Here is a 56,775-nt window from a genome sequence, read left to right on the forward strand (position 1 = left end):
GACCATGCGCGAGTTCGAGAAGGTCGTCGCGCAGGTATGGCCGGTCAAGGACAACGCCTCCGAACAGACCAAGAACAACGCCAAGCAGCGGCTCGGCACCCTCAAGTACCTCATCCGCGAGGCCGACACCCAGAAACTGATCAGTGGCAGCCGCTGGGCTGGCTACCAGGCCATCACCGAGTACCTCGACCACTACCAGCCCGCGAAGAACGACACCGTCCGCGCCAACCGGGTTGTTACCGGCAACGTCGGTGATCTGAAGGTGGCCGCCTTCGACCTGCTCAAGGTTTGACCTTCCTCATCCAACCCGAGCTGGGGGTGGCGGTCGCCCGTGCCGCCGCCCCCTGCCCGCAGAAGGAACACACCCCGTGGCACAACCGCGCGCACGAAGTGGGGACCGGACCGAGCGGCCAGCCGATGAACAGGCACATCCGCCACCCACGACCCGCGGCAGTCGGTCTATCCACCGCCTGGTCCGCGTCCTCGCGCCACCGTCCCCGGCCGCGCGTCCGCGCGGAGACCAGCCTTTTTTGTGTTCACAGAAGGGCAACACCATGATCAAGACCGTCATCGGAGCGGTCGCCGTCATCATCGCGGCCTGCTTCGGACTACCCATGCTGCTGCTGTCGGCCATCACAGGCGGCGGCACCAACGGATGCGAAACCTTCGTCCCGCCCGCAGTGCGCCCCTCCGGGCAGCCGCCCGGCGCCGGCAACTGGGACACCGAGCAGTTGGAGAACGCCGCGACCATCATCGACGTCGGCCTCGCCAAAGGCGTACCCCGCTGGGGTTGGGTCATCGCCGTCGCCACCGCCATGCAGGAATCCGGCCTGCGCAACCTGCCCCACCTCGGCGACAACAACGACCACGACTCCATCGGAGTGTTCCAGCAGCGCCCGAGCCAAGGCTGGGGCAGCGTCGCGCAGTTGTCCGAGCCCGCCTACCAGGCGGGCAGATTCTTCGACAAGCTTCTGACCGTTTCCGGCTGGGAGTCGATGCCCCTCACCCAGACCGCCCAGGCGGTCCAGGCCTCGGCCTTCCCCGACGCGTACGCCAAGTGGACCGATGGCGCCGTACGCCTGGTGGAGCAGCTGACCAACACCCCGACGAACTGCGCCACCGATGCGCCCGCCGCCCTCCCGGACGGGTTCGCGCTTCCCGCCAACACCCCGCGCGCCGTCACGACCGCCATCTTCTGGGCCGTAAACCAACTCGGCACCCCGTACCACTTCGGCGGATCATGCACCGACCCGCACTCCGACAACCCCGACAAACAGTGCGACTGCTCATCGCTCATGCAGGCGGCGTACCGAGCGGCCGGCATCTCCATCCCCCGCGTCACCACCGACCAGGCCAACGCCGGGAAGCCCGTAGCCGACCCGGCGCTCCTGATCCCGGGCGACCTCATCCTCATTCCCGGCAGCCAAGGCACCATGGCCAACCCCCGTCACGTCGGCATGTACCTCGGCGAAGGACTTGTCATCCAAGCCCCGAAGACCGGCGACGTCGTGAGGATCACTCGGCTGAGCAGTTGGATCAATCAGATCGCAGCGCTTCGTCGCATCGTTGCCCCCGCCGGGTGAGGGCTCATCGAGCCTCGCTCCACTGGACTGCTGATCTTCAGCAAGCACTTTGACGTGCGGGAGCATTCCGCTCCGATCGGTGATCGCCGTCGACGGAGCGGCCCCGCACCATTTACGCCGCCGGGCGACGGGCGACGTCGGTACCGCATCCCGCTGCAGCCGCTCAGCCACTGATCTGCGGCGCCGTTGACGTCCGCCGACGGTCCCGCTGACGTGGCTTGACCCTGGCGACGGATTGAGCGTGGATCAGGTCCGCCGGTGGCAAATCCGTCGGCGACAGTCCGCACCATCACCCAACCGCCCAGCAGGGCCTGCTGACGAAGAGGCGTAAGCGATGGCCACTCCCGTGTTGGGCCCACAAGCCCTGCGATAGATCCCTGCTGTGAGTGATCGCAAGACCCGCCTTCACCGCCATCCTCAGGTATCCCGGCATGCACGCCCCCGCGGCTGCCGGGGCCCGGCTCCACGCCGATCGTCGACAGATTCCCGGGCCGCGGTGAATGACGCCGCAGCAACTGAGTTCGCCTACGTATTGCACCGCCGCACCGGTAGTGCCGGCGGTTTCAACCCAGAGATCGGTCCGGGGCGCCACGACAGGCGCCCCGGACCCTGACGGACGGAGATACGCAAGCCATGAGTCAAGCCGTCAAGGCTGCCCTGCTCTCCACGAGAGATCTTGGGAAGAACGAGCGAGCGGTGGCCATCGCCATCGCCGCCCATGCCAACCATGAGGGCAGCGCCTGGCCATCCGTGGCCACCCTCGCCGAGTACGTCGGCTGCTCCGAGCGCACGGTGCAACGATGCCTGGCCAAGCTCGTGCAACTGGGTCGTCTTGTCGTGTCGAAGGTCGCCGGCATCGCCACCCGCGTCTATCGGCTAGTGCATACGAATCGACGGACTACAGCCGCAGTGGGGGTGACAGAACAACCGGCGGGGGTGACACATTCGCCTGCCGGGGGTGACAGCCAGAGTGTCACCCGAAGTACTGAAGACCAATTGAAGGGCGACGCGCCGGGATGGCGGCGGTTTCTGTTGACGAGTCGGCGGGCTCCGGTGCCAGCCGGGACCGACTGGCGATGCGCGGCCACGCCAAACGCCGGCCGCCGGTGCCAGCGGCCTGGGCATATTGGTCAGCCCGCTGGCCGCTGCGTCCCCTGCCGTTCCGAGGCGATCGAGCGCAGATGAACGGCCGGACCGGCTGACCAGGTGCTGTCGGCTCTGCGGTGGAACTTCGTCGCGCTGGTCGACCATCCGGGCGCCCCGATCATCGGGCAGGGCAATGCCGTACTGGCCGAGCTGATCGACAAGCCCTGACTTTCGGCGGTTCGGCACCCATCCCGGACGGGCCTACTTTCATTCAAGAATTCAAAAGTTGAATCGTATCGATCTAAAGATTAGCGTGTGGCGCATCGATCTTTTGTGCTGCGAGATCGAAGACGCCGGTCCAAGGGAGGCGAGCCCCACCGATCCTCCCGGCCGGGCCCCCACCACTCGCACCAGGAGGAACCATGACCGCACCGAACGGCCGGCACCGACGCCGGAGAGCCGCGCTCGCGGCCGCAGGTGCCGCTTTGGCGACCCTGCTCGCTGCCGTCCCCGTCACCCCGTCCGCGGCGGCGCCCGTCAACGCCGACGTCCCGCCCCAGGAACCCGGCGTCACCCTGCGCTCATACGACATGGGCGTACCACTGTCGGCGCTGTGCACCCTCAAACCCGCACAGACTCCGAACGTCGACAAGCTGATGCCGCAGATCAACTGGACCAGCACCGACGAGTTCGGCCTGTCCGACCGGTTCATCAGCCACGCCATCGCCAACCTCACCGTGCCCACCGACGGGGAGTACACGTTCCGCCTCACCAGCGACGACGGGTCGCGCCTGACGATCGACGACAAACTCGTCGTCGATCACGACGGTCTGCACGGCGAGACCTCCAAGGAAGGGTCGCTCACCCTGACCGCCGGCCCGCACCCGTTGTTCGTCGAGTTCTTCGAGAACGGCGGCGGCCAGGTGCTGCGGCTGGAGTGGCGTCCCCCGGGCGCGAGCGGATTCGAACTCGTGCCGACCTCCGCGTTGAGCACCGAGGCCGACGTCGTACGCGTCACCGCCCCTGGATGGAAGTACTGCGAGGGTGCGACCGACTCGGCGGGAGACGGCCTTCCCCTGGATCGGGTGCACCCCGGCTACACGCTCACCGACCTGCGCCCCGAAGGCTTCAAGCCGCAGGTCACCGGCATGGCCTTCCTGTCCGACGGCGACCTGGTGATCTCGACCTGGGGCGGCACCGACAACGCGACCGGCGAGGTCTACCTGGTCGAGGGCGTCACCGGCAAGACCGGCCCCGAACAGGTCACCTACCGCAAGTTCGCGCAAGGGCTGCGCGAGCCGCAGGGAGTGGCGGTGGTCGACGGCACCGTCTACGTCAGCCAGAAGCACGAGCTGACCGCCCTGCGCGACACCGACCGCGACGGCGTCGCCGATGACTACCGGACAGTGGCAACCTGGCCGTGGGGCGGCAACTTCCACGAGTTCGCGTTCGGCCTGCTCTACCGGGACGGGTACTTCTATCTCAACCTGTCAGTCGCCATCAATCTTGGTGGCGCCACCACCGTGCCCCAGCCGGCGCGCAACCGCGGCACGTCGATCAAGGTGAACGCCGCGACCGGCGAGATCACGTACGTCGCCGGCGGCCTGCGCACCCCCAACGGCATCGGCTGGGGACCGCGCGGCGAGGTCCTCGTCACCGACAACCAGGGAGGCTGGCTGCCCGCGAACAAGCTGGTCCAGATCAAGCAAGGGGCGTTCTACAACCACTACACCACCCCCGCGGGCCCGTATGACGACAAGGCGGTGACCCGTCCCATCGTCTGGCTGCCACAGAACGAGATCGCCAACTCGCCGTCCACGCCGGTGCTGCTGAAGCAGGGGCCGTACGCGGGGCAGCTGGTCGTCGGTGACGTGACCTACGGCGGCCTGCAACGCGTCTTCCTGGAAGAGATCGAGGGGCAGTACCAGGGCGCCGTGTTCCGGCACACGCAGGGCCTGGAGTCCGGCATCAACGAGGTGACCCTCGGCCCCGACGGCGCGCTCTACGTCGGCGGCCTGGGCGCCGGCGGCAACTGGGGCCAGGAGGGCAAGCTCACCTACGGCCTGCAGAAGCTGACACCCAACGGCACCTCGGTCTTCGAGGTCAAGCAGATGCGCGCGTCGCATGTCGGATTCGAGCTGGAGTACACCGAGCCGCTGTCTGCCGAGACCGCGCAGCAGCTCGCCGACGCGTACCAGGTGGAGCAGTGGCGCTACGGCGCCACGAGCCAGTACGGCGGTCCGAAGCTCGAACTGGAGACGCTCAAGGTGGCCAAGGCCGAGCTGTCGGCCGACGGCCGCACGGTCAAGCTGCAGATCCCGGGCCTGAAGGAGAACCGCGTGGTGCACGTGCGCTCCCCGCGTCCGTTCTCCTCCGCCGGCGGCGAGGAGCTGTGGAACACTGAGGCCTGGTACACGCTCAACGAGATCCCGGGCCGCGTGGTGCAACCGCAGACATTCTTCGAGGCCGAAGAGGGCCGAACAGTCGCGGTCGGTATGGCCACCGACCACGCCGCCTACTCCGGCGCGGGCTTCGCCGCCGGGTTCACCGAGAACGGCTCGTCAACCCGGATCTCCGTCGACGTCGGCGAGAGCGGCAGCTACGACCTGGCGATGCGCTACAGCAACGGCCCGAACCCCTACTCCGGGCAGAAACAGCTGAGTTTCTACGTCAACGGCGAACGCGTCGAGCAGACGATCTTCCCCTCGACCGTGACCTGGGAGGAATGGGGGACGGTCACCACCACCGTGCCGCTGAACAAGGGGCGCAACGTGGTCGAGTACCGCAAGGAGGCCGCGGACTCCGGACACGTGAATCTCGACGTGCTCGCGGTGCGGCCCCACGGCAAGCGCATCACGCTGTTCAGCGGACGCGAGCTCACCGAATGGCAACACACCGACGGACGCGAACCGACCTGGACCGTCGCCGACGGCGCCACGACGGTGCGCAACGGTGACCTGCGCACGTTGCAGGCCTTCGGGGACTTCCGCCTGCACCTCGAGTTCAACCTGCCGCTGTACCCGCCGGACGTGACCGGCCAGGCGCGCGCCAACAGCGGCGTGTTCCTGCAGGACCGCTACGAGATCCAGATACTGGACTCGTTCGGCATCGACCCGCCCCAGAAGAACGACGCCGCGGCCATCTACAACCAGAAGGCCCCGGACGTGAACGCGGCGCTGCCGCCCGAGACCTGGCAGACGTACGACATCGTCTACCGGCAGGCCCGCTACGACGCGGCCGGCAAGAAGGTCGAGAACCCGCGCGTCACGGTGGTCTGGAACGGCGTGAAGGTGCAGGACGAGGTCGAGATCCTCGGCCCGACCGGCAGCAGCCGGCCCGAAGGCCCGGCGACGGGTGCCATCCGGCTGCAGGATCACGGCAACCCGGTCCAGTACCGCAACATCTGGATCGAGCCCCTGGACCTGTAGGTTCGCCAGCGATCAGAACGCGGGCGGTCGGGTGCCGGTTCGCCGGCCCGGCCGCCCGCGGCCCTGCCGTCGGGCACTCCGCCACTGATGGTCACTGCTCGTCGCTTGGATCTGGCGTCGGCCCGTGCCCAGTTCCGAGGCAGTGTCAGTCGTGCTCATTTTTCGGCCACGCTGCCATGGAGCCGGGTGGCCAGGGCGATGGTCTCTTCTTCAGGTTCGGCGTCGAGGTCGGTGAGGACTTTGGTGAGGGCGCGTAGTAGGGCAGGGACGCCGTCTGCGTCGCCGAGGGCGTGGCGGGCGTGCATGGCGCGGGTGTAGAGGGCTTCGTTGTAGTGGTCCAGGTTGATGGCCTTGTCGAGCAGGTCGGATGCGGCCTGCGGGTCGCTGTCGATGAGGTCGTCGGCGAGCAGCAGGTGGGCTTCGGTTCCCCACCGGCGTACGGCTTCGCGGTGTGGTTGGAGCCATTCGTAGTCGTGGCCGTCGGCCAGTGGCGCGGTGTAGAGGTCACAGGCGGCGGTGAGCAGGTCGCGGCGGCGTGGGCCGGTGGCGATGGCCGCGGTGCGCAGGAGGTCGCGAAGTGTCCAGACGTCGACGTCGACGGTGGCTGGGTCGAGTCGGTAGCGTCCTGCGGTTTTGATGACGTAGGCGTTTTTGGTGTCTGCGGTGCCGGCGCGGCCGAGGACGTGTCGCAGGTTGCTGGTGTTGGTGTGGACGCGTTGGTCGGCTTGGCTGAGGCGGGCGTCGGGTTCGAGGTATTCGCCGATGTCGCGGGTGGTGACTCCGTCGGGGTGGCAGGCGAGGAACACGGCGAGTTCGAGGGCCTTGGCGCGCAGTGGCCGGCCGGGTTGGGCGATGTTGTCGATCCGCGGCTCGCCGAGCACCCGGAGCTGTGCTTTGCGGGTGGTCGCGTCGTGCGGCTTGGTGACCGGGGCAGGCTGGTCCTCGGGCTTGGTGTCGGTTCGGTTGGTGTGCAGTGGGACGACCGCGACCGATACAGCGGGTGACGCGACAGCCGGCGGTTCCCCGGTCTGCGCTTCCCGCAGGGTCGTGAGGATCTGAATGGCCGTGTCGTGGTCGAGTACGGGCAGGCACGGTGGCATCGGCTCGGCCGCTTGGCCGGACGCGAGTGTCGCGTGGCCGTCGGGGCCTACCTCGACGGTAGGGCCGTGGGTCCATTCGCCGAGCAGCAGGGCGGAGACGTGCAGGTCGGCGCCGAGGGCGAGTGCGGTCTTGGCGCGCATGCGGGCGCCCGCGGGCGGGGTGTGGGTGATGAGCATGATCGGCGGCAGCGGTTCCTCGTCGGGGGTCTGCTGGCGCGGGGTGTCCAGGTCCGTGAGGGCGTGTTCGTCGAGGATGCGGCTGCGGTGCAGGAGTTTGGCTTCCATCACGGCGAGCAGGTCACCCGTGCTGTCGGCGATGTGCAGCCGTGGCCACCGGCCGAGTGCCGCCGCGTCGGGGCCGAGCAGTGTTTCCAGGGTGGCGGCGTCGATGATGACTTCGCCGCGTGCGTCGGGGTGGTGCGGGTCGCCGGACGCCAGGACTGCGACCAGGGCGGCGCGGGCCGCGGCGTGGGCGCCGTCGCCGACGATGCCGGTTCCACCGGGCGGCAGCGGCGCGAGGTCGGGCACGAATGCGGGCGGCTCGCCGTGGTGGTCGTCCGGTTGCGGCAGTTCGGGGTTGCGGGCCACGGCGCGGCGTAGCTGGAGTACTGGCGGTGGCAGTTGCGTGGGTGGGTCGGCGTCGGGCTCGCCGGTGTATCTGCGGCGGCGTTGCGCCCAGACCAGCGCGGCGGCGGCGCTGATCGCTGCGGCAAGTGACCAGGGCAGCCAATTTGACGGCGATAGCCGCACCCCGTGCTCGTCAGTTGCCGCGGTCGAGCCTTGTGTGTCGCCCGCGGCTGGCGAGGCGGACCGCGTCGCCGCCGCGGTGGCGGTGGCGGTGGCTATCGGGGTCGGCGAGGTGGACTCTACGGCGCTCGGGGTCGCCGATGCCGTGCTGCTGGGGATTGGTGCTGCTTCCTGATCGGGCGTGGCGGGCGGCACGGCAGGACTCGGCGAGTCTGAGGCAGTAGTTGGCGATGCCGACGGGGCCGCGGTCGTGGGTGATGGCGCGGGCGGTACGGGCAGGGTCGCCGGTGTGGCGGTCTCCGGTGGGCGGGCGCCGGCGGGGAGCCGCAGCTCCCAGCCGGGGTAAATGAGGTTGCAGTCGCGCAGGGTACCGCCGATTCGGTGGAAGTGGCGGTGCTTGTTCAGGCGGCAGATCTCCGGCCACCTGTCCGCATCGCCGAGCCACTCCTTAGCGATTCTCGACAGGGTGTCGTGCCGCTCGACGGTGTAGACGTAGCGGGTGTCTGCGACCCGGATCAGCGCAGGCCCTCGCGCGACCGCTTGCCGAGGAATCACACCACCGCCTTCAGCGGAGGCGACGACGGCCGCAGACCTGTCACCGCCCTCCCCTACGTTGAGGGATCCGACGGAGGTGACGGCGATAGCGGCGGTGCCGGCCAGGCCGAACACGAGCCGGTGCAGCGGTGCCGGAAGCCGCAGCGCCGGGATCCGCCACCGGGTCAACACCGCGAACAGCTCGGCGACCAGGAGCAGCGCGAACACGGCCCACAGCAGCCACAGCACCCAGACGGCCGCGCCCCCAAGAACGTTAGGGGTGAACCGGCCGCTCGGCTCGTCGAGCCAGGCGACGATCTGCGGCCACATCGGAAGCCGCCGCACAGGGTTACCAGCGACGATCCAGAGCAGCCCAGGCACGCCGACCAGGAAGATCAGGGCACCCACGACGGCGCGGATTACCCGGACCACGGCCACCGACCGCCGCCCTTGCGGCCGACGCGATGACGACCCGTGCGGCGCATAGACCGTGGGACGCGCATACTCGGCCAGCCGATTCGCTTTGTCCCCCGAATCCTGCGGCACTCTCTCGCCTCCACCCGCGCCGACGCTGACCTTCCCCCGCATACACGAGAATGACTGTCGATGGCCACCTCGCGTAGAAGGATTCTCACCATACGCGCACGAGGGATCACTGCGCGGGACTGGGGTTGACGATCCACTCCCCCGCCGGGAGAGACTGCCGCACATGCCAAACGGGGGCATCCGGCTATCCATCGACCTCAACTCGTCGGCCATCGCCGCCACCATCGACCGACACGGCGCCCGGATCCCCGTCATGCTCAACGGTCACCTCGTCATGCCGCACGGCGTCGCCCTCGACCCCACCGGCCACGTCCACGTCGGAGCGCCCCCAGCGTCCCAGCCGCCGGCGAACCACCAGTTCGTTGGCGACCCGCTGGAGCTGCTCGGCAGACCAGAGGCCGACCAGCCGATCGACGGCGTGCAACTGCTCGCCGCACAGCTGTGGCATGTCGCCGACCAGGCCGCCCGTCAGGCCGGTGAGCCAATCACCGCCCTCACCGTGACCATCCCACCGAACTGGGGACCCCGCCGCCGGACACAACTCGCCCATGCGGCAGCCCGGGCCAGCCTGCCCGCCCCGGCCATGGTCACCGCACCAGCAGCCCTCGCCGCCTACACCACAGCCCACGGGCTCACCGCACCTGACGGCTCCTGCCTTCTGATCTGCCAGGCCGACCGCCATCCGGTCACCCTGACCATCCTTCAAACAAACGCCGACGGATACCGCGAGCTGGCGACCCGATCGATCGACCTACCCCGCGACCTCAACCACGTTCTCGCCCAACGAATCGTCGACGCCGCCACCGAGGTCGACGACCCGCTGAGAGACGAGATAGCTCAACCCCCGCAGCACCCGGACAGCTCGGCGCTACTGGAATCCGTCCGCCAGGCCAGACAGCTCCTGATAACCCAGGAGCGCGCGCCGGTGCTGCTCCCCGCACCCCGCAACCCCGCGGTCATCACCCACGACGACGTCGCCATCGCCGCGCAACCCCTCCTCGACACGGTTCACGATGCGGTCCAGGACACCCTCGACGCGGCCGACATCGACAGCCAACACCTCAGCCGCGTCATCCTCCGCCAAGCCGAAGCAGTACCCGGCCTCCAAGACCAGCTCACCACAGCCACCGGCCTCACCCCGGTAGTCCTCGCCGACCAGTTCCACGCCCTCGCCGACGGCGCCCTGACGCTCACGGCACCACACCACCACACACCCACCGCCGCCAACACCCACCTACCACGGGTCCGACTCCGCATCAGGGACCTGACCAGCGCCCTCCTGCTCGGCGCCTGCTCCCTCACCCTGCTCCTTCAAGCCATCTTCACCGCGGACATCACGACCACATTCCTGCGGGTCGTCGGTGTCCGCACCTCCCTACCGCAACTAGGCGCCGCCGGCGCGCTCGCAATGCTCACGGCATTCGCCGTGGCGCACCTCGCCCCCACCACCTGGCTCGCCGGCACACACACCACCGCAACCCCCGAACCCGCAACCGGCAGCCTCATCCGACGCGGATACCTCGCCGCCGCCGTCGGCGGCGCAGTCACCGCCGGCCTCTACGGCCTCGCCACCGGCACCTCCGTCCACTACGACTACAGCCCGTACCTGAAATGGACCCTCGGCTCGGCGCTACCCCTCGCCGTCTGCGCCGCCGTCATCGCCGCGACCGCACCCCGGATCCCCGCCAACGCCCTTCCCGCCTGGCTCGCGCGCACCCGGCCGGCGATCCTGCACGCCGCCATCGCCACCACCGGCACCTACCTCATGCGGGCAGCACTCACGATCACCCCACCCGTCGACCTGACCGGCATGCCCGGCCTCATCGGCAGCGCCGGAGCCGCGCTCCTCGGCGTCGCCACCGCCCTCACCGCCAGCCGAAGCCGCACCATCCGCACCGTGACGGCACCCGGCCTCGGGATCGGCTACGCCATCGTCTTCACCAACGACACCAACGGGGCGCTTATCGTCGGGTACCTCGTCGCCCTCACCAGTTGGGCGGTGTGGCTCGCCGGACACACACTGCGCCTCGCCTTCCCCACGGCCGGGCAGGCGCTACGCCGTCTGATGGACGGCAGGACCAGTTGACAACCTGCAGGAGCACACCAAGTAGGTGCCTGGCCTCCTCGAATTCGCCGGACTGCCTCCGGCTCCACACCAGCCTCTGCCTGTCACTTCCAGACGAACTCAAGCCTGTCGACATCGAGCTGCACCTGCCCGGCGCGGGTCGCCGGCTTCACGATGATTCGGTCCAGGACGAGCGCCAGCAGCTCTCGCCGCCGCTCCAGCAGCGCGTCGACCCACCACTCGGCCAGGCCCTCCGGCGTCATCGCCGGCAGCGCCTGCAACCGCTGCGCCTGAGCGATCCGCTCGCGCACCGCCTTCTGCTCGCGCTTCGTCTCGGCCTCGATCGCCGTTAGCGTCACCAGGCTGATTTCCCGCTTCGCGTACGCCTGCCCGGCCTCGACCAGCCGGTCCTCGATCGCCTGCAGGACCTCCTGCATCGTCTCTTCGCCCTTCATCGCCGCGCCGACGGCGCGCTCCAGCCGGGCCCGCACCTTCGACGAGGCCAGCCGGGCTAGGGCCCGTCGCGGCCACCTCCTCCTCCAGGCTCTGCGCGGCGATACGGATGCGGCCGCACCCGTAGCTGGCCGCCGACTTCGGGCCGACTGTCACGAACACCGCCCTGTTTCTGTACGAAGCAGGCATCGACATCCGGCTGGTCCGCTACCAGCTGTACCAGACCGCCGCCGGTGAGAAGGTCCTGTCCGTCGCGCAACTGCTGCCCGTGCCCGATGCCGAGGACTTCATGATCCGGCCCCGGTCCAGCGGTGCCACACCGGACGGCACTGAGTTGGCCATCGTCGTGCCCGATCTCGTCGACCAAGATCGGGATAGCATTCGCGCATGGCTCGGCACGGACCCGGACCGGGCACGAGTGCAGTGGCACAACGACGTCAACGGACCCGCCAAATGGGCCGCCGATGGGGAACGCTATCGAATCATCGTACTGATCCGGCACATCATCGAAGCCGCCACCGGACAGCCGCCACGAGCCCAACTTTGGCCGCCGAACTGGTATCGGACACCTGATGGACGGACCCTCCACCAGATCGCAGAACCTCTGCCGTAAACCACCCAAGGCCCTCGGCGACCAGAACTCCATTGCAGACAAGGTGGCTCTACACGGGGCTCGTACGGCGGGATGGGCGCGGCGCCGCGCGCGGACGGCGGCAGAGGCGCGCACGCGACCATGCTTGATGGGCGGCCCCGCGGCGGCGGTGTCAGACCTCGGTGATCTCGAAGCCGTCCGGCGCTGGGGTGCTCGGCACTGTCGTGATCGCGTGACCAAGGTGCGGCATCTGAAGGACTACCTCGACTGGGTAACGAACCTGATGACGGAGATGTCGAGTGAGCGCCTGGGATTGCCACTTGCCTACGACGGATTCGGGTCCGGAGCCTGCTCGGCACCTGGCCGGCACACCGGCCGCAGCGCGCTATCTCGGCGTTGCACCTGGCCGGAAGGGCCGCAGATGAGCCGCTGAGGACGCGGCTATGATCCACTTATGAGCAAGCAAAGGCCGCCGCTGACGAAGGAGCAGAAGGTCGGGTTTGGGGTTGCGGTTGGTCTGCTCCCCATTCTCGCCATCATCATCACTATCGGAGCGATCAACGAGAGGAACGCGCCGACGTCTCCGGCTGCCACCACGACGGCAGCCCCGGCAGCGCAAGAGCCGGGAGAGGCCGCGTCTTCGCCGACACGTGCGTCTGCCGAGCCCAAGGCCGAGGCGGTCTTGACCGTGGAGAACAACAAGGATCTCGCAGCGCTCTTGGCAGCGGTGGAGGACTACGACCTGTTCCAGGAGTTCGCGGTCAAGTACGAGGGCCGAACCATCAAGTTCGATGGCATCATCGCCGCAATGAACCATCACGGCGATTACAAGACGCGGTACGACATCTTGGTCCTCGCCGGAGATAGCGTCGGCTCGGGAGCGACTGGGCCCAACTTCCAGTTCAGAGACGTCAACATCACCAGCGATCTGCGCCTCACGGGTTCGAACATCCCCGAAACCATTGGCGTGGGGCAGAAGCTTCGCATCACTGCTGAGGTAGAGGGCTATGCCGGGAACCAAGACCTCTTCCTGCTCGATCCGGCTTCCACTGAGGTGAGATAAGACTGTGGCTGTAAAGAAGGCGCGGCGAGCTGCGTGTCGGCCGGTGCTGGCCGCGCCGGCGTACGGCCGTCGAAGAGCTGCCCGGCGAGGCGAGCCTTTCAGGGACATAGCCGTACGCCGCCCAGTCAGCCGGTGAACGTTTCGGGGCCGCAAAGCACTCGTCAACTGAGCACGGGCTGTTATCGGTAGAGCGGCTGGTCCTGGGTGGGGTCGGCGGGGACCACGTCGAGGCGCGGGTCGCTGGTGAGTTGGCTGATCAGCGCCCGAGTCCCGCCGATCCCGGCCCAGTGCGGATCGACGTCCTTGGCCACGCACCAGGCGTGATCAGCGGGCCAGGCGAACGCCGGCTCGGCGTTGCTGAGACGACGCTGGCCCGGCCACCCTGCTGCGGTGTCCCATGCGCCGACGTCGGCTAACGGCCCTCGAAACAACCAGTACGCACGGTTGGGCACCACAACCTTGGGTGCCCGCGGCATCGAGGGCGGGGCAGCGGGTGTGGGCGCCAGTCCCGGTTGGCCGCCGGGCCGCCCGAGCGGGGCGATGTTCTCTTCGTCGATGTAAACGGCGTCGTTGTCGGCTGCGACGTCGGCGTCGCCGAAGCCTTCCCAGACGCAGAAGTAGCAGTCTTCGGGGGTCGTGGTGTGGGCGGCCAGCACCTCGAAAAGGGTGGGCAGCTGGTCGGCCGGCCAGTCCGCGTCGACATCGTTCTCGCTTTGGCCGGGGCGTGTCGGATCGGGCAGGAACCGAAGCCGCGCGTAGGCGTCGAAGCCCGCAGGGCCGAGGCCCACAAGCTGCTGCCACGGCAGGTCGCTATGGGCGATCCAGTCGGCGGCCGACAGTTCTCGACAGAAGTTGAGTGTCACGTTCCGGTTGTACCGCCAAGCCCGTTCGTCCGCCCCCGCTCCCAGACCACCAGTTTCCCGTCGAGCACCACACCGGGCGGGACGAGGGCCCGCACCGCTCGGGTGATGTCCGGGAAGTACGGCGTCAGATTCCTGCCGGCCCGCGACTGCAAGTAGACGTCGGAGGCTCCCCGAAAGGCCAGCGCCCGCCACCCGTCCCACTTCGGTTCATTGACCAGGTTCGGCCCCTCGGGCACCGAGTCGACCGGCGCGGCCAGCATTGGGGCGACAGGCCGGCGTAGCACCAGCCCACCTGGCGACGTTTCCCACCGCCAGGCCGGGCTCACCCCCTCCAGCCCCGTCCGCCGACACCGCGGGCGCCACTCATGCGTGTCCCTCCCACGCCATCGGCGGGCAGTGGGATCGAGCCCCGGGCGAAGATCAGGCACAACGAATGCATCGGATTGCCGCGGTTGCGAGTCGCTTCCCCTGCGCTGGTCCAGTGCCTGGTCCTCTTGGGCAACGTTCGGCGGACGGAGCCTTCAATATGGACACCCGGACGGTAGCGTGACAAGATCTCCGATGAGCCGGCAAGCTCGCATGACCATGGAGCTTTCGTGGGGCTATTTCGGCATTTTTGGCCCATGGGGCCAGAAACCAGAGAAGGCTATGAAATCAAAGCCTCCTCATTTTCGTCGCGAATGTAGCGCTTGGCCGCTGCCACCCCGTCAGCCAGTTGGTGAAAAGTTCAGGCGTTGACTTGGCATCGCCATGCGAGCACCATCAGTGACGCATTCAGAGTCGACAGAACTAGGCGGCCCGGGTAAAAGACCCCGAGAAGCAGAGACACGATCGTTGACAAACGATCATGTCAACACGCTCGCGCAGTTCTTGTCGACACAACCTTCCGCGGTATCCACAACCAGCGGAGGGCAGTGACACCAGATGCCGCTCGGCGCGCATCGCGACCCGATTTGCGGAAGCGGCACCGTTCCTTATCCAACGCATAGTCCGCGTCTCAGGAACGTTCTGATGTGAAATCCCGCATGCTGGTCGCCGTCGCGGCCCTTTTCATCCTGCTCTGACGTGCCCGCGCCCCGCCCTCGCAATTAGGCCGGTGCGGCCATGTGTCACGACTACGCGAACCGCGCGTAGCGCTCCCATTAAGGAGACCCCCATGTCCAAATCAAAGCGAAGACTCAGAGGGGCGGCATTCACGATCGTCGCAGTAACCGCGCTCGCTGCCGTACTCACTCCGCCGCCCTCCGCGTCGTCGGCCGCCGGCTGCGACAAGGCGCCGACCGGCGTGCAGGTCAGCGATCACTTCCTGCCCTTCACCGTCCCCGCCGGGCTGATGCCCGACCCGCAGTTCGACGGGCTCCCGGCCGAACTGCAGGTGCATCGCGTCCAGCCGGTTTACGCCCACGGCAAGTGCCACTCGGTGCCCAACCGGGCCGCGGTGCTGATCCACGGCCGCACCGTGTACGGCCCGGCCTCGTTCGACCTGCGACAGCCCGCCCCCGAAGGCGGCGAGCTCAGCGTGCAGAAGGCACTCGCCCGGGCAGGGATCGACACCTTCGCCCCCAACCTGCTCGGCTACGGCCGCTCGACGCGCTTCGCCCACGGCCTGGACGATCCGGGCAACGCAAGCCTGCCCGGCTACAACCCGGACGGCGTCACCTGCTCGAACCCGGTGGGGTGCGACCGCACGCATGTCCCGGTCTTCCCCCTCAATCAGCAGGGGGCGGCGCAGGATCCGACGTTGTCCACCAATCCGCTTGGCGGACAGCTGCGGGCGCACTCTAGCCACGTCCGGTTCGCCCGAACCGACACCTTCGTACGCGACATCCGTCAAGTCATCGACGACGCCATCGCGCGGGCGCAGCCGTCGGACGGCAAGGTAACCCTGGTGGGCTACTCGGCTGGCGCGCAGTTCGTCGGCCGGACGCTGTACGCGGCCAACCCGAACCCGCTCCTTCCCCACAGCGACCAGTACATCGCCAAGGTCAACCGGGTCGTGTTCGCGGCGTCGCTCTTCGGCTTTTCGACCGAGGAACCGCCGGAGGCGGGCTTGGCTACCTTCCCGCTGCACGTCTTCGCCGGTGGCGGACCCGGGAGCCTGCCGGCCGACCGCGAGGCGGCGTGCACCGGCCGGGTGGTCCCGGGCAGCCGGGAGCAGGTCGCGGCGCAGATCCGGGAGGAGGATCCTGTGGGCGCCCAGTGGGGCGGGACCATCGCCGGGCACCCGACCGGCGTCGCCCGCAGTCCCGTTTTCTCCAGCTACGGCTGGAACACCGAAGTCGCAGCACAGCTGACCCCACCCACACTCGTCATCCACGGTCTTGAAGACTTCCCGCCGACGTCGCCGGCGAACGCGGACGCCATCTACACGGCCGCCCAGATGACGAACAAGGTTCTGGTAAAGATTGCGTGCGGAAGCCACACCTTCTTGTGGGAGGGCTGCTCCGGGACACGCTGCACCCCCACCTCCGGCACCCCCTACGGAGGCAAGATCGGCGCCCCTTGGGCTGGCCCGCATTCCACGTTCAAGGCGGCGTTGATCGAGTGGATCACGCGTGGAACCTTCAACGGCGCCCCGAGCGGACAGTTCGCCGTCAACGAGAGCGGAGTGGCGAGCGCCACCGGGCCCTGAGATCGGCTGGCGTTCGACGGTATGAAGAAGGCGCGGGTCACGGTCGGCGATCAAGCCGTGGCCCGGGCCCTCTTCCAGACGCGGTGGGGATGCGCTTCCCAGACGTCGCGGAGGCCTGTGATGGTAGGGCGGCATGAGCGGAGCCCGAGCCCGGTGCAGGGCCGGCGGCGGCGGACGCGGTCGCCGGCGCGGTGGCGGCTGTGCAGCCGGAGCCGGCGCCGGCGATGGCGGGACCCGTCACGGCGCTGCGCGGCTGATCGGGCTCGCCGGGAGCATGGAAATTGGCGATCGCCGAGATGGCGGCTGTCACCCCGGCGACCATGGCGAGACTCCCCGCCGTGACGATCGCGGTCAGTGGGGCCTGATCCGAGGTGAGCATGACCGGCGGCGAGGGCCGCGCATGCTGGTGCGCGGCGATCACCTGGTCAAGCTGAGCCACGACGGCTGCGCGCTCGCCGATGGCGGCGGCGAAGGCCAGGGTCACGTGGAACCGGAATCCGTCGGCGGCGGCCGGCGGCAGCAGCAGTCCCGAGAGTCTTTGCTCGTCGACCGTGTGGATCAGGGTGAACGGTGCCCGCCGATCGTGTGCCAGCCCGCTCAGCCGCGCGTAGGTCCACTCGCGTAACCCATCGTGGCCGACGAAGACGACGGCGCGATTAGTCACGACCACCATTCCCGCGTCGATCACGTGGAGCCCGTCTGCAAGCACCGGGTTGAGGGTCCCGTTGGGCGTGGGCAGGACCGCCCGTTCGGGCTGGGGCAGGCCGGCGATGTGGCGCCCCTCCGCCTCGATGAGTTCGGCGGCGGGCAGCACGGTGAAGACGGCCTCGTCGGGGAAGAACTCCAGAGCGAGACCGGCGGCTGCGTCCGCCGACCCCCTGAACTCAGACGCCGCCGCTCGCAGCCGCCGCAGCTTCGTGTCCGGCTGGTGCCACGCCTCCAGCGCCGCGTCGTACGCCCGTTGCTGCCGCTCGTTCGTCCGGTCGGCCCACCGTTCACGCCATCCGCGCAGGCCGATCGGCTGTGTCTTCCACACCCCGGGTGGCCTTCTGTGAAGATGGCTCTTTTTTGGCGTCACACCTGGTACAACCCACCCAAGACCACACGGGACACGGCACAAACATCAACGCGCCTGATTTGACCAGGAAAGCGCGGAAATCGATGTAGGTGAACGACGCCTTCTGCCTGCCGCATGGGCCCGACGTGCGTCAGCCTGGGCCCGTGGCCCCGGCACTGCCATCGCGCCCAGCCGCCGATAATGACCAGGTCGTGGCGGGGCGTGTGTCTCACGTTCCGACCGTGTCCCTACGTCGACTCGCGGGCATCCCCGCTAGGAGCCGCCACCAATGACGACACCTACACCGTCCCCCGGCCGCGCACACGAGGTGCCCCTGGACGACACCGCAGTCCTGCCCGTGTTCGCCGCGCCCGCCGAGACCAAGAGGAAGACGCTGCCGTGGCTGCTCGCCGGCGCCGCTGCCGTCGTCGGGCTGTGCTGCTGCGGCGGAGTGATCATGGCGGCCAATGGCCTCTCCCCCACCGCGGCGCCCACCGCCAGCACGACGCCCGGCAACCGCTTCGTCGACGGCATCCCCAATCCGAGTCCGTCCGCGCCGAAACCGATCACACCGACCCCTCCTGCAGCGGAGGAGACACCGGCTGACCCCGCGACCACCGTTCGCACGCCCCCGGGCCAGGCCGACGGCCACGCGCACAAGCAGTCCCGCACCCGCTCCCACCACCACCCGGCCAAAGCCGCCGCCCCCGCCGACGACCGACCCTCGATTCGCCACGTGCAAAGAGGCGAACGCAGCCGGCTACGGCCCATACGCAGGGGCATCGACCCCGAGTACGCCTGGTACCGCGATCCGAACGACGACGGCCTGGTCTGCGAACGACGATAGGGCCTACGGCGTGATCGGGCGGGCATGCGGGAATCGGTTCTGGCCAGCTCAATCCAGCAACGCCCGGACGGCAGCGGAGGTGGTCTGTCGCCTGTTCGCGGGATGGTCCGGCTGGACTTTTGGCTGATGGTGAGTATGGTCAGCTAGCTGTCCGAACCTGTGCGTTCAGAGGAGGCCGGCGACCGTGGCCGAGAGATCGACCGCTCGCCCCGCCGATGGGGCTGCCCAAGTACACGACGGCCCAAGTGACGTAGACAGCTGGATCGCTCACCTGTCGCGGCCAGCAGAAGGCGACTTCGACACTGACGACGAGTGGCCGGAGGCTGCCGCGCCGCAGTGGCGCGAGAACGCGTCGGACCCGTACGAGGAGTCGTGCCAGCCCGCGGACACGAACCAGGAGCAGGAGCAGGAGCAGGAGCAGGAGCAGGAGCAGGAGCAGGAGCAGGAGCAGGAGCAGGAGCAGGAGCAGGAGCAGGAAGGCTCGCACGCACGGCACCGGGCAGACCAGCAGTACGAGGAATACGAGCAGTACGACGGGGCCTACGGTCAGGACGAGCACGCGTACTGGGGGTCCGACCCACTGGCCGAACCCGCACCGGCGGGCTACGAGACCGACCAGACCTACCGGCCCGACGAGCACGAGCAGGCCTCGTGGGAGGAACGGCAGGCCCAAGCGCCGTACGGACCGATCGATGCCGGTCCAGTCCACGAGGACGCGTATGCCGCGCTGCAGGACACATACGTCCCGGAGATGGGCTACGCCGCCCGAGAGGAGCATTACCCGCACGACGATTACGCCGGCCCCAACGAGTACCGCTACGGCGGGTCCGCCCCGCAGGAACCCGAGGCGGTCGACGACTCTCCGACCCGGGTGCTGCACATCCCGGAGCTTGATGCCCGCCCGCGGCCAGCGAGCCGGCGGCGCTGGCTGATCGCGGTCGGCGGGCTCGCGTTGGGGGTACTGGTCTGCGCTCTGGCATTTACCTGGGGGTCGGACGAGCGGGAAGGCGCGCCGCCGCTGGTGATAGCCACCCTTTCGCCCGAGGCGTCCGAGGAGCCGATGGCCATCCCGGAGATACCGTCGGCGACGCCAAGCACCGCGACCCCGCGCAGTTCCTCCACCACGCCCAGGACCACACCGAAGGTCACGCCCAGCGCCGCACCGTCGGTCACACGTTCCACCACGCCAGCGCAGACCCGAAGCGCAGGTCCGACCGTACTCGGCCCGTCGAGCAACGATGGCGTGGCGAACATGGCCCAGGGGTACTGCGATCGGCACGCCGCCGGGAGCTCAGCGCAGCCGCGCAACGACGGCCGTTGGCAATGCACGAGGGTTCTCCTCACGTCCGCCGTCGACATGGACGTCGCCTGCCGCGACACGTACGGTTCGGGCGCCTACGCACGAACGTCGAATCCCGGCGACCCGTACGCCTGGCGCTGCTACCGCTGACCACCCGCGGCCCGGCCACCGATAGCCCGATCTCCGTCCGGCACCCTACGACCACATCAGGCATCTATCGCGTTGCCGATGCTTTAGGAAGCGACCAGGAAATTCGGTGCGCCGGGTCTAGCCGTCGGAGTCGGGCTCGGCGAGCAGTGGCAGGATCCCGGTCATCGCCAGCACGCGCCGGACATGGCCGGTGGGCTTGACCAGGGCGAGGCTGACGCCCATGTCCGTGGCACGGCCGTGGGCGTTGACGAACGCGCTCAGCACGGTGGAGTCGATGAAGCTGACCCGCGCCAGGTCGACCTGGACGCGGGACGCTAGGGCGATCGCGCCCTGCAGGACATCCCCCAGCGGGCTGGCTGCGGCGATGTCGAGTTCGCCGAACAGCGTCACGACGGCGGTCCCGTCGCTCACCGTCGTCTCCGACTGCCACGTCTGTTCCACGCCACACCTCATCCGTTCCCGCTCGACTGTATGCCGGGGAGGCGGGCGGTGACCGTTGCTGTCGTCCCGTGCGGCCCGCTGTCGATGACCAGGCTGTCGGTGAGCTGCTGGGCCAGCCACAGGCCCCGGTGGCCCAGAGTCCCGTGGCGCGGCAGCGCGATCGGAACATTGCCTGTTCCGGGACCATGGTCGATGACCTGACAGGACAGGGATACGGCGTCGCAAAGTAGGCGGAGCCGTCCACTGCCGCCACCGTGGCGCACGACATTGGTGACCAGCTCGTGCACGGCCAAGACGAAGTCCTCCAACCCGTCATCCGCGAGCCCGCCCGCGCCGGCGGCTTCGGCGACGTCGTGCCGCAGCCGCGTCACCGCCACCTCGGTGATCGATTCCGACAATAGAGTCACTGCACCCCGGACATCGTCCGGGGTGCCCCACCGGCCCCGACGTGGCCACGCCAGCTCACCTTGGCACCGTACAGTCGGTGGATGACCAGCGCATGTGATGGGACATCGGGTGGGACCACTTCAGGGCCTGCCACGGCCTGGTTCAAGCGGGTGCCCGCCTCTGCAGCTGCCCGGAACCCTGCCTAGTATGTTCCTCCGATGCGCCGCTGACGGGTTTGAGAGGTCGAGGTGCGCGGCCACCTGCCGGAGCGGTATGCCCCTCGCCCACCGGGGTTCCGCATGGCGCACAGGGAGGCCTCCGTTCCCCCCAAGGAACGGGGCCTTCCGCGCGATGAGCAGCCGGCCAGCACCAGGCACCCGCGCGCTCGGGTCGAGCAGACACTTATCTATCCGCGTTGCTGATGGCGCCGGATCTGCTCCTCGAGCGCTGCAAGGCGCGCGTGAATATCGGCCAGCTGCGTTATCGCGCGCCTAGCGCGAACGTGCAGGTCTGCCAACTCCCGGTTGAGTTGGTCCTCGGCGTGATCCGCGACTGGCGCGGGCACCTGCGCCGTGGTCATCCCTGATCTCCCCATGCTTGAGCAACCCGCAGAGCGGGGACGGGTTGCGCAGACCGTACCCCGATCGCAGCGCAGAAAAACCAGCGGCACGGACTCGATAGAGCAGGTCGAGCCCCGGACGCCGACAAGATCAGAAAGCAAGGTCGGTGCTGCGGGCGGCCGTGCAGACGCAGAGTCGGGAGTCGCAGGAGTTCCAGGAGAGTCAACCGCCGGCGGCAGGACGACGTTCCTGAGAGGACGATGTAACGAGCAAGCGGTTGGCTCCGCTGATATTGCCGGCAGGGATGGCAATCGGACCGGCGACTGGTAGCCGGTGGCGAAGCGGCGATATCCGGACGACTCATCCTTGGATATCAGAGCCGCCGGCGACGGCGAGCTGGGTGGGGGCCTCATGGTGATGGATCTTTCCGCGGTCGCGCGGGAGCGGGCGGTGCTCGCGACCATTGCCGATGCGATGGTGACAGCGTCGGTCGGCAGAGGTCTGCGTGTAGCGGTCGCCTGCCCGGATACACACCTAGCCCTCGTCGATCACCTCGCTCAGGCGCTGCACGTCCGCGGCCGGCCATGCCGCAGCCTTGTCTCGAAGCCGAACCCATCAAGCAGCGGCAGCGTGCCGTCACGCCCGGAAGAGAACCGCTCGACCGTGCTCGTGGTCAGCAGCGGCCCGTCCGGGAAGACAGACGATGACGCGGAGCGCGTGGACATCAACGTGACGGTCGGCACCCCAACGGACCACGGAGGGGGTCTTAGCCACCAGAGGCCGGGCGAGGGCCATACAGACGCCGACCATGAGCCGGACATCATCCTCGCCTATCACGAATCCGACGGGCCGACGATCCGCCACATGGCATCCCACCTGTCGTCGCCACCACTCGCCCCGCAGTAGCAGCGGCGGAGGCACCGACGCGGCACGGGGAGCGGATCACGAGTACCTACCAGGGTCCATCGCCGTACTTGTCTCCGCAGGCGTCCAGAAAGTCAAGCTGGGCTTGGGCGATATCGGTGTTCGTGTCGGGCCCTGGGGCGGCGCTGGCCGCTCCCGCCGCCTTCACGAGGCCCCGCCCAGGCAGAGAGAACCTCGGGTCGACGATCAGCTCGCCGCGCTGTCCGGCGCGGCTGGTCGACGGTCTGAAGATGGTCACCGTGGTCCCGCTTGGTGCCGTCAGTTGCTGTACTTCGTTGCTGTACCTGCTCCGTAGCTATCGCGCCGCCGTCCACGATGTCGCCATGAGGCACCACGGGTAGGCCGAGCCGCGTTACAGGTCTGCCCTCATGCGGGCCCGATTACTGGCGGCAGTGGCCCACGCCCCAATGATCGGGTGAGGTTCGGCGCCAGTGGCGAGTTCTGGTTGGAAGAGGGTGCCGAGGAAGAACGGATGTTCCGGTAGTTCGGCGACTCGTACGATGCCTTCGTCGTCGACTCCGGTGAACCGCATCCCATGGTCGGTCAGCACTTGTGCGGTGGCCGGGTTGAGGCCGTAGGAGCAGTGGTAGTACTCCCTGGTTCGCGTCGCGCCCAGTGCTCGCTCGAAGAGTGAGCCGCTGGTTGCGAGGACAACGCACTCGTTGCCGCCCAGTGAACAGGAGAGTGGGACCAGGACGTCTTCTTCGGCCATATCGGCTACCTGCGTGGCGAACTCGATGACGGCCAACTGCAGGCCGCCGCAGGTTCCCAGGAGGGGGATGCCGGCCCGACGGGCGGCACCTGCGGCCGCGATGACCCCCGCCTCGGTCTCGTATGGACTGCCGGTGAGCCAGACCCCGTCGAAGCCGTCGAGCGTGTTGTCGACCTCTGTCGTCGGGATCCATGTCGCGTCGATCTTCATTCCCTCGGTTGCCGTCAACCCAGTGATCGCGCGGGTGACTGGCGCGTGTGATCCGGCGTCGAGGTGGTCGCCAACGAGGGCGAACCGAGTGATGAGGCTCATTCCCTGATCACCCACGTCCGGGAGCCACATAGTAGGCAAGAAAGGAACTGCCGGGCTCGACAGCGGTAAGTAATCCGCGCCATGACCAGAGATTCGGATGTTCCCAGTGGATGGCGGCTTCGGCCGGTGCCAATAGTTCGACCGCTTCGGCCACCTGGTCGCGGCTGAGCCGGAAGACGCCTGTTTCGTTGACGTAGCCACATACCAAAGCCAGAACGGCCGCTGGCAGTTTGTGCTCGCCGCCCGGCCCATTCAGATGTCCGACCGTCAGCCCGTCCGGCCCCCTGCGCGCCAACGTGTACGCGGTTGGCTGCACATACCCGGGGATGCGTGCCGCGAAGCGCGCGTACGCAGCCCGCAGATCCTCGTCAGTCGGCCAAGCGTCGTTACTCGAAGGAAGCATGGCAGTGAACGATAGCCGCAAGTCCGTCCGCGGTCCGCCCCCTCAGCCATCCCGTCGGCCTTCATCCGCACACCTGTGGAGTGGATGGGGCCTGCCCGGTCAAGGTGGAGCACCCAACGGCTGAACGACCTTGACCGGGCAGGCCCCACCCACTCGGCTCTGCCCGGACGAAGGTTGTCGGGATGGCGCCACCATCCCGGAGTGCCCGAGCGCCCCGCCGGAGGCACTGCCTTTGTCTCGACCGAACTTAGCCCCGGATCTGCCAGCACTCATGGCGGCCCGGGGCTTCGTCGTATGTCGCGCCGCCGGCGGGCTACCACCGACGCGCTGGCGGCCGAAGGCCAGAAGCGCGGCGGCGGGCCGTCGGCCCGGCCCAGGTTCGGCGGCGCGAGCGGCCCGCGACGCGGGCCGCCTTGATCTCGTACAGAAAGTTCTCACATGAGAGATCAAGGATGGAGATCAAGGATGGATGTCCTCCGTCGGATGATGTGCGACGCTCGTCTGCCAACTGATCTGCCAAAGAGTCGACGCTTGGCGGGCCGTCGCTGTCCAGCCTGGCCGGAATGCGTAGGTCGCCGCCTGAGGTGCTTGGAGCCTCCGGGCCGCTTGTGGCGGCGCTTTGCGCTGCGGCCATCAGCACCGTGGTTAGAAGTCGACGGGATCGGCCCGATCCTGGCCCGACGTCGAGATATGGCTGTAACGCAGCCCGGATCGCTGCGATGCCGTCCCGCAGTTCCGCGTCTGAGGCGAGAAGGCTTTGCCTCGGCGCGCTGGTCCTGGCCGGCACCCTTACCTGCCCATCGGGCCGGCCCCCGCCGGGCTCGCCACCGCGCCCGCACGGCCCACGGTGGACGCGCTCACCGTGCTCGGCGGGGAGAACGTCGCGTTTACGGTGACCGGGCGGGAGGTCTACCTGCACTTTCCCGAGGGCGGGTACGGCCGGTCGAAGTTCACCAACGCGTACCGGGAGAAGAAGCTCAGGGTGGTGGCGACGACCCGGAACGGAACTTGGAAGTCGGTGCGGGCGCTGGCCGACCTGGCCGCCGCCGGTCAGTCCTCCCGGTAGGCGATGATCGCCCGGCCGGCGGCTATCAGCGCGGCGGCCATCCGCTCGCGGTCGTCGAGGTAGGCGCCGGTCAGCGCGCCGTCGCGGAGCATCATCATCTGCTGGGCGGCCAGCTCCGGCTCCGGGTGGCCCAGCTCGGCCATCAGCTCGACGATCTGCCCGGTGAACCAGGTCCGGTGCTGGGCGACGGCGTGCCGCACGGGGTGGTCGGGGTCGGCGTACTCGGCGGAGGCGTTGACGTACGGGCAGCCGCGGAAGCCGGGTGCCCGGCTCTCCGCGACGATGGCGTCCACGATGGCCCGCAGCACGGCCCGGGGATCGCCAGCCAGCGCTTGACGGGCCTCGGCCAGCGCCTCCCGCTCCCGCTCCGAGCGGGCGGTGAGGTACGTGGCGATCAGGTCGTCCTTGGTCGGGAAGTGCCGGTAGAAGGTGACCCGGGTGACCTTGGACTCGGCGACGACCCGCTCAACGCCGACCGCGCGGATGCCCTCCCGATAGAAGAGCCGGTCGGCGGTGTCCAGGATCCGGGCCCGAGCCGCCGACGGTCGGGCCTGGCGCGTGGAGCCGGCTGGATCACTCATCGGGATCACTTTCTTGCCGTTGGTGCGGTGCAGGTGTACGGTCGCCAGCATAGCAGGTAGAACGTTCCTTCTACATATCCGAACACCTGGAGTGACCGCATGCCCGCCTCCCGCACCCCCGTCGTCTTCGTCCACGGCCTCTGGCTGCACTCGACCAGCTGGCAGCCATGGGTCGAGCTGTTCCGCGAGGCCGGTTACGACCCGATCGCCCCCGAATGGCCGGACATCCCGGACACGGTCGCCGAGGCCCGCGCCGTGCCGGAGCGCTTCGGCGGCCACGGCGTCGCCGACGTCACCGCGCACTTCGCCGGCATCATCCGGAAGTTGCCGACGCCCCCCGTGGTCGTCGGTCACTCCTTCGGCGGCCTGATCGTGCAGCAACTGCTCGGCCAGGGGCTGGCCCGGGCGGCGGTGGCCATCGACCCCGCCCCAGCCAAGGGCGTCCTCGCGCTACCGGTCTCCGCGTTGCGGGTGGCGTCGGTCGCGCTGCGCAACCCGGCCAACCGCCGCCGGGCGGTCGCGCTAACCCCGGCCCAGTTCCGGTACGGCTTCGGCAACGCCCTCAGCGAGGCCGAATCGGCCGAGCTGTACGAGAAGTGGACGATCCCCACCCCCGGTCGACCGCTTTTCGAGGCGGCGACGGCCAACCTCGGCCCGAGCACCGCCACGAAGATCAACACGAACCGCGCCGGGCGTGGACCGTTGCTGATCACGGCCGGCGGCCGCGACCACACCGTCCCGCCGGCGATCAGCAAGGGCACGGCCCGGCTGTACCGGAAGTCCCCGGCGGTCACCGACGTGGTCACCTTCCCGGACCGCGGGCACTCGCTCACCATCGACCACGGCTGGCGCGAGGTCGCGCAGACCAGCCTCGACTGGCTCGCGCGGCAGTCCCGGTGATCAACCGGCGGGTGGTCGCGGCGCCGCGACCACCCGCCGACTGCCGTCAGAAGTGGTACGCGGCGTCGTAATCGGGCACGAGCACCCGGCTGCGCGGCGACGACGCGCACCGTCGTACACGAGCGCACAGCATGCGCTGTCTTCGGCACAACATCGCGTTGATCGCCGGCCCAGTTGGCACCTTGACAGCTCGACCTGTCGCACATCAGTTGACGGAAATCTGTCGCACATCAGTTGTCGGATCACAAGATCAAGGATGGATGCTGGGCTCCACTTGATCCGTTACACATCGACTTCACTTGAAGGGTGACAGTTGGCCGGCTCTCTCCGGGCTCGGCTGTCACGGTGCGTAACTGGCGTGCCGCCTATCGCTGGGGCATGCGATCCCCGACGCCGGTCAAGACGCGCGATCAGCGGCAGATGAGTGCGCCTGGCCCTATCGTTAAAGCTCGATCCGGTAACGCCGAGCGGGGCCGAACTTGGTGTCCTGGATGCACTCGAAAACGCCGCCGCACCGCTCGATCGCTTTCACCGAGGCGACATTGTCGACCGCGCAGACTGCCAACAGCCGATCCAGGCCGAGCACTCGCGCCTCGTCGAGCATCCGGCCCATCGCCCAGGTGGCCAGCCCGCGTCGGCGCGCGGACGGTCGGATGCCGTAACCGAGGTGGCCGGCCCACCGCACGTAGTCACTACTACCGTGCCGCAGTGCGATCCCACCGAGCACGTGATCGCCCTCGACGATCCATCGATACGTGCAACGGTGATCTGCCAGCCGCGCCACCCAGGCCGCGAACCCGGCCGGCGAATCCACCTCGTCGGACGGGCCCAGTCCGAAACCGTCCTCATGCAACCCCGGACCCCACTCTGCATGAGCCTCGAGCCACGCACTGTGCAGACGGACAGCAGGTACGATCAACTCGGGCACGCGACGACAATACCCGCTGGCACAGGCATGGACATCAGGGCGAAAGTTCCGCGAGCACTGCGCTCTCCTCGGCAAAGTCGGACGGTAGCGGCTGGTGGGCGTGCGGACGGCGGCTATGACAGGACGGTGCCATGCGAAAGCTCGCCGGCACATCGTCGGGAAGTTTCTGCGCGCGCCGTCGCTCAGGCGGCCTCCTCGCCCTCGAACCCGATGAGCCAGTGGAGGCCGTAACGGTCGATGGCCTGCCCGTCGGATGCGCCCCAGGGCCGCGTCTGCAAGTCGTCCACGACCCGGCCACCTTCGGAGAGGCTGGAGAACCACTTGCGCAGGGTGGAGGGGGCGGCGGTGCCAAGCAGGGCCAGCATCATGCCTTCGCAGCGGAACGGAGGCTCGTCACCGGACACGTCGGCGGCAAAGAGCGAGACCGGCCCCTCGATGAGGTAGCCGTGGGCAATTGCGTCAGCAGGACCGTCGGTTCTGTTGAACTCTGCGAAGGTGTGCAACTGAACTTCACAGCCAAAGACGCCACCGTAGAAGGTCAAGGCTTCGCGAGCGGTGCCGGGAAAATGTAGATACGGCGTCGGGGCAGTCATACATCGGATGCTATGTCCCATCGCCGAAACGCGCTGACCTCGAGACTTCCGTGCGCCACCCACGCCGGCGCGCCGTGACTCTGCCTAAGAGGGCGTCTGATTCACGTATTTTGTGAGTGATGTGATCTTCAGATGTCTCGCCAGGTTGGGGTGGTTTCGTCGGTGACCCGTTTGGTGAGGTTGTCGATCATCGCGATGCGGATCATGCTGGCGGAGTGGTCGGGTAGGGCTTCGTAGTCACGGGCCAGACGGCGGTGGAGCATGATCCAGCCGAGGGTGCGTTCGACGACCCATCGGCGTTTGACCACCGAGAATCCTTTGATGTGCGGGTCTTTGGCGACGACCTCGACGTCGATGCCGAGGGTGGCGCCGTGTTCGATGACCTTGTTTTTGAAGCCGGCGTCGACCCAGGTCTTGGCCAGGGCGGGATGCGCGGCTTTGGCCTGATCGAGGAGGTCGACGCCGATGGTGTTGTCGGTGACGCTGGCCGCGGTGACGATGACGGCGAGGAGCAGACCGAGGGTGTCGGTGACGATGCCGCGTTTGCGTCCGACGATCTTCTTGCCGGCGTCGATGCCCTGGCTGGCCAGCGGCGCGTTGGTGGAGGTCTTCACGCTCTGGGTGTCGATCACACCGGCCGACGGCTGAGCGGCGCGTCCGGCCTTGGCGCGGGCCAGTCCGGTGAGCTCGTAGTTGAGCTGGGTGAAGATGCCATCGCCTGTCCAGGCGGTGAAGTAGCCGTAGACGGTCTGCCAGGGCGGGAAGTCGTGCGGCAGATAGCGCCACGCGATGCCGGTGCGGTTGACGTAGAGGATCGCGTTGAAGATCTCCCGCAGGTCGTAGGTGGGTTTGCGTCCCCCGACGCCAGCATCGGTGCGCGTCTGGCGCCAGGCGTCCAGTCGTGGTGCGATCAGCGCCCAACGGGCGTCGGACAGGTCGGAGGGGTAGGCAGGTCGTTCGGCCATACGAGATGTCTACTGTGGACCGCGAGGTGGGTCGCACTCGGGGTCCGCCGATTCCCGAACTTTGTGAACCAGACACGATCTGCGGATCAAAGCAGGGCATCTCGCATCGACATCAATCAGGCGAACCTGGTCCCAGTAGTGATCATTCGACCCTGCCGACGCCTCACCGACCCGGCCCACGAAAGCAGCAATATGCAGCGAGAGTGATCAAAACGCCCAGTTAGAGCGTGTTTGAGAGGGACTTGATCAGGTCCAGATGAAGGTGCGCTTTGCCTGCCGTCGGGCTGGTCGGCCGCGAATGCGGCGGGTCATGCCGGCGATGGCGGCCCACCTGACGATGCCTTCGGAGATTTCAGGGTGGCGTTCGTAGTCGCGGGCCAGCCTGCGGCAGGCGGTGAGCCATGCCAGGGTCCGCTCCACAACCCACCTGCGCGGGTGCACGGCGAAGCCCCGCTGGTCAACGGGCTTGCGCACGATCTCCAGCGTGATCTTCAAGGTGTCGCGGGTCCAGTCGACGAGACGGCCCGCGAAGCCCTGGTCGGCGAAGACGTGCCGGATCGGGGTGGCCAGATAAGCGCCGAGCAGGGCCGTCTTCGCGCCGTCGCGGTCCTGCCACGACGCGGCCATCACCGCCACGGTGACCAACAGCCCGCCGGTATCGGTGATGATGAACCGTTTCCTGCCGTTGACCTTCTTACCCGCGTCGTAACCACGCGTCTGCTGCCCGACGGTGTCGGCGCCCTTCACCGACTGCGAGTCGATGATCCCCGCCGACGGCTCCGGATTCCGCCCGTCCTGCACCCGCGCCTTGACCCGCAGCGTGGCCAGCAGGTTCTCGGTCACACCGGCGTCCTCCCAGCGCACGAAATACCAGTACACCGTCTGCCACGGCGGCAGATCCGCCGGCAGGTACCGCCACGGACACCCCGAGCGGACCACGTACAAGATCGCGTTGACGATCTCCCGACGAGGGTGCTTCTCCCGCCGCCCGTCCGTGCTGGGCTCCGGCAACAACCCTTCGATCAACGCCCACTGGGCATCGGTCAGGTCCGACGGGTAACCACGACGAGGCGACGACACCCAGACACCCTGCCCGCCCCGGCGGCCATCGTCACGCCGCCACACCGTCCACACCCGACCTTCTCAAACACGCACTAACTGGGCGTTTTGATCACTCTCGCTGCATATTGCTGCTTTCGTGGGCCTGGTCGGTGAGGCGTCGGCAGGGTCGAATGATCACTACTGGGACCAGGTTCGCCTGATTGATGTCGATGCGAGATGCCCTGCTTTGATCCGCAGATCGTGTCTGGTTCACAAAGTTCGGGAATCGGCGGACCCCGAGTGCGACCCACCTCGCGGTCCACAGTAGACATCTCGTATGGCCGAACGACCTGCCTACCCCTCCGACCTGTCCGACGCCCGTTGGGCGCTGATCGCACCACGACTGGACGCCTGGCGCCAGACGCGCACCGATGCTGGCGTCGGGGGACGCAAACCCACCTACGACCTGCGGGAGATCTTCAACGCGATCCTCTACGTCAACCGCACCGGCATCGCGTGGCGCTATCTGCCGCACGACTTCCCGCCCTGGCAGACCGTCTACGGCTACTTCACCGCCTGGACAGGCGATGGCATCTTCACCCAGCTCAACTACGAGCTCACCGGACTGGCCCGCGCCAAGGCCGGACGCGCCGCTCAGCCGTCGGCCGGTGTGATCGACACCCAGAGCGTGAAGACCTCCACCAACGCGCCGCTGGCCAGCCAGGGCATCGACGCCGGCAAGAAGATCGTCGGACGCAAACGCGGCATCGTCACCGACACCCTCGGTCTGCTCCTCGCCGTCATCGTCACCGCGGCCAGCGTCACCGACAACACCATCGGCGTCGACCTCCTCGATCAGGCCAAAGCCGCGCATCCCGCCCTGGCCAAGACCTGGGTCGACGCCGGCTTCAAGAACAAGGTCATCGAACACGGCGCCACCCTCGGCATCGACGTCGAGGTCGTCGCCAAAGACCCGCACATCAAAGGATTCTCGGTGGTCAAACGCCGATGGGTCGTCGAACGCACCCTCGGCTGGATCATGCTCCACCGCCGTCTGGCCCGCGACTACGAAGCCCTACCCGACCACTCCGCCAGCATGATCCGCATCGCGATGATCGACAACCTCACCAAACGGGTCACCGACGAAACCACCCCAACCTGGCGAGACATCTGAAGATCACATCACTCACAAAATACGTGAATCAGACGCCCTCTAAGCGACGTCTCGTAACCCTGATCTCTGTCTGTTAAGCACGATGGGGCAGGATGCCCGGGGTGCGGGTGATCACGGCAGCCCGCCCGGAGTGGATCTTCCCGTTCACCGGGTTGCAGCCCGCCCAGTTCCGCAGGCTGGTCCGGTTGGTCGCCGAGCGCGGGGGTGAGGGCATCGCCGACGGCCGGCCGGGCCGGCAGTGGGCCCTGGACCTGCCGGATCGGGTGTTGCTGGTCGCCGCCTACTGGCGTACGAACCTGACGATGCGCCAGATCGGCCCGCTGTTCGGGGTGTCGCGCTCAGCGGCGCACCGGGTCATCGACACCCTTCGCGCCGCTGCTGGCCCTGGCGCCGGTGCGGAAGCGACCGGTCGAGCAGATCGCGATCGTCGACGGGACATTGATCCCCACCCGCAATCACCGGCTGGCCGCCCGGAGCAAGAACTACCGGTACTCGACGAACCTTCAGGTCGCCATCGACGCCAGCACCCGCCTGGTCATCGCCGTCGGCGACCCGCAGCCCGGCAACCGAAACGACACCATCGTCTACCGCACCTCCGGCATCGCCGAAAAGCTGGACGGGCGGCCGGTGATGGCCGACGGCGGCTACCGCGGCAACCCCGAGGTGATCATGCCGTACCGCAAGCCCACCGACGGCAGTCAGCTCCCGGACTGGAAGGAAGCCCTCAACGTCCAGCACCGCACCGTTCGAGCGGGAGTCGAACACGCCCTGGCCAGGATGAAGTGCTTCAAGATCCTGCGCGACTACCGCCGCGCCGCCCACACATTGACCGGCGCCGCTTCCGGCATCGCCAACCTCCACAACATCATCCTCGCCGGCTGACCACCAGCCCGATACCGGGCAACGCCTTCACCCAGTTACGAGACGTCCCTTAGCGCGCGAATCGCGGCATTGTCCGGATGGCCGTTGGCAGGCGGGGACATCTGACTACCGAGGCACTACTGCTCACGGCGCCGACGCGCGAGATGGACGGTGATGTCGGCGGCAATCTCGACCGTCGCAGGCAGGACCTGCATGATTCGGCTATATACCTGCTCTTGCTCCCAGGTCGGCAACTCAAGATAAGCCGAGATGGTCGAGAGAAGGCCAACGTAGTCGCGAGCACTCATCGTCCAGCGCCGCTCGATCACGGACTGCTGAACATCGGCGAACCACCCAGACCGTTGGAGCTCCGTACCCGGCCACTGCATGTCATGTCCCGGAGGCGTCCCATCTGGAGACGGAACCTCGTCGCTCTCCAAGAACGGTGCCCGGGCCGCGCGCACAGCTTCCTCCACAGCCAGGTCAGCCAGCCGGACTGGTCCACCGAACGAGGCGAACACGCCACCCGGCTCCAGCAGCGCGGCCACGCGCGACCACCGACCCTCCGGTTTCGTCCAATGCAGCGCCGCTGCCGCATAGAGCAGCCCGTAGCTCTCGCCCGGTCGCAAGTCCTCGAACGCGGCTTGCATGGTCTTGACGGCTGCTGGCACGTGCTTACGCAGCTCGGTGAGCATGGCCCCGTCAGGCTCGGTCGCGGTGACCGTGACCCCGCGCTGAGCGAACAGACGGGTTGCCTTGCCTGTCCCGGCGCCAATCTCGAGGGCGGTCCGAACCGGCTGACCCGCGTAGGTCATCACCATGTCGAAAAGCTCCACGGGATACCCTGGCCGGAACCGTTCGTATGCTTCCGCCACCACTCCGAAGCTCAGTGCGCGACCAGACATGCCGAGCATCCTGACACGATGTTCGCCGTCAATGCTCGGTCTTTCGCGCGACCCGGCCGCCCGATCATGGGCAGCGGAACGCTGAAGCAACGACGATCGCTCATCGGCAGATCCGGTAGTCCCTTCGGACCGCGGAAACAGTCGAGCATTGGATCGGAGTCAGGCCCCGATCTCGGTTGCCTGTGACCACACGACAGTCCACGTGCCGTCACGCTTCTCATAGTGGTCGGTGTGCCAAGCGCTCAGTTCGACCTCATCGGCAACTCCGACACTCAACCGGATGCGCGCGATGTAGCGGAGGACGATGAGGTCCGGCGACGCGCGCACCGAGATTGACGAAGAGGGTTCGAAATCGAGGTACTCGAGGCGCTTGGACGCCACGTCGCCGAGGTACGTCGCCTTCGTATGCGTTTGTCCGGCCGGCGTGATGAGCTCGTAGTCATCAGCGTGGATTCGTTCGGCTACGGCCATGTCTCGCTCGACGAGAGATCGAAGGCGAGATCGCTCGAGCCCCAGGACCTCCGCCACGTCGTCGTTCATGACGACGTTCTACAGGATCCTCGCAACCCTGCGGGAGCAGGGCTGTCGGCTGCTCGCGACATCGCCCGCTCACCACCCTCGATCATTTTGGTGCACTGATCTCGGCAGATCCGGTCGCCGCGCCCGGTCGGCGGCCATGAGAGTACGGGCCGGGTGGCCGTTCTGACACCATCGGGACCGTGACGGACGCCAGCGCATCACCTCCACCCGGTTACCGGCAGCCGGCCATTGCGTGGTTGGTCGAGTACAAGGACGAGCGTGAGCCCGGATCGCGCTTCCAGGCGGGGGCCTTCACGACCGAGACGGAGGCACAGAAGCTGCTGGACCAGTTGGGTGGATCCCGGTTGTACGGAGAGATGTGGATCAACTCGGGCCTTGCACATCAAACCGTCCAGGACTGGGAGTGGGATCGCTGAGTGCTGAGCGGCCGTACTCACGCCGACCCGGACCCCTTTATTCTGAGTCGGACATTGCTGGCCATGAACGAACGCCCGACCAGCGGCTAATGAGTGTGGACGCCGGCGACCTCGGGTGATCCCGCACCGGCGCGGGACCAGCTAACGGCGGTTGATCTTCGCAAACAACTGGGGACGGTCAAACCAGCCAGCATCGAGTCCCAGGCCGGTCAAGGACTCCACGGTCGCCATGGCGGTCTCCCAGTCGGGGAACGGACCTCGCTCACGATCGCGGAGATCGCGCAACGCGTCGAGGTGGTCGGTCAAGGCGTCCGGGTCGGCACCCCATCGGTCCTGCGGGCACAGCACGTCCAGCTCGGTGACCAACACACCGTCAACGGCGTAGTAAAGCCTGTTGAAGTTGTTAATCAGCCAGAACACCTCATGAACGGTGGCGTCCTGGCTGAGCCGCCGCAGCACGTCCTCCTCATCGCTGCCGACGCTGTACCCCACGACGATGACCGCGTCGCCGCGCTGTTCGAGGAAGACCACGTCGTCGTCGTATCCGACATCAACCGGCCGGTACGTCGTCATTGTGTCCGGGTCACCGCGCAACCGGCGTAGCACGTCGTCCACTGTCAACCGCGCCTGGTGAGGGCGGATCACCGTCCAACACATGGACTCCTCGAAATCCGCCGAAACTTCCCTGAGCTGCTCGAACATTCGCACGTAGTGCTCAATCCGCTCCGGTGTCGGACCCGCCACGACGCCCCCTCTGCAGTCAACGGTCGCCCGACCGTACCGCCGGCAGTGGCTGGCGCGGCACAACGCCTACGACCCGCCCTCCACCCGCAATCACGCGCTTGAGGGCGTCCACTTCTCGGCGAAGTCGCGCCACCAGCGGATGACAGGACATCCCAGCGTGGCGAGTCGAACCCCCAGATGACCGGCGAGGAGCAGTAGCAGGGCCAAGATGTGGCCAGGTCCGGTCGGAACCCACGGTTACCGTGGCCAGGGATTCGAAGCCGTCGGGCCTGACCGTCAGCTTCCGGCAGCAGAGCCGACGATCATCGTGCCCACAAAGCCGCACCAGACGAGGACGAACAGCCCGTAGATGGCGGTGAAGATCCAGCCGACCACGAGACCGGCGGTGGCAAGCTCAACGCCGCGTTCGCCTGTCTGGGCGATCTGTTTCTTGGCCTTGTTGCCGAAATAGATGCCCAACGGCGGGAACACCATCGCGCCAAAGACCAGCGCGAGGATCGCGTACATGTTGACTGGCGGAGGGTACGCATAGGGCGGATACGGCGGGTAGACCGGCGTCGGGCCTGGCACCGGTGGGGGTTGCTGAGTCGGTGGCTGGTCGGTCATGTTGCCCTCCGGACGGTGGCGGCTACCTCCACAGTGTGAAGGAGCCCGCAAGCGGGCCCCAGGAGGCACTTTCACGCCAACGAGCCGCATGTACGGTTCGGTAACTGATTGCGAGCGGGTGCCACAATCGCGCCATGGCCGATGCCAAAGAGCCGCGTCCCTGGCCTCGGATCAGGGCGGCGGCACCACGCGACGGCTTCGCATCGGACCCTGCAGCGGGATTGCCTGTGGTGGAGCCCCGAACGCCTGGCGCCGCAGAAGTTGGGGGGCCGGACCCTGCTCGTGGAGCCGACAGACGCGGGCGGGTCCGGGCGTGGCCGGCGATTGACGGTGGGGGAAGCGGCCACCGCATCGCCCGAGCCGGCTTTGTTCTTGCCGCAGTCCTGGCCGGGTTGGCGTGGCTGTCGGTCGCAGGTCTTGTCTTCGGTGCTGTGGATGCTCGAGATGATCCGGAAGGGATGACCAGCGTTTTCGCGGTCTGGCTGATGCCATATGTGCTTGTGCCCGCGCTCGGCCTTACCGCTGGCGTCGCGTTGCTATATCGCAAGATTCGGGGTGGCCGTGTCCCCTTGCTGATCGCTGTGGTGACCACGTTGGCGGCGCTTGTGGTCTGCTGCTCCTGGTGGGAGCTCGTACCGATCCTGCCCTGTGGGCCCCTGCGGCCCTGTTTCCCCGGACGGATGCTGGCCCGGGCGCACCATCAGGGGTATGAGCGTGCGATGTGGGCGCGGCAATAGGGGGCATGGCCATCGCCGGAGCGGGGAACTTCGTCGATGGCTGTGGTAGGCGAGCGATCAGCCGGTCACCGGTCGCTGTGCCCGTCTAGCTGTTGCTGGCCAACAGGTTGTAGACGTTGAGCGGCATCGCACGGTCAGGCCTGGGTGAGGGGGCTCCGTTGCGTTATCGGATCGGCGGACGTGTTGATCCCGGGTCGGGTCCGCGGTCAGATCGCTTGGGCGAGTCCGGTGAAAGTAGCGGCGTCCCGCGTAGCGGGCGGGGCGTCGACGGCGAGTTCGTAGTGGCCGCGTCGGAGGTTCTGCATGAACGCGTGTCCGGCGATGATCACCTGCGCTGACTTGTCTGTTCGTAGCCCGCGCATCGGTCTCAACCGGTGTTTCAACTGGCTGTGATCAGCCTCGATCGGATTGTTCGCGTACCGTTCGACGTGGTGCCACGCGGACGGGATCAGCTCGTCGAGCACGCCAGGGTAGACCGGCGCGGCGTCGGTCACGACCTCGCGGGGTGTCACCTTCAACGTCGACAGCGCCTGGCGGAAGAACCGCCCGGCCGCGCCGACTCCAGCTGCTCGCGCAGCAAGCCGACAGGGTCCACACTCTTGGGTGCGGCCATCGCGTTCTTCTCCTTCGGTTGTGACTTAGCCGTCTCGAAGGATCTACGCGGTGGCCGGCTCCTACCTCACGACACGCCCGCCAACAGGCCCGTCGTACACCACCCCCATGGACGCAACCCCCCGCGTCGTTGTATGACCGGCTGTGCAACCACTGCGCATCGGTCGAGAGGAACGGCAGGAGACCGAGTCACATGTCCGTGCGGATCGACTGCCGTAACACCTACGCCACGATGGCGGGCACCGGCATCCAACCGCCCGACGAGGGTTTGGTGGCCTGGAACTGGAGTACATGAAGAAAGTGAGGTTCCTCGAGCCGCAGAAACGGGGTCGCCGGGAATCGCTGGATAGTCAGGGCCGGTGCGACGAGGGGGCGTGAGCAGGTGACCGACCGTCGATCTTCGTGGCTGCCGCCACTGGGTCGCAACGCATGGCTGGTGCTGGGCGTCAACATGCTCGCGTGCCTCGGTAGCGGTCTTACGATGCCGTTCCTGATCGTCTACCTGCATCAAGTCCGCGGGTTCAGCCTGCCCACTGCGGGTCTGATCCTAGGAATCGTGGGCGTCGCCGGCATCATCACGACACCGCTGACCGGCCCGTTGATCGACCGGATCGGTTCTCTCCGGTCCTTCATCGCCGGCCTGCTCGTCGCCGCCGTGGGCATCTCCGCCTACACGCTGGCCACTGCCGTGCCGACGGCGATCCTCGCCGCAGTCGTCTACGGCTTCGCCAGCGGTCTGATGTGGAACGGGTTCGCCACGCTACTGACCCATCTGGTCGCGCCGGCCGAGCGCGGATCGGTCTTCGCCCTGCGCTACATGAGCGCCAATGTCGCGTTCGGTGCCGGCGCGTTGATCTCCGGCTTCGTGACCATCTCAGCGAGGCCGGGGCCGTACGTGGTGATCCTGCTCGCCGACGCGTCGTCCTATCTGCTGTTCGCCGTGGCCCTGATCGCCCTGCGGCCGGTGCTGGCTCCCTCGCCGGCGGTCGCCACAGGGAAGCCAGCCTCACACGGGCAGCGGATCGGCTACCGCCAGGTGCTGCGCGACCGGACCCTGCTCGGCGCGCTGCTGGCCAACAGCCTGCTGATGGTGTTCGCACTGTCGCAGACCAACTCCGCGTTCGCGGCGTGGGTCACCGGCGACGGCGGCGGCACCACCCGCGTCGTGGGCTTCGCGTTCTTCCTCAACATCACCGTGCTGCTGTTCGCGCAGCTCCCCGCGATCAGGCTCGCCCGCGAGCGGTCCCGATGGGGCGGCGCGGCCCGGGCCGCGGTGCTCTTCGCCGCAGCATGGCTGGTGCTGATCCTGCCGACCACGCTCGGCCTGCACGGTCTCACCCGCGACCTGCTGCAGATCGCCTCCCTGGGCGTCTTCGCCCTCGGTGAGGCCACCCTCGCGCCGACGCTGCCGGCGCTGATCAACGACATGGCACCGGAGCACCTGCGCGGCCGATACAACGCCATCTTCAGTCTCTCCAACCAGATCGGCCCGGTCGTGGCTCCAACGCTGGCCGGCTTCGCGCTGGGCAACGGTGTCGGGCAGCCGTACTTCTACGGCCTGGCACTTGCCTGTTTGGCCATCGCCGGCCTCGCCCTGCTGCTGCGCCGGGTGACACCGCGCTCGGCCGACCTCGGCATCGCGTCGGAGCCAGCCGAGGCGCCCGCCGACGACGTCCCAGTCCCGGTCGACTCGACGCGCCACTAGCTTCTGCCAACCCGATGCTCGGACGGCGGGCGTCAAGGGGTGGGAACAGCGAAGTCGACATCGCTGGTCGCTGGTTGACGACATTTGACGGTGTCTTGTGCCCCCTGTGTGCCCCGCGCTGGCCATCACGGTCGGCTCCGGTCTGGCATGGGCGTTAGCGCTCGCCGGACGGTCGCTGGCACTAGAGTTGACCGTCATGGGTGTCGAGATCGAGGCTGTGCAGGACGTCACCGACGAGCTGGTCCAGGCGTTTGCACGCCTACTCCCTCAGCTATCGCAGTCCGCAGCACCCCTGGATGCCGAGACGTTGAAGGCACTCGTTGCCTGGCCGGGCAACCGACTGCTGGTGGCGCGTGTCGACGGGGAGATCATGGGGACCCTGACCTTGGTGACGTTCCCGATCCCGACAGGCGTAAGAGCGTGGATTGAGGATGTCGTGGTCGACGAGGCAGCCCGGGGCCGAGGTGTCGGGGCAGCTCTGACCCAGGAGGCCGTGAGACTCGCCCGTGCCGCTGGGGCCCGCACTGTCGATCTGACGTCCCGCCCGTCACGAGAAGCAGCCAACCGGCTGTATGAGCGGTTGGGGTTCGGTCTGCGGGACTCGAAGGTCTATAGGCTTGACGCAACTGCACCGGCCGAGTGAGGGACCACTCATCGGTACACCAACTACAGGTAAGGCGGCTCCGGCCGGCCTGGTCATCGGGCCGACCACGCCTTGTCACCTGGGCAGCCGTCGTCACCAGTAGTCGTCGTTGGTCGCTCACGATCACCCTCCGACGGCCTGGTGACGGCCTGGGCCTCGTCCACCCGCCCGGAGCCCGCACTGCGGCTACTCAGGCCCACCGAGCTCGCCGACGGCCAGGACGAGTTGGATCGGGAACTCCTTGTCCCACTGGCCAAGACCGACGCAGACGCTTCGACCGTGGCGATACCAGGTGTCGGCGTCCGTGACGAACTCGACTAGCGCATCAGCGAGCGGCGGTAACGGCTCGCCTCGGATCGCTCGATCGAGGTCCTCGCGAAAGGTTCGGGGACGGGGCAAGCCCCAGTTGGCCGTGAGCGCCGCCACGAGCTGCGCGCGCTTGGCCTCGAAGTTGCCCCAGACCTCTTCCCAGCGCTCGGTCGGCTCTTCCCAAAAGACGTCGCTGACCGCCACGGACACGATGTGGTAACCGGGGCCGCTGACATCCATGCCCTGCCCCACATGCCGTGCGACCCGCTGCGTTGGGTAGGCGCGCTGAACCAGTTCTTCGGCCAGGGTGAAGGATTCATCAAGGTCCACAGGCGGAGGCTACAGCCGCGACGGCTTGGACCTTGTCTTCGTCGACCCCTTGACCCCCAGTCAACAATCACGGCGCGCTTACCTGCTGCTCTGCTGGCTCTGAGCTGCGGGCGTGGTCCACGCTCGTCCCTGCTCGTCCGGTGGTGTCCGACCCGATCGTCACCCAGTTAGTCACCCATGCCCCGCAGCATGGCTTCCGCCTCGCGCACCATGTCCTGTTCAAGATGGGCGCGCTCAGCCGCGTTGTCCTCCCACAGGTCGGCCAGGAAGGCGAACGTGGCAAGGGGCTCCGGGAACCCTAGAGAACCGGCATGGGCGGCGATGGCATGCGCGCCATCCACCGGCGCGATGGCCCCGGACACCATCCGCCGCGCATATGAGACCACCACCTCCCAGACGGCCCGGTCCTCGTCCGGCAGCTCAGGCAAGCCCAACTCGTCGACCACCTGGTCCAACAGCTCGCGTGCCTCGCGGTACTCGCCTCGCGAGAGCCCAGCGAGTTCCCGCAACGATGGACTATCCAGCCCCTCGGCAAGCGCCTGCGCCGCAACCATCGCCAACTCCTCGCTAGCCAGGTCACCGGCCAGAACCCGCACCCCGACGTCCCGCATGTCGATCACACGCCGAGTGTCGGGCTCCGCCGATCCTCCCGTCCAGCGGGTTGCGCTGGACCCCTCGCTTGTAAGTTCTGGGCAGTCCTCCGGTTGCGTCCATCGGCGGCCGGCCCGCCCTCGTCGGACCCGTCAAGAGTCGTTCGTGGTGCGCTGTCGTTCGTCAGCGTTGCTACAGACGCTGCTACACCCTGCTGTCGGCCTCAGGCGAGCAGCGGTTCGAAGATGTCGCGGCCGAGCCTGACGGCCTGGTCCTGGTCGAGAACAGTGGCGGCCAGGTGGGGATGGGCGGTGATCCACGCCTGAGCGTTGGATGCGCTGGTGAAGAAGTTGATGGTGGAGCAGCAGGTGTCCACGGAGCGACCAGCGTCTCCGGTGGCCGCGTACACGATCACCGCCTCCGCCGGCTGGTACGTCGCGGCGCCGCTGGTGATGGTCACGCGGACCGGTCGGCCGGTGTGCGGATCGGCGGAGGTGATGGTCGCGTCGGTGCCGAGCATGAACGGCATGCCCAACGCGTCGATGGCACACATCGCGAACACCTCGACATCGCTGAAGGACACCACGTGCGGCGTCGGCGTTGGGGAGAACGGGTAGGCCGCGACCAGACGCCCGGCGCTGTCGACGGCGACAAGATCCTCCCGGGCAAGTTCTCGGAGCGCCTTCGCGGTGTCCAGGTCCGCCGTGCTGACGCCAGCGCGGATGTCGGCGTCCGTGGGGGCAGTCCCGGTCGCGGCGAAGTGACGCAGGATCGCCCGGTGCACCTGCCGGAGGCTGTCGGGGAGCTGCTCGGCGCGGCGGGGCCGATCGGTCCGGATCGCATTGCCCGGCTGCGCACAGCAATCCACCCGGCTCTGCTCCGACGCGGCGGTCACGGGTCCGGCGCCTATCGCCTGGCGCAGGGCAGCGCGGATGCGCTCGCCGGTGGGGAGATCGAGGCGACAGGCTGCTGAGCCGTCGCCGGTACCGCCCATCACGTCCACGCCGTTCACCAGGATCGACGGCGACGGATAGTCCCCCACGACCTCGGTGACCACCGCGCGGGGCAGACCGAGATCGGCCAGCGCGGCACGCAGCTCGCGCCGAGCCGGAGCGAGGTTCGGACAGTCGGGCACGGAACGGAGCTCAACAGCCACCCGGCCTTCTGCTGCTGCGGTCATCACAGCCCTCCTGGCAAGCGGCTCCCGGTGGCATCTCGCCTCACCGGCTGGCCGTCACGGCTCTTCCCGTACCAGACTGAACCTTCCAGTACAGGGGAAGGTCAAGGCACGACGACAGGAGCGGATCGGGGAACTCGCCGAGGCAACCGGCACCAGCGCCAAGACCTGCGCTTCTACGAAGCCAGCGGCTTGCTGCCACGTCCCACCCGCACCCCCGCTGGCTACCGCAGCTACGACGACAACACCGTCGCTCGGCTGGACTTCATCCGCCGCGGCCGTGCCGCCGGCCTCACTCTCGCCCAGATCCGCGACATCCTCACCGTCCGCGACACTGGCCACGCCCCCTGCGGACACGTACGCCAACTACTCGCCCAACAGCTCGACGCCATCGACGCCCAGCTCGCCCAGCTGCACGCCCTCCGTGCCACCGTGGCCCAGCTGCACGACGCTGCCAACAACGCCGAACCCGACACCTGCCCACCAGAACAGGTCTGCCGCTACCTGTGACCCGCACCCCGCCGAAGGGAATCGCTGTGACCGTCGCCGCCGAAACCATCCGAGAATCCGACCACGAACACTGCGGCTGCTGCGCCCGCCAGCTACCCAGAAGCGACGTCGTCGAGCTGGGCAACACCCCCGGCGTGTTCATCTGCGTCGGCTGCGCGATCTGGGCCGCCCGGCGCATCGGTCCGGCCGCGGCACTGCGTCAGCTGCGGTTCACGCCGCTGGGGGCACTGATGCGCCGGCTCGCCGGCAACCGCCCCAACGCCGGACCGCAGGCAGCCATCCCGATCCTGCCCAGCACCGACCTGGACCGCACCGCGGCCTTCTACACCGCGGCCGGGTTCACCGAGACCGGCCGCCACCCCGGCTACCTGCTGATGCGCACCAGCGGCGTAGAACTACATTTCTCTCTCGAACCCGACCGTAAGGCACCCGGCCAGTGCTTCGTCCACGTCACCGACGCGCTCAAGCTATGGAAGCAGCTGCGCCACCACGCCACCGCCGGCGTAGGCCCGATCGGCGATCAGGAGTACGGGTTGCGCGAGTTCGCCCTGACCGACCCCGACGGCAACCGAGTCCGTTTCGGCAGTCGAGCGCATTAACGACCCCTGCTGTGACGACCTGGTCGCCTGCGCCGGCAGCTCCTGCTGCCCGTTGCCATTCGCTGACCTCGCTGAGAGGAACCGCCGCCGACCATTGCTGACCGCCTGTGCCTCCTGGTTCCGTCTGGCCTGGCCGGGCTCGTCGCCCTAGCCTTGAGGCGTGACTGTGCCGGCGGTGCCGTCGACGGTTACGAGCTGCCCGGGGCGGAGTCGTTGGGTGGCGTTGCCGGTGCCGACGACGGCGGGGATGCCGTACTCGCGTGCGACCAGGGAGGCGTGTGCGGCTAGGGTGCCGCCGTCGGTGACTACGGCGGCGGCGCGGGCAAACAGAGGTGTCCACGCTGGGGCGGTGGCCTTGGCGACAAGTACCTGGCCCTCGGTGAAGGCGTCAAAGTCTTCTGGTCCGTGCACGATGGCGACTGCGCCGCTGGCGCGGCCTGCTGAGGCGGGGTGTCCTGTGACCGCGCCTTCGGCTTTGGTGGTCCCCCGCGCGTGCTCGACGGCGCGTTCGATGACGTCTCCGATAAGTCGCGCGGGACGGCCGAGGGTCAATGGCGCGGCTAGTCGGCGCTGACGCTGCCAAACGGTGCGCCGTTCGGCGGCCTTGCCGTTCAGCTGGCCCGGGCTGTCGGTGATCGCGGTAATCACCTCATCGCGCGTGCAGTAGTAGATGTCGTCGGGCTGCTCAATCGCCCCCAGGTTGACCAGGTACTGCCCTAGCCGTCGGGCGCAGGCCCGCAAGATCGGCCATGCGAGGGTGAATTGGCTAGCCTGTTCCTCGCGGATCATGGCGTAGCGCTGGTTGACCTTCACCAGCCGATCGAAGTCGGCCACCAGCCGCGGCCGGTCGTCCAGCGCCGCTCGGCATCGGTGCTCGGCAACCATTCGACGTTCCGCGAGCTCACGGTGCCGGTCGGCGGGTCGGTGCGGCTGGCTGATGGGGAGGTCTGCGGCGACTGGGTGATACCAATCGACGCTCTGTACCGCGTGCCCGCCGGGCACCAGTTGGGCGCCGGGCAGCCCACGCAGCAGCACCTGCGCCCCGCCCTCTTGCTCGGGTAGCACGTCGACGAGGTGTCGGCGTGCGAAGCGGGTGAGGCGGGCTTCCATCTTCCACGCGGATCCACCGACGATCGCCAGGTACCACAGGGAGATCCCGGCCTCTCGCCCGAGTGCGTCGACGAGCTCGGCCAGTCGCCGCGGTGATGCCGTCTCTACCTCACCCTGGGCGGAGGCGACGAGCCGCCGATAGTTGGGCAACTGTTGCTCGCGCCACCCGCGCTCCAGCTCTGCTAGGGCAGCGCGGTCGGCGGCGTACGGGTCATAGCTGACCCTGATGAGTGCGTTGAACAGGATCTTCACGGCCCGTGTTCGACCGTGCCACAACACCTGGGCGAGCAGTTTCGGTGACGGGATCGGAGTGGCGTTGAAGTACCAGCCGTTGACCAGCGCGTACCGGAACGGCACCCGGACTCCGACGCTGTCCTTCATGCCGTCGAGGTAGCCGCCTTCGAGCAGCGGCAGAAGCCAGGTGGCGAACAGTGGGGTGACCGCCTCTGGGAGCCATTCCCCGAGCCGGAAGTTACGCATCCACAGTCCCGGCCCTGGCGGCGTCCACGACACCGGCTCCGGCACGGCGGTCATAGGCCGGGCCTGGAGCAGCCACAGCTTGCCCGCCTGGTCGATGGCCCACTCGACGTCCTGGGGCTGGCCGTCGTACCGGTCGGCGATTCGACGTGACAGGTCGGCAACAGCGGCGGCCTGGGCGTCGTCGAGCACCCGGCCACCACCCGCAGCGGACCGGGTCATCAGGGTGCGGCCCGCGGTGATCGTCCATTCCTCACCGGTGGTCTCACCCGACACCAGCGGCTCACCCAACCCTGCGACGGCGGCCACGACCGTTTGGTCGCGGTGACCGGTGACCGGATGCGCCGTGAACGCCACCCCGGCCGCCGCCGGATCGACCATCACCTGCACCAGAACTGCCATCGCCGCGGTCGCCCCGCCTTGCCGCTGGTGGTACGCGGCGACGCGCTCGCTGGTCGCTGCGGCGAAGCATCGCCGCACCGCCTCGCCCAGCTCGTCGGTCGGCACGTTCAGGTACGTCTCGTACAGGCCGGCGTAGGAGGCGTCCGGTAGATCCTCGGCCGCACCGGACGAACGCACCGCGAACCGATCGCCGACCAGTCCGCCGGCGACGGTGGCGAGTCGTCGATCCAACTGCGGGTCGTCCAGGGCTGCGGTGGTCACCACGAACCCGGGCGGCACCGGGAACCCGGCCACCGACAGCTCGGCAAGGACGGCGGCCTTACCGCCGATCACCGCCCGGTCGGCCGGGCTCGTCTCTGCCAGGGTGACGACCGTCAGGTTGGTGCTCATCAGCCACCGCCATGTGTAGCGTTGCAAAGTATTGTGACGCTACACTAGATGCCGTTCCCCCGGGCCAGCAAGAACGAGGAGGTCAGGTGTTGCCGATGCGACCGGAGCTACTCAAAGGCCATCTCGACGCCTTGTTGCTCGCCGTCCTGGAACCCGGGCCACAACACGGCTACGCCGTCATCGAAGCCCTCCGTGCCAGCAGCGACGGGGCGCTCGACCTGCCGACCGGCACCGTCTACCCGGCGCTCCACCGCCTCGAACGCGCAGGCCTAATTGCCAGCGACTGGCAGACCGTCGGAGGGCGTCGCCGCCGCGCCTACCAACTGACGCCAGCGGGACGCACCGCACTCGGCGAGCAGCGAGCAGTCTGGGACACGTTCTCCACCGCAGTCACCGCTGTGCTGGGCAGGCGGACATGGCCAGCGACCACCTGACCCTGCGAGCCGCCACGGCACGCCTGGACGCATATCTGAGCGACCTCGCGGCAGGTTTGTATGGGCCACGTCGGCGCAGAGAGGAGATCCTCGCCGAACTACGCGACGGACTCGACCACGCCATCACTGATCACATGACCGCCGGCCTGCCCGAACGCGACGCGGTCACCGCCGCGATCGCTCAGTTCGGCACCCCACAAGCGGTCGCGGACGCCTTCGCCGGCGAACTGGCCACCGCCTACGCCCGGCGCACCATCGCCTGGTACATCGGCACCGGACCCCTCGTAGGGATCTGGTGGCTGCTGCTCCTACAGCCGCACCCCTGGCACACCAGCCTCGTCGCCCTACTGGCCGCCATCCCCGCCATTCCACTGATCATCATCGCGATCGCCACCGCCGCCGGAGCCTTCGCCACCACGGGTCGACTCATGCGCTGGCTACCCGAAGCCAGCCCCCTACACGCACTCGCCGCCACCACGACCATCGCCGCCCTTGCGCTCGCCGGAGATGTCATCGTGATCGCGACCTACGCCCGGTCAGACCTCCCGGCGCACTCGCTCGCCCTCTTCGCCATCGCCGCCAGCCTCACTCGGATCGCGGCCAGCCTGGTCACCATGCGCCACGCAACCAAGACGCAGAAGGCCATGGTCACCGTCGTGCACGATCGACCTCCGACTGCCTGATGGCGGCCCCATCGAGCCACGTCGCCGGCTTCGCCAGCTCCATCTTCCTGCCCCTAACCGGTTACCTCGTCGACCAGCACGGCTGGCGCGACGCACTCCTCGTCCTCGCCGCCGTCCACGGGCTGACCACCGTCCCGCTGCACGCCCTGGTTCTGCGTCAACCCCGCCTTGCCACTACCTCCGACTCACGCGCCCAGCTGCCACGCCTCCAACTGCGGGTCGTGCTGCGGGACCGCGGCTTCTGGCTTCTGGCTACCGCCTTCACCGCACACGCGGCTGCAATCGCGACCTTCACCATCTACCTCGTCGCGGCTCTCACCAGCTGGGGCCATTCCGTCGCCCTGGCCGCCGCCATCGCCGGATTGCTCGGCGTCCTGTCCGTGACCGGTCGCCTTGTCACCACAGCCTTACAGCGACGTGGCTCCACCACGACGATCGCTGCCGCTGTCTTCGCACTACAAGCCCTTGCCGCCTTTCTCCTGCCGTGGCGACAGCGGCAGCGGCCGGCGCGCGCCCAGGCGGCGGCGCGTGCGGCCCGTCAAGGGCCGCCTTGAAGACGTACAGAAACTTTGAACAATCCGCAGGCGGCCGCCCGGTTCGTACGTGTGTTCGACCAGGCTGCGTCGGGTGGAGGGTACGTGGTCGCTGGTGGAATGGGTCGGTGCGCCACGAGGCGCTATCGGTCGAGTGGAGGTGGGAGACCTTCACCCGTCTGCTGTCGTAGCAGTGGGCGTGAAGCTGGAGGCAGCCTGATCGCGGGAACGCGCGGGAGGGTGGGAAGCGGCCTCGACAACGCCGGGATGGGTTGGTACTGCCAGACGGCCCAGGTTCGGCAAGCGAGACGGAAAGGTGTACGTGAGGAACCGACGTGTAACGCCTCTTAATTCCACCACCGGCTCAAATCTGGCGGATATGGGCCGGGATCGCGGACGAACCATCCGGGCTAGCGCCGTCCGGGTGGGCTCCACGGCGGGGTTGATCCCCTCGTCGTGGTGGTTGCGGGGAAGGTCTACGGCGTACCCGCAGCGGGCCGCAGGGGCAAAGTTGGGCACCTCCTCCGTCGATCGATCGGTGGTGAACGTGGGAACCGTCTGGGTGCGGACCCGCCGCGACGCGGCCAGCGTGGCGGAGATGGGAGGGCACGTTGTCCTGCCGGGGCACCTCGATGGGGCGGAGTCCGCGTAGTAGTCCGAGGGCGGGAGAGCCGTCTGCATGGCGAAGGCGGGCAGCGGGTTCGCAGGGAGGGATTGTCATGCCAGGAGGTCGCTGGTGAATACCGGCGCGCCGTGGCCGAGCCTCGATGAGGCGTGGCGGCGGGTACTGGAGATTCAGACCAAGCTGCATCGATGGGCAGGCGAGGATCGGTCTCGCCGGTTTGATGATCTGTTCAACCTTGTCACCGATCCCGCGTTCCTGATGGTGGCGTGGGATCGGGTGCGGAGTAACACCGGCTCGCGCAGCGCTGGTGTGGACGGCTTGACCGCCCATCACCTTCAGGCGCTGGTCGGTGCGGAACCCTTCATGGGCATGATCCGGGAGGCGGTGCGGTCGGGTGAGTTTCGGCCGCTTCCGGTGCGGGAGCGGCTGATCCCGAAGCCGGGCAGCCTCAAGAAGCGCCGGTTGGGGATCCCGACCGTCGCGGACCGGGTCGTGCAGGCGTCGCTGAAGCTGGTGCTGGAGCCGATCTTCGAGGCGGACTTCCATCCGTGCTCGTTCGGTTTCCGGCCCCGCCGGCGCGCTCAGGACGCCATCGCCGACATCCATCTTCTGACATCCAAGTCATATGAATGGATCTTGGAAGCGGACATCGAGGCGTGCTTCGACTCGATCGACCACGCCGCGCTGATGGCGCGGATGCGTCGACGCGTCGGGGACAAGCGCGTGTTGAGCCTGGTGAAAGCCTTCCTCAAGGCCGGAATCCTCACCGAGACCGGCTCCCGCGAGGAAACACACACCGGGACGCCGCAAGGGGGCATCCTGTCTCCGCTGTTGGCCAACATCGCCCTGTCCGTGCTGGACGACTTCGCCCAGCACACGTGGCAGACGGCGATGTCGACGAGAGTCCTGCGCGCGAAACGCCGCCGGCACGGCCAGCCGAACTGGCGGCTCGTCCGCTACGCAGACGACTTCGTCATCCTCGTGCACGGCGAACGGCGTGACGCCGAACAGCTGCGCGACGAGGTGGCCGTGGTCCTCGCCGGGATGGGCCTGCGCCTGTCACCGGCGAAGACCATGGTGGTCCACATCGACGAGGGCTTCGACTTCCTCGGGTTCCGCATCCAGCGGCACCGGAAACGGGGCACGGGTAGACGGTGCGTATACACGTACCCGTCCAAGAAAGCGGTCACCGCGATCAAGGACAAGGTCCGCACGCTCACCCACAGCTCAGCACAAGCCGACCTGACCGCCCTGCTGGAACGCGTCAACGGCGTACTACGAGGGTGGAGCAACTACTTCAAGCACGGCGTGTCGAAATGGACCTTCAGCTACCTCGGCGCCTTCACCTGGCACCGGACAGCGATCTGGATCCGGAAACGGCACAAGGGCCTGACGTGGAAGCAACTCCGACGGCGCTTCATGGCCGGCGGATGGACGATCACCGACGGACAGCTCACCCTGTTCAACCCGGCCTCGGTCACCGTGTCCCGGTACCGACGCCGCAGCGTGATCCCCAACCCCTGGACACCCCCGACACGTCGCCTGACCCAGCCGACGTGAGTCCGTGGAGAGCCGGATGCAGCGAGAGTTGCACGTCCGGTTCGGGAGGCGGGCCGAAGAAACGGACCGGACGAAAGCCCGGCACCGCGCTTCGGCCCGACCTCACTGGGGTCGGATGGCCCGGCGCGACATCTGACTGCTCTCGGACGGTCGGCTCTGGCGGGTCCGTGGCCGCCTCGGTGGTGACGGAGGGCAGGAGGTGTCGTACGACTTCACCGACGAAGCCTCCGCCCGGTCGATGATCGACCGGATGATGAAGACCTCGGCCGGCACCTGGCGCGACCTCACGGAGGCCATCCGGCAGGAGGCCAACCGACGGCGCAGTGACTAGCGTGCCCCTGTCCAGCCGCCGGGCACTCGGGCTTGTGTTGGTCGTTGCTGTGAGCCGCAACCGAAGGGGCTTGCTGGTCAATGTGATGCTGGTGGCGTGGCCCCGCTACACCCCCGCTCCGAGCCGATCATGGCCCCACCTCCGAATCCGGCGCGCCTTCGATTGTTGGCTGGCACCGTGTTCAGCGCTGTGATGGTGCTGTGGGGCATGTTCACCGTCGGTCAGGCGCTCTGGCTCAACGCCAACGGGAGCACCAGACAAGCCCAGGTCGTGGACGTACAACATCACATCAGGAGCAGTACTGTCCGGGTGCAACTCGCCGACACGGGCGACGAGGTCAACCTGTGGGCCTGGAGCGGAGAGCCGAAGGTCGGTACGACCATGACCGTCGTCTACAACGAGAGCCACAACTGGGCCAAGGACGCCCGTGCATTTGCTCCAACAGGTCGCTTGTGGAGTGGGTTCGGCATCGGGCTCTGGGCCCTCTGCTTTGTGTGGGTCCCCGTCGCTTGGCGCCGTTGGCGCGGCACGGACGACGAGGTGTAAAAGATGCCTGCTCTAACGGCGCGGATGATGAATACCTCGGCCGGCTCGTGGCGGGAACTCACGGAAGCGATCCGGCAGGAGTCCAACCGCCGGCCGGCAGGCTCACTAGTCGATGGCCTTCGAGCTACTGCGCGGGTGGCTCGCCGTACCGCTTGATGTGTTCGGCCCACTCACGGGCGACCGCTTTTGCCTGGGCACGACGCATCGGTGCGGTGCGGTGCACCTGAAGGTTGCCCTCAGGGTCGTCGGGCACATAGGCGATCACTGGCCACCTGTTCGTCACGGCCCGCCACGGCCACACCACCAGCGTCGCGAGCAGCGCGCCCACCACGTTCAGCATGTCGAAGAGCTCACGGTCTCGTGGGCCGAACGGCTCGTAGTGGTACCAGGGCGCCCGCCACGGCGCGCGCGGGACTGGCCGCCATGCGAGACGCTGCCGGCCTACCCGCCACGGGATCCATTCGCCCGTCGGCGACCGCGTGAACACCAACACGCCGTCATGGTGACACCGACGCACAACCTCGTGAAGCTGATGGCGACCGATGTATCGGTGATGGAAGCCCGCCGAGTGGACGGGACTATCGCCCCGACTACCAAGGCATAGCAGACCATCAACCCGCACATGAGCGGCAGAACCCCGAGCGAGGCCGGTAACGGTCAACGGCAGGTGTCCGGGCGGACGTGCACACCGCACCACGACGGCAGGTCGGCTGCCCACACCCGCCAGCCGCCGGCGTCCCGCCGGGTCTCGAACCGCCACGGGTGGGCTGCGCCGCTGAGGTTGATCTGTTCGTTCCACCAGATCGCGTGGACCTGGACGGTCACTGTCGCGGTCGTCGTCCTGGTCCACGACGTCGATGGGTCCGACCGTCTCGTGCTTCGACGGCACGTTGCCGCGTTCCATCTCGCCCCGGTACTGACGCCACTGCCGCAGCAGCTCGTCGTGACGCCTGCCGGCCAGTATCCGCGACAGGCCGATCTCCTCGCCGCTGCTCATCTGGAGCACGTACACCGTCACCGCCGCGTCCGGCGTCGCCTCACCGCGCTCCGCCTGGGCTTGCTTGCGCACGGCCCATGACACTGGCACAGCCACGATGGGAGTTGCCCCCTGGTCCTGGACACTTGAGCCTTGGATCGTGATGGTCCGGGGAGATCAGGAGTCCCTGACAGATGGTGAACAAGCACTACCCCGCCGAGTTCAAGGCCGACGCGGTCGCGTTGTACCGGTCTCGGCCGGGGGCGACGATCGCGCAGATCGCTGACGATCTGGGCGTCAATCGGGAGACGTTGCGCAGTTGGGTCCGCGCTGATGATCAGCGTCGGGGCGCAGCGGCCGGGCCGGCGGCGCCGCCGGCGTCCGGGTCGGTGGAGGATGAGAACGCGGCGTTGCGGCGGCGGGTGCGGGAGTTGGAGGAGGAACGGGACATTCTGCGGAAGGCGGCCCGGTATTTCGCCGGGGAGACGCGCTGGTGAACCGCTTCCAGTTCGTCGCCGACCATCAGCAGCGCTATGGCGTGAAGCGGTTGTGTCAGATCCTCGGGGTGTCCCGCTCGAGCTTCTACTACTGGCGATCGGCCGCCGAAGCGCGGGCCGCCCGGCAGGCCGCGGACGTCGCGCTGGCCAGCCGGATCCGGGCGGTGCACGCCGAGCACGACGGCACGTACGGAGCACCACGGATCACCGCCGAGCTGCGCGATGCCGGGCAGTTGGTCAACCGTAAGCGGGTCGCGCGGGTGATGCGCCGCTTCGGCGTGCAGGGTCTGCGGTTGCGCAGGCGAACTCGTACGACGGTGCCGGACCCGGCCGCGGCGAAGGCCCCGGATCTGATCGGCCGGCACTTCACCGCCCCCGCGCCGAACCAACGCTACGTCGGCGACATCACCTACCTGCCGGTCGGTGACCGCGGATTCCTCTACCTGGCCACCGTCCTCGACCTGCACTCCCGGCGCCTCGCGGGCTGGGCGATCGCCGACCACATGCGCACCGACCTGGTCATCGACGCCCTCCACGCGGCGCAGCGCACCCGGGGCAGCCTCGACGGGGCGATCATGCACACCGACCACGGAGCTCAATACACCTCCCGGGCCTTCGCCGCCGCCTGCACCACGGCAGGGGTCCGGCAGTCAATGAGCGCGGTCGGTAGCTCCGCCGACAACGCGGCCGCGGAGTCGTTCAACGCCACCTTCAAACGCGAGACCCTCCAGGGCCGCCGCGCCTTCACCGACAAACGCGAAGCCCGACTCGCCGCATTCCGCTGGCTGCACCGCTACAACACCATTCGACGCCACTCCCGGCTCGGACAGCAATCACCGATCACCTACGAGAAGAACACCCGCCCAGCGCCAGCTACGCTGGCCCCGGCCGCATAACCCCCGTGTCCAGGATCAGGGGTCAAGCCCCGATCCCTGCACGCAGCACAGCGACGAGCGACAGAACCAGCCACGGCCAATGGCGCGGCGACCGAACAAGCGGCTTGCCCGCTGCCACCCGGAAACCGGCAGAGCTGGTCCCTCCCAATGCATAGATCGAGGGCATGATTCCCGCCGCTCTGGGTGGTGTCGATCCCAGTGCTGCCACGGTGCGGCTGGCTGGCTATGGGGATGCTGTCATGGAGCTGGCCGTTCGGGGTCTTGAAGGCAAGACTCTCGACCCTTATCTGGCTGGATGGCGCAAGCGCGTGGTCCCCTCGCTGGGTCACCTTCCGGTTCGCATGATTTCAAACGGTGTGGTCGACCGGACCGTTCACGGCTGGATTGCTGATGAGTGCAGTCTGTCAACGGTCAAGAACAGCCTTGCAATTCTCGTGCGCGTGATGGAGCAAGCGGTGCGCGACGGCGTCCTTGATCGAAACCCGGCGAAGGTGAGCGGATGGCAACGCGAGTATCAGCGCGCGGAAGATGAACTCGATGATCCCCGATCGCTGGCGTTGCCGGATTGGAATGCCCTGACGCGGCTCGCCGACGCACTCGTAGAGCCCTCGGCTGGTCGGTTCCAGGGCTGGGGTGATGTCGTGATCTTTGCTGCCTGTACAGCAGCGCGCATCGGTGAAGTGGCTGGCGTCCGTGCCGGCGATATCGATCTGACGAACTGGACTTGGACAGTCCGGCGACAGACGACGCCCAGCCCTGGAGGTCTCGTAGACAAGGGCACAAAGGGAAAGCGCGCTCGCGTGGTCCCGCTGATCGTGGAGGCGCGGGAGCTGCTCACACGTCGACTCATGCCATGCGATGGCCCAGCCGCCAGACTCTTCACCGGCTCTCGTGGCGGTCGGATCAGCACCGCAGTGCTGCGAGACGCGACCCACTGGGACGAGGTCGTCACGGCTCTGGGCTACGAACATCTGCGTCGCCACGACCTGCGCCACACCGGCCTCACGTGGATGGCTGACGCAGGTGTGCCGGTCCACGTCTTGCGGAAGATCGCTGGGCACGGATCGCTCACCACGACCCAGCGGTACCTGCACCCCGATCGCCAATCGATCAGAGATGCGGGAGCGGCACTGAGTGCACACCTGCAGGCTCGCCGGTCCCCAGATGGTCCCCAGCTACGCGCTGTTTAGCCCGCCAACCAGGTCTACGCCCGGAAACACAAGAGGCCGCTTACCAGGATATATGCTCCGGCTAGCGGCCTCTCTACCTGCCGGGACGGCCGGATTCGAACCGACGACCCCTTGACCCCCAGAGATCGGCAACGCGGTCCGGTGCGGCTCGCACCGCTGGTCGACAGTGCGATGGTGGTCACCATGGTTCCGCTCGGTGTGGTCGGTTGCTGTACTCCGCTGCTGTACCGCTTAGCCTCGCAGGCCGCCAGCCTTCCGCTGCTCAACGGTCTGCATCACTCGGCGCGGCAGGCGGGTGGCTACTTGAAAACGCTAATGACCCCGGTAACGGTACCGACGACGCCACTGACGGTCGCCAGCTTCGCGGATGCCCCAGTCCAGATGCCTTTGGTCTTCTCGCGCCAGCCGAGAGACCACCAGTCACGCCCGAACTTCTGCCACTTGTGCTGTCGAAGATGGCAGCCCAGGACCAAGCCGGCCGAGTTGTTGCGGCAGAACTCGACGACACCGCCCCGCTTCCGGTTGATCGCGCCGCAGTACACGGGCGCTTGGAAGAGGACGAAGAGAATCAGTAGGCCGACGAGCACCGCGTAGAGGCCGGGCCCGACCGCGTTGTTACCGAGAGACAGGAGGAGCACTGCCAGGACGCCATAGCCCCAGTACTGCCAAAGCTTCGACTTTTCGCGCGACGCCATGGGTGCGAAGAGTACCGACGTGATCGCAAAACGTGAAGATCCTTGATCAGTCGACCTTCCGACGGCTGGCCACTTCCAGCGGTATGGATCTCCTTGGCACCTGGAGACGATCGAAGCGGGCTTCACGCCTCCCGACCTGGAACTCAGGCAGCCAGCGTTGGTCAACCTCTGTCGCTACTGGTTCACCTTCCACGGCCTGGCAACGGCCTGATCTTGGTGCCACAGGCCGCGCCGCCGGTCAGCTTGGCCTCTCGGTCGGTCAGTGGCGGCAGCGGCGATCACTCGTACTGTGTCGCCGCTGCCGCCTGAGCAGCCAGCGTGGCTTCACGCCCCCGTGCCTATCGATGTGCTCGCACAGTTCGCGCTCCTCGTACCCGCCAGGAACACCCATGCCGACAGATACCCAGAAGGCTCTCGCGTCTCTCACGTGTCCGCTGCCCGTGAACCATCGCAGCCCCGGGTTCTCTTCGCGAAGCGCCCTCAAGCCGGTCGAGGCAAGCCCCTTCCGTTGGTACTCCTCAGCCGTGTACGGCTTGTCCACCCAAGCCGCTTGGCAGGTCCGGCAAACGATGTACTCGACCACGAAGGCGAACCGGCCGTCCAAGTTCGCTCCTCTACAGCGCCACCCGAAGTACCGGCCCGAGACGGTGTCCTGCCAAGGTGTTTCGAGTGTCGGAAGTTGGCCGACCGAATACCGCGGGCGCCGGTCGACCCGACCTCGCGTCAGGTGGTACAGCGCGGTTCGGATCGGCGTCCGACCGGACGAGCGACCGACGCACGTCAGCGCCTGGTCCCGCAGCCGCTGCACCTCCGGCTCGGTCTCCCTCGTCACGCAAGCAACGCTAGCGGCGGGGCCGACACCGAGCCAGAGCAGTGGAGCGCATAGGGGATTTGAACCCCTTACACCCACGGTAGCGAGCGAACATCGCCAATCGGACCGGCGTGACCTTGGAGAACTATGCAGGATCAACGTGTTTGCCCTAGCGAACTGAGGGTAGACCGGGCAGACCTTTAGAGGAGGAGGTTATGGAAAGAGTTTGGATGCCGAGATATGAGCTTGAGCCTGGCGAGAACCAGGCCACGTTGCCGCAGCTGAAAGACGTTGCCATTCGAGAGACTGTGAAAGCCCCCGAAGTCTGGCTGTCCGCCAAGGATGGAACGCTCTGGCGCTATGGCAGTGCGAGCGCATACCCTCCCCGCCGTGGGAGTCAGGTACCCAGACCAGATGCCATTGCCACTATGGCCGTAGCACTCAATGACAGCGTGTGGGCCGTGACCTCCTCTGGGGCACTTTGGTGGCGCTCCTCAGATGGGAGATGGGTGAAAATAGGAGTCCCTCCTGGCATCGAACCATTGGTAGAGGTCGCAGTAGTGTGGGGGTCGGTATGGGTGTGCCGCGACGATGGCGCGATGTGGCAAACGACGGACAGCAAAACATTCAGCGAGCGGACAGCCCTTATTGGATTCAAGCGCCTCGCCGGCCTCAATAATGGTGACCTGTGGGGCATCAATGCGCACGGGTCTCTCCTCTATCGATCCCCCACCACCGGCAACTGGAATCAGGCCGGACCCGCAACGACGCCGTGGGTTGACGTCTCGGTCAGCGTTGAAGGGAAAGTCTGGCTGGTCAACGGTGCTGGCGAGGTGTGGACCACGACCGACGGAACAGGATTTCTAAAGATGCCGGGCGAGGGATTTAGCCGAATCGCTGCTGGGGCATACGAGGAAATCTGGGCGGTCAAGACAGACGGAACCTTGTGGTGTTGGCAGCCGGCGCCGCCCACGCCGCCTCCGCCTCCGCCTCCGCCCCCTCCGCCTCCGCCCCCTCCGCCTCCGCCCCCTCCGACAGAAGTCAGGCCCCAACTGCAGGTGTCCACGAGCGGGTCGGGGGAGAGCACCGTCTTCCATCTGACGGGATCGGGGTTTCTCGCCAATGCAGAAGTTACTATCCGGGGGGCACGGATCGGAACAGACGGAGTATTTGACTACTACTGGATCACTCGGGCATCCGGTCAACGATCTATAGCCATCGACCTCCCAATTCCGTGCCTTTCCGGTATCCAGATCAGTTTCTCGGCCAATGATGGCCGTCCCGACCCAGGCGATCTAACCAACCGCTTCTGGAGCAACACGGTCCCTGCCAATTGCCCCTGACTGGGCAGCGTGGTCAGTGTGAGGGACGCGAGCGCCCAGGCTCGCGGCTCAGCCAGGGTTCACTGTTGAATGAGCTGCGGCATTCCGAGCAGGGCGCCCAGTTGGTCGGCCGTGAAGCCAAGTTTGACGTTGACCTCAGAGCGGTGGCCCGGGCCGTCGCCGACGGGGAGCTGGACCTGGCACCGGGTGGGGACCGAGCCGGACTCATGCCAGCAACAGATGAAATGCTGCTTCGTCGTCGCAGCGACCTTGCTGGTCTTGACCTTGGACGCTGACGTCTAAGCTGCTCGGATCGCGCCGGCTGCAGCGCTGCCGCTTCCCAACCATCCCGTCGGCCTTCGTCCGCACATTCGTGGAGCGGGTGGGGCCTGCCCGGTCAAGGTGGAGCACCCTACGTCTGAACGACCTTGACCGGGCAGGCCCCACCCGCTCGGCTCTGCCCGGACGGAGGTCGTCGGGATGGCGCCAACTATCCCGGAGTGCCTGAGGACCCGCCGGAGGCACTTCCCTTGTGTCGACTGATGCTGAAGCCCCGGATCTGCCAGTACGCATGGCGGCCCGGGGCTTCGTCGTATGTCGCGCCGCCGGCGGGCTGCAACCGACGCGCTGGCGGCCGAAGGCCAGAGGCGCGGCGGCGGGCCATGGGCCCGGCCCAGGGTCGGCGGCGCGCGCGGCCCGCGAAGCGGGCCGCCTTGATCTCGTACAGAAAGTCCTCACACCGCTTGGTCCAGCCGACTGTGTCGTGTCACGGGACATGCTTGACATGCGCGTCCCACCAGATGCTTGACATGACCGCCAATCGACTGGTGCTCGCGCTCCACCTTCGGTTAACCGACGTCCGCGTGGTCTCCCCGTTGCGGGCCTGGGCCACAATCCAGGCTGTGCCACCTTCGCTCCCTCGGTCCGGCAGCGCACGGCGCCGCCGACTTTCCCTGGTCGCTTGCTTCACGGTGCCTGG

The 56,775-nt window shown here is 67.6% G+C and carries 54 protein-coding genes and 2 pseudogenes (1 of these 56 running past the window's edge); 30 read left to right on the forward strand and 26 right to left on the reverse strand.

Features of this window, described 5'->3' with window-relative positions; translation table 11 throughout:
* From Q2K19_RS31695 to Q2K19_RS31705, 4 genes are all read left to right on the forward strand, one after another.
* Positions 1-292, forward strand: partial view of a DUF932 domain-containing protein gene (locus Q2K19_RS31695; RefSeq protein ID WP_302766009.1) — the 3' portion only. Its footprint begins 698 nt before the window's first position; the window shows 292 of its 990 coding nt (coding positions 699-990); its start codon lies off the left edge, out of view; it ends in the stop codon at positions 290-292.
* Positions 293-554: 262 nt separating this feature from the next.
* Entirely contained in the window at positions 555-1,583 is a 1,029-nt protein-coding gene (locus tag Q2K19_RS31700; RefSeq protein WP_302766011.1) for a C40 family peptidase, read from the forward strand.
* 633 nt (positions 1,584-2,216) lie between these two features.
* Positions 2,217-2,768 carry a helix-turn-helix domain-containing protein gene (locus Q2K19_RS33465; protein WP_368046120.1) on the forward strand — a complete coding sequence of 184 codons (552 nt, stop codon included), beginning with the start codon at positions 2,217-2,219 and terminating at the stop codon, positions 2,766-2,768.
* 323 nt (positions 2,769-3,091) lie between these two features.
* Complete coding sequence (locus tag Q2K19_RS31705; protein ID WP_302766012.1) at positions 3,092-6,097, forward strand: family 16 glycoside hydrolase; 3,006 nt, start codon at positions 3,092-3,094, stop codon at positions 6,095-6,097.
* Positions 6,098-6,252: 155 nt separating this feature from the next.
* Here Q2K19_RS31705 and Q2K19_RS31710 read toward each other — a convergent pair whose 3' ends face one another.
* A complete protein-coding gene (locus Q2K19_RS31710; RefSeq protein ID WP_302766013.1) occupies positions 6,253-8,916 on the reverse strand; it encodes a LysM peptidoglycan-binding domain-containing protein in 2,664 nt (887 codons plus the stop codon).
* Positions 8,917-9,187: 271 nt separating this feature from the next.
* On the opposite strand from Q2K19_RS31710, the gene Q2K19_RS31715 reads away from it, so the two are divergent.
* A complete protein-coding gene (locus Q2K19_RS31715) occupies positions 9,188-11,110 on the forward strand; it encodes an Hsp70 family protein (RefSeq protein ID WP_302766014.1) in 1,923 nt (640 codons plus the stop codon).
* Positions 11,111-11,193: 83 nt separating this feature from the next.
* Here Q2K19_RS31715 and Q2K19_RS31720 read toward each other — a convergent pair whose 3' ends face one another.
* Positions 11,194-11,580 (reverse strand): hypothetical protein, encoded by a 387-nt coding sequence (locus tag Q2K19_RS31720; RefSeq protein ID WP_302766015.1) that lies wholly within the window; start codon positions 11,578-11,580, stop codon positions 11,194-11,196.
* A 230-nt stretch (positions 11,581-11,810) separates the two neighbouring features.
* On the opposite strand from Q2K19_RS31720, the gene Q2K19_RS31725 reads away from it, so the two are divergent.
* The 3 genes from Q2K19_RS31725 (at position 11,811) to Q2K19_RS31735 (ending at position 13,197) form a co-directional block, all read left to right on the forward strand.
* Complete coding sequence (locus Q2K19_RS31725) at positions 11,811-12,155, forward strand: hypothetical protein (protein WP_302766017.1); 345 nt, start codon at positions 11,811-11,813, stop codon at positions 12,153-12,155.
* Positions 12,156-12,366: 211 nt separating this feature from the next.
* Positions 12,367-12,567, forward strand: a complete 201-nt coding sequence (locus tag Q2K19_RS31730; protein WP_302766019.1) for a hypothetical protein — start codon at positions 12,367-12,369, stop codon at positions 12,565-12,567.
* A gap of 21 nt (positions 12,568-12,588) precedes the next feature.
* Positions 12,589-13,197 (forward strand): DUF4839 domain-containing protein, encoded by a 609-nt coding sequence (locus tag Q2K19_RS31735; RefSeq protein ID WP_302766020.1) that lies wholly within the window; start codon positions 12,589-12,591, stop codon positions 13,195-13,197.
* Between the two features lie 179 nt (positions 13,198-13,376).
* On the opposite strand, the gene Q2K19_RS31740 is transcribed toward Q2K19_RS31735, so the two are convergent.
* Both Q2K19_RS31740 and Q2K19_RS31745 read right to left on the reverse strand, forming a co-directional pair.
* Positions 13,377-14,060 (reverse strand): hypothetical protein, encoded by a 684-nt coding sequence (locus Q2K19_RS31740; protein WP_302766021.1) that lies wholly within the window; start codon positions 14,058-14,060, stop codon positions 13,377-13,379.
* On the reverse strand, positions 14,057-14,320 hold the full coding sequence (locus Q2K19_RS31745) for an ATP-dependent DNA ligase (protein WP_302766023.1): 264 nt from the start codon (positions 14,318-14,320) through the stop codon (positions 14,057-14,059). The genes Q2K19_RS31740 and Q2K19_RS31745 overlap by 4 nt, the downstream gene beginning before the upstream one ends.
* Positions 14,321-15,216: 896 nt before the next feature.
* Here Q2K19_RS31745 and Q2K19_RS31750 point away from each other — a divergent pair.
* A complete protein-coding gene (locus tag Q2K19_RS31750) occupies positions 15,217-16,692 on the forward strand; it encodes an alpha/beta hydrolase family protein (RefSeq protein WP_302766025.1) in 1,476 nt (491 codons plus the stop codon).
* Positions 16,693-16,729: 37 nt separating this feature from the next.
* Here Q2K19_RS31750 and Q2K19_RS31755 read toward each other — a convergent pair whose 3' ends face one another.
* On the reverse strand, positions 16,730-17,506 hold the full coding sequence (locus tag Q2K19_RS31755; protein WP_302766027.1) for a hypothetical protein: 777 nt from the start codon (positions 17,504-17,506) through the stop codon (positions 16,730-16,732).
* 571 nt (positions 17,507-18,077) lie between these two features.
* Between Q2K19_RS31755 and Q2K19_RS31760 the strand changes: the two genes are divergently transcribed.
* Together Q2K19_RS31760 and Q2K19_RS31765 are read left to right on the forward strand one after the other, a co-directional pair.
* A complete protein-coding gene (locus Q2K19_RS31760) occupies positions 18,078-18,596 on the forward strand; it encodes an excalibur calcium-binding domain-containing protein (protein ID WP_302766029.1) in 519 nt (172 codons plus the stop codon).
* A gap of 184 nt (positions 18,597-18,780) precedes the next feature.
* The gene (locus Q2K19_RS31765; protein ID WP_302766030.1) at positions 18,781-20,046 is read left to right on the forward strand and encodes a RodZ family helix-turn-helix domain-containing protein; all 1,266 of its coding nucleotides are present in this window, start codon (positions 18,781-18,783) and stop codon (positions 20,044-20,046) included.
* A gap of 117 nt (positions 20,047-20,163) precedes the next feature.
* Here the strand turns inward: Q2K19_RS31765 and Q2K19_RS31770 are convergent, their stop codons facing one another.
* The gene (locus Q2K19_RS31770; protein WP_302766031.1) at positions 20,164-20,487 is read right to left on the reverse strand and encodes an STAS domain-containing protein; all 324 of its coding nucleotides are present in this window, start codon (positions 20,485-20,487) and stop codon (positions 20,164-20,166) included.
* A gap of 8 nt (positions 20,488-20,495) precedes the next feature.
* Complete coding sequence (locus Q2K19_RS31775) at positions 20,496-20,894, reverse strand: ATP-binding protein (protein ID WP_302766032.1); 399 nt, start codon at positions 20,892-20,894, stop codon at positions 20,496-20,498.
* 401 nt (positions 20,895-21,295) lie between these two features.
* On the opposite strand from Q2K19_RS31775, the gene Q2K19_RS31780 reads away from it, so the two are divergent.
* Together Q2K19_RS31780 and Q2K19_RS31785 are read left to right on the forward strand one after the other, a co-directional pair.
* Positions 21,296-21,460 carry a hypothetical protein gene (locus tag Q2K19_RS31780; RefSeq protein ID WP_302766033.1) on the forward strand — a complete coding sequence of 55 codons (165 nt, stop codon included), beginning with the start codon at positions 21,296-21,298 and terminating at the stop codon, positions 21,458-21,460.
* A 385-nt stretch (positions 21,461-21,845) separates the two neighbouring features.
* Complete coding sequence (locus Q2K19_RS31785; RefSeq protein WP_302766034.1) at positions 21,846-22,340, forward strand: hypothetical protein; 495 nt, start codon at positions 21,846-21,848, stop codon at positions 22,338-22,340.
* A 370-nt stretch (positions 22,341-22,710) separates the two neighbouring features.
* Here the strand turns inward: Q2K19_RS31785 and Q2K19_RS31790 are convergent, their stop codons facing one another.
* Together Q2K19_RS31790 and Q2K19_RS31795 are read right to left on the reverse strand one after the other, a co-directional pair.
* The gene (locus tag Q2K19_RS31790; protein ID WP_302766035.1) at positions 22,711-23,382 is read right to left on the reverse strand and encodes a glutamine amidotransferase-related protein; all 672 of its coding nucleotides are present in this window, start codon (positions 23,380-23,382) and stop codon (positions 22,711-22,713) included.
* Positions 23,383-23,389: 7 nt separating this feature from the next.
* Positions 23,390-23,785 carry a hypothetical protein gene (locus tag Q2K19_RS31795; RefSeq protein ID WP_302766036.1) on the reverse strand — a complete coding sequence of 132 codons (396 nt, stop codon included), beginning with the start codon at positions 23,783-23,785 and terminating at the stop codon, positions 23,390-23,392.
* Positions 23,786-24,632: 847 nt separating this feature from the next.
* On the opposite strand from Q2K19_RS31795, the gene Q2K19_RS31800 reads away from it, so the two are divergent.
* Positions 24,633-24,851 carry a hypothetical protein gene (locus Q2K19_RS31800; protein WP_302766037.1) on the forward strand — a complete coding sequence of 73 codons (219 nt, stop codon included), beginning with the start codon at positions 24,633-24,635 and terminating at the stop codon, positions 24,849-24,851.
* On the opposite strand, the gene Q2K19_RS31805 is transcribed toward Q2K19_RS31800, so the two are convergent.
* On the reverse strand, positions 24,836-25,432 hold the full coding sequence (locus Q2K19_RS31805) for a TetR/AcrR family transcriptional regulator (RefSeq protein ID WP_302766038.1): 597 nt from the start codon (positions 25,430-25,432) through the stop codon (positions 24,836-24,838). The genes Q2K19_RS31800 and Q2K19_RS31805 overlap by 16 nt on opposite strands.
* 99 nt (positions 25,433-25,531) lie before the next feature.
* Between Q2K19_RS31805 and Q2K19_RS31810 the strand changes: the two genes are divergently transcribed.
* Positions 25,532-26,332: an alpha/beta hydrolase gene (locus Q2K19_RS31810; protein WP_302766039.1), complete on the forward strand. Its 801-nt coding sequence runs from the start codon at positions 25,532-25,534 to the stop codon at positions 26,330-26,332.
* A gap of 442 nt (positions 26,333-26,774) precedes the next feature.
* Here Q2K19_RS31810 and Q2K19_RS31815 read toward each other — a convergent pair whose 3' ends face one another.
* The 4 genes from Q2K19_RS31815 to Q2K19_RS31830 form a co-directional block, all read right to left on the reverse strand.
* A complete protein-coding gene (locus tag Q2K19_RS31815; protein WP_302766040.1) occupies positions 26,775-27,260 on the reverse strand; it encodes a GNAT family N-acetyltransferase in 486 nt (161 codons plus the stop codon).
* Positions 27,261-27,442: 182 nt separating this feature from the next.
* Positions 27,443-27,853: a VOC family protein gene (locus Q2K19_RS31820; RefSeq protein WP_302766042.1), complete on the reverse strand. Its 411-nt coding sequence runs from the start codon at positions 27,851-27,853 to the stop codon at positions 27,443-27,445.
* 128 nt (positions 27,854-27,981) lie between these two features.
* The gene (locus Q2K19_RS31825) at positions 27,982-28,818 is read right to left on the reverse strand and encodes an IS5 family transposase (protein WP_302762752.1); all 837 of its coding nucleotides are present in this window, start codon (positions 28,816-28,818) and stop codon (positions 27,982-27,984) included.
* Between the two features lie 246 nt (positions 28,819-29,064).
* On the reverse strand, positions 29,065-29,898 hold the full coding sequence (locus Q2K19_RS31830; RefSeq protein ID WP_302766043.1) for an IS5 family transposase: 834 nt from the start codon (positions 29,896-29,898) through the stop codon (positions 29,065-29,067).
* A 298-nt stretch (positions 29,899-30,196) separates the two neighbouring features.
* Here Q2K19_RS31830 and Q2K19_RS31835 point away from each other — a divergent pair, with 298 nt between their 5' ends.
* On the forward strand, positions 30,197-31,033 hold the full coding sequence (locus Q2K19_RS31835) for an IS5 family transposase (protein WP_302762752.1): 837 nt from the start codon (positions 30,197-30,199) through the stop codon (positions 31,031-31,033).
* 101 nt (positions 31,034-31,134) lie between these two features.
* A pseudogene (locus Q2K19_RS31840) lies at positions 31,135-31,915 on the forward strand (transposase family protein).
* Positions 31,916-32,031: 116 nt separating this feature from the next.
* Here Q2K19_RS31840 and Q2K19_RS31845 read toward each other — a convergent pair.
* Positions 32,032-32,808: a class I SAM-dependent methyltransferase gene (locus Q2K19_RS31845; protein ID WP_302766044.1), complete on the reverse strand. Its 777-nt coding sequence runs from the start codon at positions 32,806-32,808 to the stop codon at positions 32,032-32,034.
* Positions 32,809-32,958: 150 nt separating this feature from the next.
* Positions 32,959-33,339 (reverse strand): nuclear transport factor 2 family protein, encoded by a 381-nt coding sequence (locus Q2K19_RS31850; RefSeq protein WP_302766045.1) that lies wholly within the window; start codon positions 33,337-33,339, stop codon positions 32,959-32,961.
* Between the two features lie 179 nt (positions 33,340-33,518).
* Here Q2K19_RS31850 and Q2K19_RS31855 point away from each other — a divergent pair, with 179 nt between their 5' ends.
* Positions 33,519-33,755, forward strand: a complete 237-nt coding sequence (locus tag Q2K19_RS31855) for a hypothetical protein (RefSeq protein WP_302766046.1) — start codon at positions 33,519-33,521, stop codon at positions 33,753-33,755.
* Positions 33,756-33,896: 141 nt separating this feature from the next.
* On the opposite strand, the gene Q2K19_RS31860 is transcribed toward Q2K19_RS31855, so the two are convergent.
* From Q2K19_RS31860 to Q2K19_RS31870, 3 genes and pseudogenes are all read right to left on the reverse strand, one after another.
* A complete protein-coding gene (locus Q2K19_RS31860) occupies positions 33,897-34,457 on the reverse strand; it encodes a DUF6461 domain-containing protein (protein ID WP_302766047.1) in 561 nt (186 codons plus the stop codon).
* 318 nt (positions 34,458-34,775) lie between these two features.
* Positions 34,776-35,105, reverse strand: a complete 330-nt coding sequence (locus Q2K19_RS31865) for a DUF4190 domain-containing protein (protein ID WP_302766048.1) — start codon at positions 35,103-35,105, stop codon at positions 34,776-34,778.
* Positions 35,106-36,048: 943 nt separating this feature from the next.
* Positions 36,049-36,396 (reverse strand): annotated as a pseudogene (locus Q2K19_RS31870) (DDE-type integrase/transposase/recombinase); the annotation flags it as partial.
* 539 nt (positions 36,397-36,935) lie between these two features.
* Between Q2K19_RS31870 and Q2K19_RS31875 the strand changes: the two are divergent.
* Together Q2K19_RS31875 and Q2K19_RS31880 are read left to right on the forward strand one after the other, a co-directional pair.
* Complete coding sequence (locus Q2K19_RS31875) at positions 36,936-38,159, forward strand: MFS transporter (protein ID WP_302766049.1); 1,224 nt, start codon at positions 36,936-36,938, stop codon at positions 38,157-38,159.
* A 196-nt stretch (positions 38,160-38,355) separates the two neighbouring features.
* Positions 38,356-38,802 (forward strand): GNAT family N-acetyltransferase, encoded by a 447-nt coding sequence (locus tag Q2K19_RS31880; protein WP_302766051.1) that lies wholly within the window; start codon positions 38,356-38,358, stop codon positions 38,800-38,802.
* A gap of 186 nt (positions 38,803-38,988) precedes the next feature.
* Here the strand turns inward: Q2K19_RS31880 and Q2K19_RS31885 are convergent, their stop codons facing one another.
* The 3 genes from Q2K19_RS31885 to Q2K19_RS31895 form a co-directional block, all read right to left on the reverse strand.
* The gene (locus tag Q2K19_RS31885; RefSeq protein WP_302766052.1) at positions 38,989-39,441 is read right to left on the reverse strand and encodes a hypothetical protein; all 453 of its coding nucleotides are present in this window, start codon (positions 39,439-39,441) and stop codon (positions 38,989-38,991) included.
* A gap of 167 nt (positions 39,442-39,608) precedes the next feature.
* Positions 39,609-40,052 (reverse strand): hypothetical protein, encoded by a 444-nt coding sequence (locus Q2K19_RS31890; RefSeq protein ID WP_446839778.1) that lies wholly within the window; start codon positions 40,050-40,052, stop codon positions 39,609-39,611.
* 203 nt (positions 40,053-40,255) lie between these two features.
* Positions 40,256-41,212, reverse strand: coding sequence for an alkylmercury lyase family protein (locus Q2K19_RS31895; RefSeq protein ID WP_302772862.1), 957 nt, complete (start codon positions 41,210-41,212; stop codon positions 40,256-40,258).
* 189 nt (positions 41,213-41,401) lie between these two features.
* Between Q2K19_RS31895 and Q2K19_RS31900 the strand changes: the two genes are divergently transcribed.
* Entirely contained in the window at positions 41,402-41,719 is a 318-nt protein-coding gene (locus tag Q2K19_RS31900) for a MerR family DNA-binding protein (RefSeq protein ID WP_446839726.1), read from the forward strand.
* 26 nt (positions 41,720-41,745) lie between these two features.
* Positions 41,746-42,318: a bleomycin resistance protein gene (locus tag Q2K19_RS31905; RefSeq protein WP_302766055.1), complete on the forward strand. Its 573-nt coding sequence runs from the start codon at positions 41,746-41,748 to the stop codon at positions 42,316-42,318.
* 147 nt (positions 42,319-42,465) lie between these two features.
* Here Q2K19_RS31905 and Q2K19_RS31910 read toward each other — a convergent pair whose 3' ends face one another.
* Positions 42,466-44,697 carry a PEP/pyruvate-binding domain-containing protein gene (locus Q2K19_RS31910; protein WP_302766056.1) on the reverse strand — a complete coding sequence of 744 codons (2,232 nt, stop codon included), beginning with the start codon at positions 44,695-44,697 and terminating at the stop codon, positions 42,466-42,468.
* 95 nt (positions 44,698-44,792) lie between these two features.
* Between Q2K19_RS31910 and Q2K19_RS31915 the strand changes: the two genes are divergently transcribed.
* The 6 genes from Q2K19_RS31915 (at position 44,793) to Q2K19_RS31940 (ending at position 49,409) form a co-directional block, all read left to right on the forward strand.
* Positions 44,793-45,131, forward strand: coding sequence for a PadR family transcriptional regulator (locus Q2K19_RS31915; protein ID WP_302772864.1), 339 nt, complete (start codon positions 44,793-44,795; stop codon positions 45,129-45,131).
* The gene (locus Q2K19_RS31920) at positions 45,113-45,814 is read left to right on the forward strand and encodes a permease prefix domain 1-containing protein (protein ID WP_302766057.1); all 702 of its coding nucleotides are present in this window, start codon (positions 45,113-45,115) and stop codon (positions 45,812-45,814) included. Before Q2K19_RS31915 ends, Q2K19_RS31920 begins: the two co-directional genes overlap by 19 nt.
* Entirely contained in the window at positions 45,814-46,368 is a 555-nt protein-coding gene (locus Q2K19_RS31925; protein WP_302766058.1) for an MFS transporter, read from the forward strand. The genes Q2K19_RS31920 and Q2K19_RS31925 overlap by 1 nt, the downstream gene beginning before the upstream one ends.
* 715 nt (positions 46,369-47,083) lie before the next feature.
* Positions 47,084-48,532, forward strand: a complete 1,449-nt coding sequence (gene ltrA / locus Q2K19_RS31930; protein WP_302763313.1) for a group II intron reverse transcriptase/maturase — start codon at positions 47,084-47,086, stop codon at positions 48,530-48,532.
* A 199-nt stretch (positions 48,533-48,731) separates the two neighbouring features.
* Positions 48,732-48,863, forward strand: coding sequence for a hypothetical protein (locus Q2K19_RS31935; protein ID WP_302766059.1), 132 nt, complete (start codon positions 48,732-48,734; stop codon positions 48,861-48,863).
* 177 nt (positions 48,864-49,040) lie between these two features.
* A complete protein-coding gene (locus Q2K19_RS31940; protein ID WP_302766060.1) occupies positions 49,041-49,409 on the forward strand; it encodes a hypothetical protein in 369 nt (122 codons plus the stop codon).
* A 124-nt stretch (positions 49,410-49,533) separates the two neighbouring features.
* Here Q2K19_RS31940 and Q2K19_RS31945 read toward each other — a convergent pair whose 3' ends face one another.
* The gene (locus Q2K19_RS31945; protein WP_302766061.1) at positions 49,534-50,478 is read right to left on the reverse strand and encodes a hypothetical protein; all 945 of its coding nucleotides are present in this window, start codon (positions 50,476-50,478) and stop codon (positions 49,534-49,536) included.
* A 101-nt stretch (positions 50,479-50,579) separates the two neighbouring features.
* Here Q2K19_RS31945 and Q2K19_RS31950 point away from each other — a divergent pair.
* A protein-coding gene (locus Q2K19_RS31950; RefSeq protein WP_302764626.1) for an IS3 family transposase occupies positions 50,580-51,778 on the forward strand; the annotation gives its coding sequence in 2 pieces (ribosomal slippage) (positions 50,580-50,868 and positions 50,868-51,778; 1,200 coding nt in all).
* Between the two features lie 164 nt (positions 51,779-51,942).
* Positions 51,943-52,968 (forward strand): site-specific integrase, encoded by a 1,026-nt coding sequence (locus Q2K19_RS31955; RefSeq protein ID WP_302766063.1) that lies wholly within the window; start codon positions 51,943-51,945, stop codon positions 52,966-52,968.
* 299 nt (positions 52,969-53,267) lie between these two features.
* Here the strand turns inward: Q2K19_RS31955 and Q2K19_RS31960 are convergent, their stop codons facing one another.
* Both Q2K19_RS31960 and Q2K19_RS31965 read right to left on the reverse strand, forming a co-directional pair.
* The gene (locus tag Q2K19_RS31960) at positions 53,268-53,663 is read right to left on the reverse strand and encodes a hypothetical protein (protein ID WP_302766064.1); all 396 of its coding nucleotides are present in this window, start codon (positions 53,661-53,663) and stop codon (positions 53,268-53,270) included.
* 259 nt (positions 53,664-53,922) lie between these two features.
* Positions 53,923-54,495 (reverse strand): hypothetical protein, encoded by a 573-nt coding sequence (locus tag Q2K19_RS31965; protein WP_302766067.1) that lies wholly within the window; start codon positions 54,493-54,495, stop codon positions 53,923-53,925.
* Between the last annotated feature and the right edge of the window lie 2,280 nt (positions 54,496-56,775).

It is taken from the genome of Micromonospora sp. NBRC 110009, from assembly GCF_030518795.1.
Lineage (GTDB): Bacteria > Actinomycetota > Actinomycetes > Mycobacteriales > Micromonosporaceae > Micromonospora.

Bases quoted from the DNA above. Each gene is read 5' to 3' on its own strand.
- Q2K19_RS31700 (WP_302766011.1), top strand. From the start codon at position 555: ATGATCAAGACCGTCATCGGAGCGGTCGCCGTCATCATCGCGGCCTGC.
- Q2K19_RS33465 (WP_368046120.1), top strand. From the start codon at position 2,217: ATGAGTCAAGCCGTCAAGGCTGCCCTGCTCTCCACGAGAGATCTTGGG.
- Q2K19_RS31705 (WP_302766012.1), top strand. From the start codon at position 3,092: ATGACCGCACCGAACGGCCGGCACCGACGCCGGAGAGCCGCGCTCGCG.
- Q2K19_RS31715 (WP_302766014.1), top strand. From the start codon at position 9,188: ATGCCAAACGGGGGCATCCGGCTATCCATCGACCTCAACTCGTCGGCC.
- Q2K19_RS31735 (WP_302766020.1), top strand. From the start codon at position 12,589: ATGAGCAAGCAAAGGCCGCCGCTGACGAAGGAGCAGAAGGTCGGGTTT.
- Q2K19_RS31745 (WP_302766023.1), bottom strand. From the start codon at position 14,320: ATGCTGGCCGCGCCGGTCGACTCGGTGCCCGAGGGGCCGAACCTGGTC.
- Q2K19_RS31750 (WP_302766025.1), top strand. From the start codon at position 15,217: ATGTCCAAATCAAAGCGAAGACTCAGAGGGGCGGCATTCACGATCGTC.
- Q2K19_RS31780 (WP_302766033.1), top strand. From the start codon at position 21,296: ATGGCGCCGGATCTGCTCCTCGAGCGCTGCAAGGCGCGCGTGAATATC.
- Q2K19_RS31785 (WP_302766034.1), top strand. From the start codon at position 21,846: ATGGTGATGGATCTTTCCGCGGTCGCGCGGGAGCGGGCGGTGCTCGCG.
- Q2K19_RS31790 (WP_302766035.1), bottom strand. From the start codon at position 23,382: ATGAGCCTCATCACTCGGTTCGCCCTCGTTGGCGACCACCTCGACGCC.
- Q2K19_RS31795 (WP_302766036.1), bottom strand. From the start codon at position 23,785: ATGCTTCCTTCGAGTAACGACGCTTGGCCGACTGACGAGGATCTGCGG.
- Q2K19_RS31805 (WP_302766038.1), bottom strand. From the start codon at position 25,432: ATGAGTGATCCAGCCGGCTCCACGCGCCAGGCCCGACCGTCGGCGGCT.
- Q2K19_RS31810 (WP_302766039.1), top strand. From the start codon at position 25,532: ATGCCCGCCTCCCGCACCCCCGTCGTCTTCGTCCACGGCCTCTGGCTG.
- Q2K19_RS31820 (WP_302766042.1), bottom strand. From the start codon at position 27,853: ATGACTGCCCCGACGCCGTATCTACATTTTCCCGGCACCGCTCGCGAA.
- Q2K19_RS31825 (WP_302762752.1), bottom strand. From the start codon at position 28,818: ATGGCCGAACGACCTGCCTACCCCTCCGACCTGTCCGACGCCCGTTGG.
- Q2K19_RS31835 (WP_302762752.1), top strand. From the start codon at position 30,197: ATGGCCGAACGACCTGCCTACCCCTCCGACCTGTCCGACGCCCGTTGG.
- Q2K19_RS31845 (WP_302766044.1), bottom strand. From the start codon at position 32,808: ATGCTCGGCATGTCTGGTCGCGCACTGAGCTTCGGAGTGGTGGCGGAA.
- Q2K19_RS31850 (WP_302766045.1), bottom strand. From the start codon at position 33,339: ATGAACGACGACGTGGCGGAGGTCCTGGGGCTCGAGCGATCTCGCCTT.
- Q2K19_RS31860 (WP_302766047.1), bottom strand. From the start codon at position 34,457: ATGTTCGAGCAGCTCAGGGAAGTTTCGGCGGATTTCGAGGAGTCCATG.
- Q2K19_RS31865 (WP_302766048.1), bottom strand. From the start codon at position 35,105: ATGACCGACCAGCCACCGACTCAGCAACCCCCACCGGTGCCAGGCCCG.
- Q2K19_RS31875 (WP_302766049.1), top strand. From the start codon at position 36,936: ATGCCGTTCCTGATCGTCTACCTGCATCAAGTCCGCGGGTTCAGCCTG.
- Q2K19_RS31880 (WP_302766051.1), top strand. From the start codon at position 38,356: ATGGGTGTCGAGATCGAGGCTGTGCAGGACGTCACCGACGAGCTGGTC.
- Q2K19_RS31890 (WP_446839778.1), bottom strand. From the start codon at position 40,052: ATGCGGGACGTCGGGGTGCGGGTTCTGGCCGGTGACCTGGCTAGCGAG.
- Q2K19_RS31895 (WP_302772862.1), bottom strand. From the start codon at position 41,212: ATGACCGCAGCAGCAGAAGGCCGGGTGGCTGTTGAGCTCCGTTCCGTG.
- Q2K19_RS31910 (WP_302766056.1), bottom strand. From the start codon at position 44,697: ATGAGCACCAACCTGACGGTCGTCACCCTGGCAGAGACGAGCCCGGCC.
- Q2K19_RS31915 (WP_302772864.1), top strand. From the start codon at position 44,793: ATGCGACCGGAGCTACTCAAAGGCCATCTCGACGCCTTGTTGCTCGCC.
- Q2K19_RS31920 (WP_302766057.1), top strand. From the start codon at position 45,113: ATGGCCAGCGACCACCTGACCCTGCGAGCCGCCACGGCACGCCTGGAC.
- Q2K19_RS31925 (WP_302766058.1), top strand. From the start codon at position 45,814: ATGGCGGCCCCATCGAGCCACGTCGCCGGCTTCGCCAGCTCCATCTTC.
- Q2K19_RS31955 (WP_302766063.1), top strand. From the start codon at position 51,943: ATGATTCCCGCCGCTCTGGGTGGTGTCGATCCCAGTGCTGCCACGGTG.
- Q2K19_RS31960 (WP_302766064.1), bottom strand. From the start codon at position 53,663: ATGGCGTCGCGCGAAAAGTCGAAGCTTTGGCAGTACTGGGGCTATGGC.